The 44,970-nt window shown below is 50.5% G+C and carries 35 protein-coding genes; 24 read left to right on the top strand and 11 right to left on the bottom strand.

Annotated features, from left to right (window positions below):
- Positions 1-259: 259 nt before the first annotated feature.
- Positions 260-1,228, top strand: coding sequence for a LysM peptidoglycan-binding domain-containing protein (locus tag GX019_05895; protein ID HHT36694.1), 969 nt, complete (start codon positions 260-262; stop codon positions 1,226-1,228).
- A gap of 112 nt (positions 1,229-1,340) precedes the next feature.
- The gene (locus GX019_05890; protein HHT36693.1) at positions 1,341-3,716 is read left to right on the top strand and encodes a glycoside hydrolase family 95 protein; all 2,376 of its coding nucleotides are present in this window, start codon (positions 1,341-1,343) and stop codon (positions 3,714-3,716) included.
- Positions 3,717-3,749: 33 nt separating this feature from the next.
- On the opposite strand, the gene GX019_05885 is transcribed toward GX019_05890, so the two are convergent.
- Positions 3,750-4,598: an AraC family transcriptional regulator gene (locus GX019_05885; GenBank protein ID HHT36692.1), complete on the bottom strand. Its 849-nt coding sequence runs from the start codon at positions 4,596-4,598 to the stop codon at positions 3,750-3,752.
- A 187-nt stretch (positions 4,599-4,785) separates the two neighbouring features.
- Between GX019_05885 and GX019_05880 the strand changes: the two genes are divergently transcribed.
- Genes GX019_05880 through msrA form a run of 3 tightly spaced genes read left to right on the top strand, consistent with a single transcriptional unit; the run spans position 4,786 to position 8,815 of the window.
- Positions 4,786-7,071: a DEAD/DEAH box helicase gene (locus tag GX019_05880; GenBank protein ID HHT36691.1), complete on the top strand. Its 2,286-nt coding sequence runs from the start codon at positions 4,786-4,788 to the stop codon at positions 7,069-7,071.
- On the top strand, positions 7,049-8,263 hold the full coding sequence (locus GX019_05875) for a ribonuclease H-like domain-containing protein (GenBank protein HHT36690.1): 1,215 nt from the start codon (positions 7,049-7,051) through the stop codon (positions 8,261-8,263). Before GX019_05880 ends, GX019_05875 begins: the two co-directional genes overlap by 23 nt.
- 18 nt (positions 8,264-8,281) lie before the next feature.
- A complete protein-coding gene (msrA, locus tag GX019_05870; GenBank protein ID HHT36689.1) occupies positions 8,282-8,815 on the top strand; it encodes a peptide-methionine (S)-S-oxide reductase MsrA in 534 nt (177 codons plus the stop codon).
- Between the two features lie 28 nt (positions 8,816-8,843).
- Here the strand turns inward: msrA and GX019_05865 are convergent, their stop codons facing one another.
- The gene (locus GX019_05865) at positions 8,844-10,085 is read right to left on the bottom strand and encodes a DUF1015 domain-containing protein (protein ID HHT36688.1); all 1,242 of its coding nucleotides are present in this window, start codon (positions 10,083-10,085) and stop codon (positions 8,844-8,846) included.
- Positions 10,086-10,213: 128 nt separating this feature from the next.
- Between GX019_05865 and GX019_05860 the strand changes: the two genes are divergently transcribed.
- Both GX019_05860 and GX019_05855 read left to right on the top strand, forming a co-directional pair.
- On the top strand, positions 10,214-11,482 hold the full coding sequence (locus tag GX019_05860; GenBank protein ID HHT36687.1) for an L-rhamnose isomerase: 1,269 nt from the start codon (positions 10,214-10,216) through the stop codon (positions 11,480-11,482).
- Between the two features lie 15 nt (positions 11,483-11,497).
- Complete coding sequence (locus GX019_05855; GenBank protein HHT36686.1) at positions 11,498-12,487, top strand: Gfo/Idh/MocA family oxidoreductase; 990 nt, start codon at positions 11,498-11,500, stop codon at positions 12,485-12,487.
- Positions 12,488-12,549: 62 nt separating this feature from the next.
- Here GX019_05855 and GX019_05850 read toward each other — a convergent pair whose 3' ends face one another.
- Both GX019_05850 and GX019_05845 read right to left on the bottom strand, forming a co-directional pair.
- Entirely contained in the window at positions 12,550-13,785 is a 1,236-nt protein-coding gene (locus GX019_05850) for a trypsin-like serine protease (protein HHT36685.1), read from the bottom strand.
- Positions 13,786-13,944: 159 nt separating this feature from the next.
- The gene (locus GX019_05845; GenBank protein ID HHT36684.1) at positions 13,945-15,516 is read right to left on the bottom strand and encodes a phosphoglycerate dehydrogenase; all 1,572 of its coding nucleotides are present in this window, start codon (positions 15,514-15,516) and stop codon (positions 13,945-13,947) included.
- A gap of 185 nt (positions 15,517-15,701) precedes the next feature.
- On the opposite strand from GX019_05845, the gene serC reads away from it, so the two are divergent.
- Together serC and GX019_05835 are read left to right on the top strand one after the other, a co-directional pair.
- Positions 15,702-16,784, top strand: a complete 1,083-nt coding sequence (serC, locus tag GX019_05840; GenBank protein HHT36683.1) for a 3-phosphoserine/phosphohydroxythreonine transaminase — start codon at positions 15,702-15,704, stop codon at positions 16,782-16,784.
- Between the two features lie 138 nt (positions 16,785-16,922).
- Positions 16,923-20,039 carry a DUF4981 domain-containing protein gene (locus tag GX019_05835; GenBank protein HHT36682.1) on the top strand — a complete coding sequence of 1,039 codons (3,117 nt, stop codon included), beginning with the start codon at positions 16,923-16,925 and terminating at the stop codon, positions 20,037-20,039.
- Here GX019_05835 and GX019_05830 read toward each other — a convergent pair.
- Positions 20,036-20,461, bottom strand: coding sequence for a GNAT family N-acetyltransferase (locus GX019_05830; GenBank protein HHT36681.1), 426 nt, complete (start codon positions 20,459-20,461; stop codon positions 20,036-20,038). The two genes, GX019_05835 and GX019_05830, sit on opposite strands and share 4 nt — an antisense overlap.
- 45 nt (positions 20,462-20,506) lie before the next feature.
- Between GX019_05830 and GX019_05825 the strand changes: the two genes are divergently transcribed.
- Positions 20,507-20,944, top strand: coding sequence for an S-ribosylhomocysteine lyase (locus tag GX019_05825; protein ID HHT36680.1), 438 nt, complete (start codon positions 20,507-20,509; stop codon positions 20,942-20,944).
- Here the strand turns inward: GX019_05825 and GX019_05820 are convergent.
- The 4 genes from GX019_05820 to GX019_05805 form a co-directional block, all read right to left on the bottom strand.
- Entirely contained in the window at positions 20,941-21,837 is an 897-nt protein-coding gene (locus GX019_05820; protein ID HHT36679.1) for a homoserine kinase, read from the bottom strand. The two genes, GX019_05825 and GX019_05820, sit on opposite strands and share 4 nt — an antisense overlap.
- An 11-nt stretch (positions 21,838-21,848) precedes the next feature.
- A complete protein-coding gene (locus tag GX019_05815; protein HHT36678.1) occupies positions 21,849-22,901 on the bottom strand; it encodes a threonine synthase in 1,053 nt (350 codons plus the stop codon).
- A 3-nt stretch (positions 22,902-22,904) separates the two neighbouring features.
- Positions 22,905-24,209, bottom strand: a complete 1,305-nt coding sequence (locus GX019_05810; protein ID HHT36677.1) for a homoserine dehydrogenase — start codon at positions 24,207-24,209, stop codon at positions 22,905-22,907.
- Positions 24,210-24,300: 91 nt separating this feature from the next.
- Entirely contained in the window at positions 24,301-24,930 is a 630-nt protein-coding gene (locus tag GX019_05805; GenBank protein HHT36676.1) for an SGNH/GDSL hydrolase family protein, read from the bottom strand.
- 92 nt (positions 24,931-25,022) lie between these two features.
- On the opposite strand from GX019_05805, the gene galU reads away from it, so the two are divergent.
- From galU to GX019_05745, 12 genes are all read left to right on the top strand, one after another.
- Positions 25,023-25,916: a UTP--glucose-1-phosphate uridylyltransferase GalU gene (gene galU, locus GX019_05800; protein ID HHT36675.1), complete on the top strand. Its 894-nt coding sequence runs from the start codon at positions 25,023-25,025 to the stop codon at positions 25,914-25,916.
- On the top strand, positions 25,916-27,241 hold the full coding sequence (locus GX019_05795) for an NADH:flavin oxidoreductase (GenBank protein HHT36674.1): 1,326 nt from the start codon (positions 25,916-25,918) through the stop codon (positions 27,239-27,241). Before galU ends, GX019_05795 begins: the two co-directional genes overlap by 1 nt.
- A 20-nt stretch (positions 27,242-27,261) precedes the next feature.
- A complete protein-coding gene (locus GX019_05790) occupies positions 27,262-28,029 on the top strand; it encodes a sugar phosphate isomerase/epimerase (GenBank protein HHT36673.1) in 768 nt (255 codons plus the stop codon).
- A gap of 22 nt (positions 28,030-28,051) precedes the next feature.
- Positions 28,052-29,209: a Gfo/Idh/MocA family oxidoreductase gene (locus GX019_05785; GenBank protein ID HHT36672.1), complete on the top strand. Its 1,158-nt coding sequence runs from the start codon at positions 28,052-28,054 to the stop codon at positions 29,207-29,209.
- A gap of 50 nt (positions 29,210-29,259) precedes the next feature.
- The gene (locus tag GX019_05780; GenBank protein ID HHT36671.1) at positions 29,260-30,477 is read left to right on the top strand and encodes a Gfo/Idh/MocA family oxidoreductase; all 1,218 of its coding nucleotides are present in this window, start codon (positions 29,260-29,262) and stop codon (positions 30,475-30,477) included.
- A 15-nt stretch (positions 30,478-30,492) separates the two neighbouring features.
- Positions 30,493-31,569: a Gfo/Idh/MocA family oxidoreductase gene (locus GX019_05775; GenBank protein HHT36670.1), complete on the top strand. Its 1,077-nt coding sequence runs from the start codon at positions 30,493-30,495 to the stop codon at positions 31,567-31,569.
- A gap of 113 nt (positions 31,570-31,682) precedes the next feature.
- Entirely contained in the window at positions 31,683-33,185 is a 1,503-nt protein-coding gene (locus GX019_05770; GenBank protein HHT36669.1) for an alpha-N-arabinofuranosidase, read from the top strand.
- A 73-nt stretch (positions 33,186-33,258) separates the two neighbouring features.
- Positions 33,259-33,678, top strand: coding sequence for an RbsD or FucU transport (locus tag GX019_05765; GenBank protein HHT36668.1), 420 nt, complete (start codon positions 33,259-33,261; stop codon positions 33,676-33,678).
- A 16-nt stretch (positions 33,679-33,694) separates the two neighbouring features.
- A complete protein-coding gene (locus GX019_05760; GenBank protein ID HHT36667.1) occupies positions 33,695-35,122 on the top strand; it encodes a rhamnulokinase in 1,428 nt (475 codons plus the stop codon).
- Between the two features lie 122 nt (positions 35,123-35,244).
- Positions 35,245-37,215, top strand: coding sequence for a type I pullulanase (gene pulA, locus GX019_05755; GenBank protein HHT36666.1), 1,971 nt, complete (start codon positions 35,245-35,247; stop codon positions 37,213-37,215).
- 85 nt (positions 37,216-37,300) lie between these two features.
- Entirely contained in the window at positions 37,301-39,226 is a 1,926-nt protein-coding gene (locus GX019_05750; GenBank protein ID HHT36665.1) for an aconitate hydratase, read from the top strand.
- A gap of 123 nt (positions 39,227-39,349) precedes the next feature.
- Complete coding sequence (locus tag GX019_05745) at positions 39,350-40,375, top strand: sugar kinase (protein HHT36664.1); 1,026 nt, start codon at positions 39,350-39,352, stop codon at positions 40,373-40,375.
- A 22-nt stretch (positions 40,376-40,397) separates the two neighbouring features.
- Here the strand turns inward: GX019_05745 and GX019_05740 are convergent, their stop codons facing one another.
- Positions 40,398-41,210, bottom strand: coding sequence for a CPBP family intramembrane metalloprotease (locus GX019_05740; protein ID HHT36663.1), 813 nt, complete (start codon positions 41,208-41,210; stop codon positions 40,398-40,400).
- Between the two features lie 89 nt (positions 41,211-41,299).
- On the opposite strand from GX019_05740, the gene GX019_05735 reads away from it, so the two are divergent.
- Positions 41,300-42,124 (top strand): hypothetical protein, encoded by an 825-nt coding sequence (locus GX019_05735; GenBank protein HHT36662.1) that lies wholly within the window; start codon positions 41,300-41,302, stop codon positions 42,122-42,124.
- On the opposite strand, the gene GX019_05730 is transcribed toward GX019_05735, so the two are convergent.
- Positions 42,090-42,773 carry a uracil-DNA glycosylase gene (locus GX019_05730; protein ID HHT36661.1) on the bottom strand — a complete coding sequence of 228 codons (684 nt, stop codon included), beginning with the start codon at positions 42,771-42,773 and terminating at the stop codon, positions 42,090-42,092. The genes GX019_05735 and GX019_05730 overlap by 35 nt on opposite strands.
- A gap of 122 nt (positions 42,774-42,895) precedes the next feature.
- Here GX019_05730 and GX019_05725 point away from each other — a divergent pair, with 122 nt between their 5' ends.
- The gene (locus tag GX019_05725) at positions 42,896-44,689 is read left to right on the top strand and encodes an L-fucose isomerase (GenBank protein ID HHT36660.1); all 1,794 of its coding nucleotides are present in this window, start codon (positions 42,896-42,898) and stop codon (positions 44,687-44,689) included.
- The last annotated feature ends 281 nt before the right edge of the window (positions 44,690-44,970 follow it).

Below are 44,970 nucleotides of genomic sequence, written 5' to 3'. Positions count from 1 at the left end.
TGAGGACAACCAAATTGTCGACACCTATCTTAAATCAGATCGGGACCCAAGGCGGAATGTTGCTCTAAAAATCTACGGGCAGAACAATATCGTTTGCAACAATACAGTGAGCAGAACCTACGGCCGTCGGTTTAAAGATATCAGCTCCGGTAATATCGATGAGGGCAATGTTTATCAATAAAAAACAGGACTCCTTTCCTAACACCCCATGGCTATTTCCTAATAGAATATAGCGAGGTTTTAGTAAAGGAGGGGTTCTATGCATAGTGGACGCGTTCCCGCCTCCTGTCCTCCGGGATTTCAGGGGCGGTATACCGTACAGCCTGGTGACAGCATGTTCCTGATTGCCCAGCGATTCGGCGTCAGCCTTAATGCGTTGATCGCAGCTAATCCACACATTTCTAATCCCAGCCAGATCTTCCCGGGCGATGTGCTCTGCGTGCCCGGTACTAGTCCGCAGCCGCCTTGTCGCCAACCAAGCAGCTGCCCACCGGGATTCCAAGGGCGCTATACTGTTCAGCCGGGCGACTCAATGTTTACCATTGCCCAGCGTTTTGGTGTCAGCCTTAATGCTTTAATCGCAGCTAACCCGCACATCAGCAATCCGAACCAGATTTTCCCATGCGATGTTCTGTGTGTTCCGGGAGGTCAGCCCTGCCGCGAGCCGGTATCCTGTCCACCAGGGTTCCAGTGCCGCTATACAGTGCAACCGGGCGATTCTATGTTTACCATTGCCCAGCGATTTGGCGTCAGTCTCAATGCATTAATCGCAGCTAATCCGCAGGTCACTAATCCGAACCAGATTTTCCCGTGTGATGTGCTCTGCGTACCCTGCGAAGATGATGATATCAGCACACCCTGCACAGCTCTCTTGAGACAGACCGGTACGATTATCGGGAATGCGGCGGGTAGTGCTCTGATTCGGTTCCTCAACACTGGAGAGCGTTCTATCAGTGTGCTTGGCGTAGGTCTTCCCGAACCATCGGATCTAGGCGAATTCAACAGCTATCAGTGCCGAGTTGCATTTCCTGACGGATCCAGCAATCACTTTATCCTGCTGCCAATTTCGCTCGGGCCGTCTAAGCCTAAGACATGGGCAGGCACACTTACCTTTGGTTCCGGTGATTGGCCGAGAAGTACAATGATCGTGGTGCGGCCGATCCACCGCGATAAGGGTAAGACCGGTGCAGCGGTGCTGACCGGAACACTGGAGAAGTGCTGCCATTAGTCTAAGCAGTACCATCTCCCAATGCTTCGCCATTGGGAGATTTTTTTGTGCAGGAAAACAGGTGCTCAAGCCGAATATTACGACAGCAGCAAAAAATAGGAGGGCATTTGGTTTGGCTACAAAAACCGATGAGCGAAAATTATGGTATAAACAGCCGGCAAGCACATGGGTTGAAGCGCTGCCGATCGGTAACGGACGCTTAGGCGGCATGGTCTTTGGAGGCGTTGAGCTTGAGCGGATTCAGCTCAATGAGGACACGCTCTGGTCCGGTCGACCTCGGGACAAGAATAACTATCAGTCCTATGAGCATCTTGAAGAGGTAAGACGCCTGATCTTTGCCGGAGAATACAAACAAGCGCAGCAGTTGATTGAGAAGAAAATGCAGGGCAGATACACTGAGGCCTATCAGCCCCTCGGCAGTCTCTATCTAGCAAGCAGTGTAGATGAAGAGATTATTGATTATCGCCGCGAGCTTGACTTAAATAGAGCCACTGCTGCGGTTACATATAGTACTTCCTCAGCTGTTTACCGGCGGGAGATCTTCTGTTCCTATCCTGACCAGGTGATGGTGGTGCGGCTGACCAGCAGTAAGGCGGGCAGCATCAATTACCGCCTCTCCCTTGACAGCCCCCACCGGTTTATGGTCAGATCTGATGGGAAAGACCAGTTACTGCTGGATGGCAGATGTCCGGTGTACACGGCGCCTAATTATGCTCGGGAAGTAGAACATCCGATTATTTACGAGGATGATGTCAGCGAGGGGATGCGCTATCGGGTGCAGGTTCGAGTTATCACTGCAGGTGGCTTGGTGACAGCAGAGGGGAATGAGCTGGTTATTGACGGCGCAGATTCTGCGGTAATTCTGCTTACTGCAGCTACAAGTTTTAACGGTTTTGACTGCAATCCCCATTGGGAAGGGAAAAATCCGATTCCTATCTGCGCTGATCTTTTGGAGCGGGCAGCAGTTAAGTCTTATGAAGAACTGCTAGAAGCCCATCTTGCAGATTATCAGTCTCTATTTAACCGGGTGCAGCTGGATTTAGGCGAGCCCCTTTATCCAAACCTGCCGACAGATGAATGGTTGGCTGAGGTAAAAGCGGGCAAGCTGGATCCGGCTTTAGCAGCCTTATACTTTGATTATGGCCGCTATCTTTTGATTGCATCATCACGTCCCGGTACTCAGCCTGCTAACCTCCAAGGAATTTGGAATGATTCGATAAGACCGCCCTGGAGCAGCAATTACACTACCAATATCAATGTGGAGATGAACTACTGGCCGGCAGAAGTCTGCAATCTGGCGGAGTGCCACACGCCCTTGTTTGATCTGATCGACGATTTGGTAATTACCGGAGGCAAAACAGCCCGGATTCATTACAACGCTCGAGGCTGGACCGCCCATCATAATGTAGATTTGTGGCGGCAGACCGCACCCGCAGCGGGGTCTGCCAAGTGGTTTTTTTGGCCTATGGCCGGTGCTTGGCTGTGCCAGCATCTCTGGGAGCACTACCAGTTCAGCGGCGACCAGGAGTTTCTAGCAAAGCGTGCTTATCCGGCAATGAAAGGCGCTGCTCTGTTCTGCTTGGACTGGCTGGTGGCTGATGCTGATGGGAATCTGGTCACCTGTCCATCGACTTCACCCGAGAATGAGTTCGTTACCGGAAGCGGAGAGCGGGCTAGTGTCAGTCTTGGCTCAACCATGGATATGTCCCTGATTTGGGATTTATTCACCAACTGCATCGAGGCGAGCGAAGTTCTGGATATCGACAGCAGTTTCCGGCGGGAGTTAGAAACGGCCAGAGAACAGCTGCTGCCTTTAAAGGTAGGACAGCATGGACAGCTGATGGAATGGCACCAGGACTTTGAAGAAGCGGAACCGGGTCACCGCCATGTTTCCCATCTGTTTGGCCTCTTTCCCGGAAGGCAGATTCTTAAGCATAAGCATCCCCGCTTAAGCGAAGCCTGTGAGGTTACCCTCAAGCGGAGATTAAAACATGGCGGAGGCCACACCGGTTGGAGCTGCGCCTGGTTGATCTGCTTGTTTGCTCGTTTACATGATGCAGAGCAGGCTTATGAATATGTGAGCACACTGCTGAAGCGGTCTACTTATGACAATCTTTTTGATGCTCATCCACCGTTTCAGATTGACGGCAACTTTGGAGGAACAGCAGGTATAGCTGAAATGCTGATCCAAAGCCATGCCGATGAGCTGCACCTGCTGCCGGCGCTGCCCAAAGCTTGGTCTGAGGGATCGGTCAAGGGGTTGAGGACACGAGGAGCTTTTGAAGTTGAGCTGACTTGGGAAAAGGGCAGCCTTGTAAACGCGGTTATCATGGCCAACTTGACCAGGCGCTGCCGCGTTCGTTCGGCAGAGCTGCTTGATGTGTTCTGTGACGGGCAGCCGGTGGAGATTGAGCAGGAGGATCAGCATGTGTTCAGTTTTGCAGCTCGGGCTGGAGCCAGGTATGAGTTAAAAAAGGCACAAAAATAAGTTCCAGCAGTGGAACTTATTTTTCTAGCTTATTTATTGTTTGCGGTAGGTGAGGGGCGAGACCCCGGTAATCTTTTTAAAGACCCGGCCGAAGTGGGTTACACTCTCGTAACCGACCCGCTCGGCGATATCCGAAACGGTGAGATCGGTTCCCCTCAGCATGTACTGGGCGTGCTTAATTCGCAGGTTGTTTAAGTACTGCACAAAAGTAAAGCCGGTGGCATCTTTAAAGGTTTTGGTAAAACAGCTGGTGCTGATATAAAACTTCTCGGTGATTAAGGACAGAGTCAGACGATGCATATAATTGTTGTTGATGAATGCGATAATATCAGAGATCTTGGCCAGTTTAAGATTAGTTGTCTGGGGCACTGCGGTTAACGAATCGTTGATACAGCGCTTGAGATACATTAAAAGTTCAATAAACAGTACCTCAATATACTCCTGGTAGAGTTCTGGTTTATTGTGACATTCGGAAGCGATCTTAACAATTTGGTTCTCAATAAACTTCTGGTTCTCCCTAGGCAGAGTAAACACATGCAGATCGAGATTGAAAATCGAAAAAAGATCGGCGTTGGGAAAGCGCTGATTAATCTCTTCTTCAAAGTGTTTCTCATAATAAAACAGGGCCCGTTCATAACCTTGTGCGTCGCTGTTGCCGATTGTCCGGTGGATTACACCTTTATTGATCAGCACAATATTGCCGGGTTCCACATGGTAGGTGCGGTTGTCGATAAAATAATCTCTTTGTCCTGAAACTAGGTAGTAGATTTCGTAGTAGTCGTGGAAGTGAAAAATCTCCATGTCCCGCTGACGGTCGGTGCGGATATACTCGAAGGCAAATTTGTCGAAGTTATTTACAGAATACGAAGGCATGTTTTCCACCGAAAAATCCTCCTTAGGTCAATCTGGGACGCGCTTAGCGAGGTTTTTGTCGTCGAAATCTGTCCAATTTGTACTCATAGATAGCTTACCATATCTGCCACAGGATGTAAAGTAAAGATCACTATTAATGCAGGGAAGCAGACGCGGTAAAGCGAACTTATATTCTATTAGAGTGGAGGTAAGATTTATGATTGGACAGGTTTTGAATGAATTCCGCACTAGGCCCGAGTTTACGGCCAACATTACGTTTTGGCAGTCTATTCCGGCAAAACCTGCCGTTTATGAGCCGTTTCCGGAAGGCTTAAATCCGAAGATTATCGAGCTGTTGAAGCTAAAAGGAATCAATCAGCTGTACACTCATCAGGCGCAAGCGTTTCGGAGTGTTAATTCCGGCAGGGATATTGTGGTAGTAACACCTACTGCGTCCGGCAAAACCCTGTGCTATAATCTGCCGGTGCTGAATCATATTCTTGATCATCCGGAAAGTAGGGCTTTATACTTATTTCCAACCAAAGCCCTGGCTCAAGACCAGGTGGCAGAGCTGATGAGCTGGGGAGAACAGCTCGGAGAAACCATCAAAACCTATACCTATGATGGCGATACCGCAGCTGATGCCCGCCAGGCAATTCGCTCTGCCGGCAATATTGTCGTTACCAATCCGGATATGCTTCATTCCGGAATTCTGCCCCACCACACCAAGTGGATGCGCTTATTTGAGAATTTGACCTATGTGGTGATCGACGAGCTCCACACCTACCGGGGTGTTTTCGGCAGTCATGTGGCCAATGTGATCCGGAGACTGCAGCGCATCTGCAGCTTCTATGGGTCTAATCCGATCTTTATCTGCGCTTCGGCCACTATTGCCAATCCTGGAGAGCACAGCGAGCGTTTAATCGGACGCAAGGCAGCCGTAATCGATAAAAATGGTGCTCCCAGCGGACCGAAGGAAGTCTTCTTCTACAACCCGCCCGTGATCAACCAGTCCTTGGGAATCCGCCGCAGTTCGCTCCTAGAAACCCGAAGAATTGCTGAAGAGCTGATCAGCAGGAACATTCAAACCATCGTTTTCACCCGCGCTCGGGTGGATCTGGAAGTGCTGTTGACCTATCTGAGGCGTTCGTTTAAGCGCCTCGGGGATTTAACTGAGAAGATTCGGGGCTACCGCGGCGGTTACCTGCCGAAACAGCGGCGGGCAATCGAGCGGGAACTGAGGGAAGGCAGGGTTTTGGGTGTGGTCAGTACCAATGCTCTTGAGCTTGGTGTGGATATCGGCAGTCTCCAGGCAGTGGTGATTAATGGTTATCCGGGAACGATTGCCAGTTTGTGGCAGCAGATCGGACGGGCCGGCCGCACCCATGAGCTGGCAGCAGCAATTTTGGTCGGCAACTCCAGTCCTCTTAACCAGTATATCGTTAATAATCCCGATTTTATTCTGGAGCGGGGAGCGGAGCAGGCGCTGATCGATCCCGACAATATCTACATTCTCCTCAGTCATCTTAAATGCGCCGCCTTTGAACTGCCGTTTAAAGCTGGGGAAAAGTTCGGGGGCAAGGATGTCGAGGAATATTTAGACTTTCTCGTGGAAGAACAAGTGTTAAGATTTGTCGAAAAGCGCTACTACTGGATGAGTGAAGATTATCCAGCAGCGGACATTTCACTGCGCAGCGCTTCGGCGGATAATTTCACCATCATTGACACCACTGATGGTGCCAGTGTGGTGATTGGAGAAGTAGACCGCTTCAGCGCTCCCATGCTGATTCACGAAGGCGCCATTTATATGCACGAAGGACGCCAGTACCACGTTGACCACCTCGACTGGGAGCGGCAGAAGGCTTACACCCGCCAGATCAAAGCTGACTATTATACTGATGCTAACTTAGATGTAAACTTAAAAGTGTTAGAAGTCAGCGACAGCCAAGTGCAGGAACCGGGAAAGGCGCTCCACGCTTGGGGTGAAGTGCTGGTTGCGGCTAAAACCCATTTATATAAAAAGATCCGGTTTTACACCCATGAAAACGTCGGCTGGGGTAACATCTCCCTGCCAGAGCAGGAAATGCACACCACCGCTTTCTGGTTTGCCCAAAAGCTGGACTTGGATCCCAGCGTTCCCACAGAGGTAATCCAAAACGCCTTAAGCGGGGCAGCCAATTTGCTCTTGAATACTGCGCCCTTAGAGCTGATGTGCGAACCGGGGGATTTAGGGGTAGCTGCTCAGGTTAAGTCTCCTTTTACTGAGCTTCCGACTATCTATATCTACGAGAAATACCCCGGCGGGGTCGGCTACGCTAAGCAGATGTTTGATAACTGCCGCCGGATTTTAGAGCGGGCTTACCAGCTGTTAATCAGCTGCGGCTGTGAAGAAGGCTGTCCATCATGCGTAGGAGCGCAGGTAGAAATGGGTTATGCCGCTAAGAATTACTGCCGCCAGTTTTTGGAGGAGGCACTCAAGCATGAAGCTTACCGACAAGCTTAGAAGATTTGCAGCTCAGCCCAAACCGGCTGAAAAACAGCAAGAACCAGGACAGCTCGATTTTCTCCAGGGACGAGCTGTGGCTAATCCCTTCGGCAGCTATTATCTAATTGAGCGGCGCTTTTCCCTGGACTATCTTCACGGCAGCCAGGAACTGTCCGGCGCTGCGGCAGCGAATTCTGCTGATTTGGCTTTGATCGCTAAAGATGAGGCGGTAGGTAGTTTGGAGATTAACCGCACCCTCTTTTTCGATACTGAAACTACGGGCTTAGCCGGAGGAGCCGGGACTTATGCTTTCTTAGTGGGAGTTGGCTTTTTCCAAGCAGATCAGTTTGTGGTGCGCCAGTACCTGATGCGGGATTACCATGAAGAGACAGCGATGCTCTATGATGTCTACCGGCTGGTGCAGGAGTTTGATGCCTTAGTCTCTTACAACGGCAAAAGCTTTGATTGGCCGCTGCTAAAAGATCGGTTTACGCTATCACGCTTTGAACCGCTCCGCAAGCATTTCATCCATTTTGATCTGCTGTACTCAGCCCGCAGATTGTGGCGGGAGGTTCTGCCTGACTGCAGCCTGCACACAGTGGAGGCGCAGGTTTTGGATGTTGCGCGGGAAAAGGATATTCCCGGAGCGGAAGTGCCCCAGCGCTACTTTGATTATATCCGCACTAAGAAGGGTGAGCTGTTAGAGGAAGTAATTGCCCATAACCGCGATGATATCCTCTCTTTAGCGGCGCTGATGGGCCATATCAATCATTTGGTCGGTAAAGACGCGGATGAATTAGACTCAGGCGCTGTCTGCTGGGCTTTGGCTAAACTCCACCTGCAGAATAAAGAGTGGGATAAAGCGGCTCAGTTTCTGCAGCAGGCAGTCGATCTGGCTGACAGCCGAGCGGATCGCTTAGCAGCATTAAGTAAACTGGCGTTAGTCTATCGCCGCCAGCGCCGGTGGGAAGCAGCGGAGCAGATCTGGCTGTTCTTAGCGGAAAAACACAGCGATATCCAGTCCTGTGAAGAGCTGGCTAAGTATTATGAGCACGTCTTAAAAGATTTTTCCAAAGCTCATCAGGCAGCCACTCGTGGACTAGCCCTGAGCCTCAACCAGGACCGGAGGCGCATTCCCGCCTTCGAGTACCGCTTAGCTCGGTTAGAAAGAAAGTTAAATAAAACTAAACAGCAGTTTTTGATCAGCTGATAGGAAAGGATGACGATTATGGCAGCAAAACTCCAGCAGGCAACCCTTGGCGGAGGCTGTTTTTGGTGCATTGAAGCTGTTTTTGCAGATTTGAAGGGAGTAGTAGAAGTTTTGCCTGGCTATGCCGGAGGCAATGTGGCCAACCCCAGCTATGAGCTGGTCTGCACCGGAACTACCAACCACGCTGAAGTAGTGCAGATCACTTTTGACCCGGAAGTTATTACTTATGAAGAGCTTCTGGAAGTGTTCTTTAAGGTGCATGATCCGACCACCCTTAACCGCCAGGGTGAAGATGTGGGCACTCAGTACCGCTCGGTGGTTTTTTACCACAATGATGAGCAGAAAACTGCGGTTGAAGCAGCGATTGCCGAGAATCAGAAGCTGTGGGATGACCCGATTGTAAGTGAAGTTGCTCCCTACACAGTGTTTTACCCCGCGGAAGACTATCACCGGGAGTATTTCAAACACAATCCAAACCAGACTTACTGCCGGTTGGTGATCAATCCTAAAGTGGCGAAATTCAGAGCTGAATTTAAGAACAAACTCAAATAAAAAAGAGCTGCCAAATTAGGCAGCTCGTTTAGATTTTATGAACAAATAATCCACTTAAGAGCTTTGGCTCAAACCAGGTAGACTTGGGCGGCATAACCAGTCCCGCATCAGCTACCGCGATTACTTCCTCTACCGCTGTGGGGTAGAGGGAGAAGGCGACCTGCATATCGGTGTGGACTCGGCGCTCTAACTCCTTCAAGCCCCGGATTCCTCCGATAAAGTCAATTCGCTCATCAGTGCGGGGATCAACAATGCCCAGCACCGGTTCAAGCAGATTATTCTGCAGCAGGGCCGCGTCGAGCCTGTTGACCGGATCATCTACTGGAATCAGTTCTGGTTTAATGGTGAGTTTATACCAGGTGCTTCCCAGATACATGCCAAAAGTATGGGGCGTTTCCGGCTGGTAAGGTTGGGAAGGTGCTGTAACTACTTCAAACCGCTCCTGAATCCTGGCTAGAAACTCCTGTTCCGGCAGACTGTTGAGATCGCGGACAACCCGGTTGTAGGACATGATTTTTAATTCGGATGCCGGGAATACTACTGACAGAAAATAGTTAAATTCCTCGTCCCCGCTGTAATCTGGGTTTTCTTCCCGCTTCATTAAAGCAGTTCTCATGGCTGCCGCGCTGCGGTGGTGGCCGTCAGCGATATACAAATAAGGAACTTCCTCAGCAAAGAGAGTTCTAATCTTGGTAACCACATCGGCTTGATCAACAACCCACACAATCTGCTCTACTTGATGAGCTGTAAACCGGTAGACCGGCTCATGGGTTTCGGTCCAGCTGCTGATCAGCGCTGCGATTTCCTCGTGGTCAGGATAAGTTTGGAGGATGGGACCAGTGTGGGCATTAAGAGCCTGCACATGGTTGGCCCGGTCGATTTCTTTCTCCGGGCGGGTATGCTCGTGCTTTTTAATCACACCGTTGAGATAATCATCCACAGACGTGCAGCAGACTAAGCCGGTTTGGGCTCGTCCATCCATGATCTGGCGGTAAATGTAGAGACAATCATGTTGGTCCATTATATATTGATTATCGGCAATCATCTGCTGCAGAATGCGGTTTGCTTCTGCGTAAACCTGAGGTTGATAAGGATCAACCGGATCGGGAAAATTGATCTCAGGTCGATCAATCCGCAGAAATGAATAAGGATTGCCCGCAGCCATCTTTTTCGCTTCAGCTGTATTCATGACATCATAAGGCAGCTCAGCGATGAGATGGGCGTAATCTGGATGTGGCCTGACTGCTCGAAATGGTTTAACAACTGCCATAATATTCCTCCTCTCTCCAGTTGCTTTATTATAACACAGGTTAATAATAAGTGAAAGCAGCAGGAAAAAAACGGATTAAAGGGAAGCATTAATATGCAACACTATTGAATGAAAGGAGTCGGAGGAAAGTGACCGATAAACAGAAACAAATTGAACAAAGCTATTTACACGCGAAAGAGCTCTATGCTAAATGGGGTGTAGATACAGACCAAGTATTAGAAGAGTTAGCCAATATCCGCGTATCCATCAACTGCTGGCAGGGTGATGATGTCCGCGGCTTTGAGGGCGCAGATCAATTAACCGGTGGTATTCAAGTAACCGGCAACTACCCGGGTGTTGCCCAAACTCCGGAGCAGCTGCGCCAGGACTTAGAAAAAGCCCTGTCTTTAATTCCCGGTAAGCATAAGGTTAATGTCCACGCCATGTATTCAGAAACAGGCGGGGAACAGGTAGACCGGGATCAGCTGAAGCCCGAGCATTTTAAAAACTGGGTTGAATGGGCGAAAAAGCTCGGCATCGGCCTCGACTTTAATCCCACTTATTTTTCCCATCCGTTAAGCGATGATGGATTTACCTTAAGCCATCCCGATCCGAAAGTGCGCAAGTTCTGGATTGACCATGGCATAGCCTGCCGCAAAATTGGTGAGTATTTCGGTAAAGAGCTGGGTGTTCCCTGTGTCACCAACATCTGGGTACCCGATGGCTATAAAGACATGCCGGCAGATCGGTTTGCGCCTCGGCAGCGCTTGATGGAATCTCTCGATGAGATTTTAGCGGAAGACATTTCCAAAGAATACAACATTGACGCAGTTGAGAGTAAACTCTTCGGCATCGGCTCTGAGAGCTATACTGTCGGTTCCAACGAATTCTACTTAGCCTATGCGGTTAAGAACAACGTGACTCTGTGTCTCGATGCTGGGCATTTCCACCCGACCGAAGTAATCTCTGATAAGATTTCGGCTGCCTTAACCTTTGTCGATTCACTGCTGCTGCACGTAAGCCGTCCGGTAAGATGGGACAGCGACCACGTTGTAACTCTTGATGATGAAACCCAACGGATTATGGAAGAAATCGTCAGAGGCGGCGTTCAAGACCGCGTCTACATTGCCCTTGACTTTTTTGATGGCAGCATCAACCGGATTGCAGCCTGGGCAATTGGTACCCGCAATACTTACAAAGCGCTCTTAAAAGCGATGCTTGAGCCGTCAGATAAAATCAAGCAGTTTGAGGCTGAAGGCGATCTGACTTCCCGCCTGGCGATCATGGAAGAAATGAAATCCTACCCCTGGACAGCTGTCTGGGATTACTTCTGCCTGCAGCAGAATGTACCGGTTAGAGAAGAGTGGCTCGACGAAGTTAAGAAATACGAGCAGGAAGTACTGCTGAAAAGGGGATAAGAAGGAAGGGTTAAAATGAGAGTATGCATTATTGGCGGCAGCGGTCATGCCAGCTTTGTTTTCCGCGCCATGAGCGCGGATCCTACCATTGAAGTGGTGGGTATTGCCCCCGGTTCAGAGGGGGAAAACACCGCTAAGTTTATGAAAGAAGCGGAAAAGCGCGGCCAAAGCCCCAAATACTATGATGACTACCGGGTTATGCTCGATGAGCTTAAGCCGGATATTGCCGCGGTTAACTGCCATTTTGGCGATCACGCTAAAGTTAACTTTGAAGTATTAAGCCGCAAGATTCATCTCTTTGGTGAAAAGCCCCTGGCTACTACTATGGAAGAGCTAGCGGTCTTGGAAAAGGAATACGAGCGAGCCGGAGTAGAAGTCGCAGCCATGCTGGGACTGCGCTACGATCCAGCGTTTTACACTGCCTGGCACGCGGTGCAGGATGGTAAGATCGGTGAAGTTAGACTCCTAACCGCCCAGAAGTCCTACCGTTTAGGCAGCCGCCCTAACTTTTTCAAAAACCGCGTCAGCTACGGCGGCACCATCCCTTGGGTTGGCAGCCACGCGATTGATTGGGTCTATTGGTTCGCCGGGGAGGACTTCATTTCGGTAATGGCCCATCATTCCGCCATGCACAACCGCGGCTTAGGCACCATGGAAATGACCGGTCTGTGCCACTTTGAATTTACCAATGAAGTGTTTGGGTCAGTGAATATTGATTATCTCCGACCAAGCACAGCTGAATCTCACGGCGATGACCGCGTCCGCGCAGCGGGCACCAAAGGAGTTATTGAGGTTCGCGGCGGCAGAGTTTACTTAATCAGCGCGGACCAGCCTGGGACCCAGGAACTGCCCCTGATGCAGCCTCCCGCTTTCTTTGCTGAGTTCGTGAAGCAGGTGCGGGGCGAAGGCCAATGCCTGGTCAGCGCGAAAGATTCGTTCCGGGTTACTGAAGCCTGCTTAAGGGCGCGAGAATCAGCTGATACCGGAAAAATGGTTTATTTCTAACCGGAGAACATAATAAGAAACAGCGCTATCCTTGTGGATAACGCTGTTTTTGATTCTTCGGCTTAATTCCGGAGTTCCTGCGGCTTATCACCGAGGGTTACCGGAAGCAGCAGGCTGTCGCCATTGCGGATGAGGTAGAGCATAATTGTGTCGCCGACTTTACATTCTGCAATTACCTCGGCTAGATCATCCTGCTCCACAATCTCGCGCTGGTTGATGCGGAGGATTACGTCTCCGGGTTGAATTCCCGCTTCGGCAGCCGGAGAGCCGGCCACTACTCTGCTGATAAATACTCCTCGCGCATCAGGGAGACTGAAATAATCGCGGATATCATCGGTAACGCTGCCGTAGTAAATGCCAAGCCAGGGCTCAGGCGGCAGGGCTACCCCCCCGGTTTCAATCAGCTCCTCAAGCACTTCTTTGGCAACATTGATGGGAATAGCAAAACCAATTCCTTGGGCTTCTGCGTGAACTGCTGTGTTAATGCCAATTACTTCACCTTTAATGTTAAGCAGGGGTCCGCCGGAGTTACCGCTGTTAATGGCGGCATCGATCTGCATCAAGTTTTTATAGGTTTGGGTTGTGCGGTCAGAACCGATAATCTCGATTTCCCGTCCTTTAGCGCTCAGCACACCTACAGTTACGGTATGGTCAAACTGTCTGCCGTAGGGGTTGCCGATGGCGATCACCCATTCACCTTGGCGCGCTTTGTCAGAATCTCCTAGGGGTACGGTTGGGAATGGTCCTTCGCCTTCAATTTGGAGGACTGCTAAGTCCAAGCGGGCATCCGAACCTAAAACCGTGGCCGGGAAGTCACCGCTGATGGTTGGGGATGTAATGGTTACTGTAATCTTTTGACCCTGTCCTGCGTCGCCAACAACATGCTGATTGGTGAGCACAATGCCTTTTTCATCGATAATAAACCCGCTGCCCTGGGTGATCCTCTCCCGTGCAGACGGTGATGGCTGCAATCCCCAAAAGTCAAAACCAAAAAAGAAACTAAATGGATCATAACGCCAATACCTTGGGGTTTCCTCTTGTGCAGGCCAGGTTACCTGAATGTAGACTGTAGCCGGATTCGCTGCTTCCGCAATGTCAGCAATTTGATAGGGGTTGCCGAGCGAGTTAAACAGCAGCTCCGCCTTTGAACTCGAATCAGCTGGTGTCGAAACAGCGGTTTGCGGCTGCTGCTCCTCCTGAGCAAAAATTTGCATGTTTGGAATCTGGCTAACTGCAAACAACCCAACAACCAACAGCAGTGTCACGACTAAAGTTAAACTCAAACGTTTGCGCTGCATACAACTCCTCCTCTTTCTTTTCAGGTTATTTAAAATTAGCCTCTATTAATTATATACGCACATTTTTTTGCCAATCAAGGGGTATAAAAATCCAATTTTCCAGAAAAAAACAGGGCGCCGGCTGAGAAATCTCAACCGGCGCGGGGAGGTTAGTTATGTTTAAAACTCAATATTGGTAATCCGAGTGACTTCGCTGATTGCTTCTAACTCAGCGTGAACTTCAGGGGTAATTGGCTTGTCGATGTTGATTATCATCAGTGCCGCGCCACCCTGCTGTTTGCGGCCTACCTGCATGCCCCCGATATTAATCGCATTGCTGCCGAGGACCTGTCCCACTCGTCCCACAACACCCGGAGTATCGACGTGGTCGACCAGCAGCACGCTGCCAAAAGGAGCGAGGTCGATGTCAAAACCGTCAATGGAAACGATCCGCGGTCCATATTCTCTGATGCAGGTGCCTTCTAAAGTAAAGGATCCCTTGTCAGTGATGGCGACTGCTTTAATCAGGTTGGTGTAGACCGAACCATTATCTAAGTATTTCTCTCCATAGCTGATGCCGTACTCCTTTGCGATAATTGGAGCATTGACATCGTTGACAATAAAATCAACGCGGGGCTGCAGGAAACCGGCTAACAGGCCCCTGGTTACTAAAGTAGTCTCTAAAGCGGTAATCGGTCCGCTGTAGTGCACTTCCAGCGATTTGACCGAGCCTTCGGCAAGCTTCGATACAATTAAACCCATGATCTTGGTCAGCTCATAGTAATGGCTGACCTTGGCTAAAACCTCGCTGGAAACAGCCGGCAGATTAACACCATTGCGGACCGGTTTGCCTTCAGCAAAGTTCAGCACTTCTTCACTCACGATGGTCGCCACATTCAGCTGCGCTTCCTTGGTCGAAGCGGCAATGTGGGGAGTGGCAATTACATTGTCCATTTTAAGCAGGTCCAAATTCTGCGGCGGCTCAGTTTCAAAAACATCAAGAGCAGCGCCGCCAACATGCCCAATTTCGAGATAATGTTTGAGCGCCGCTTCGTCAACAATACCGCCGCGAGCGCAGTTGATGATTAAAACTCCCTGTTTGGTAATCTTAAGCGACTCCATGTTGATCAGACCCTTGGTTTCCTGGGTGAGAGGAGTATGTATCGTAATGATATCTGATTTAGCCAGCAGCTCATTTAAGCTGACTTGATTGACCCGCAGTTTTTCTGCGCGATCCTTGGTTAAGAACGGGTCATAGGCGAGAACAGTCATATCAAAGGCCTTGGCTCGCTTGGCAACTTCCGAACCGATTCTGCCAAAACCGATAATTCCGAGCGATTTGCCTTTTAACTCCCTGCCCTGGAACGCCGAGCGGTTCCACTCACCGTTTTTCACCGAATTGTTAGCCGGGCAGATTTTCCGCGCTAAGGCCATCATCATGGCAAAAGCGTGCTCAGCGGTGGAAATGGTGTTGCCAGAAGGAGCGTTGACTACAATAATTCCCCGCTTAGTGGCAGCCTCAACATCGATGTTGTCCACCCCGACACCGGCTCTGGCAATGATTTTCAGCTTCGGCATTTTCGCCATCAGTTCATCAGTAACTTTAGTGGCGCTGCGCACCAATAGGGCGTGATATGCATCCAAGTCATCCGTATCTTTGACATCCTGCAGCACATATTCAATCTCACTGCTGTTTAAAAACGGTGCCAGGCCCTCCTCGCTGATCTTGTCTGAAACTAACACCCGAAACATTCCCTATCCCCTCTCGTGGCTTTATTTAATTATTGTACTATTATAACACGAAAAAAGTAATCATGAAAAAGTAAATCTGATTATGAAAGCGTTAATATGGTGAAAAAATTGTCATTTTGTATTTTTAATTCCATCATTCTGTGGTACTATAGTACTCAAATCAGTTCTTCGGGAGGGAGAAACCGATGAAACGAGCTTATAATTTTAACGCCGGACCATCAGCGCTGCCTTGGCCAGTGCTGGAACAGGTTCAAGCAGAACTGCTGGATTTCGCCGGCACAGGCATGTCAATTATGGAGATCAGCCATCGAAGTAAAGATTATGATGCTGTACATAACCACGCTAAAGCAATGCTTTATAAACTATTAGCTATACCAGAAGACTACGAGATTCTCTTCCTTCAAGGTGGGGCCAGTCTCCAGTTTGCAATGGTGCCCATGAACCTTTTAGCCCAGGGTCAAACCGCAAACTATATTTTAACTGGAACCTGGTCGGAAAAAGCCCTTAAAGAAGCAGAGAAGCTGGGCGGCACCTTTGTGGGCGGAAGCAGCGAAGACCGCAATTACAAATACATTCCCGCCCTAGACAGTCTGCAGATCAGCCGGGATCACGCTTATGTCCATATCACTTCCAACAACACGATTTACGGCACCCAGTGGCATGAGTTTCCCGACACCGAAGGCGTGCCGCTGATTGCCGATATGTCCAGCGATATTTTGTCGCGGCCCTTTGATGTGAGTAAATTCGGTTTGATCTATGCTGGTGCCCAGAAAAATTTAGGTCCTGCCGGAGTAACGGTCGTGATCATCCGCCGGGATCTCCTGACTAATGTGCCCGAACAGCTGCCCACCATGTTAAAGTATAAAACTCATATTGACTCTAATTCGCTTTACAACACACCGCCCACCACCTCGATCTATGTATTGAGCAAAGTGCTGGATTGGGTAGACAGCAGGGGAGGGCTGGAAGCAATCGCTGAGCACAACCGGGCCAAAGCTGAGCTGCTCTATGATGCCATTGACACCAGTGACGGCTTTTACCAGGGACACGCCGATCCGGAAGCCCGCTCATTGATGAACGTTACCTTTACCCTCGCGGATAAAGATCTGGAAGCTAAGTTTCTTGCGGAAGCCAAGGCGGCCGGGTTTGTAGGCATTAACGGCCACCGCTCAGTAGGAGGCTGCCGCGCTTCAATTTACAACGCGGTGCCTATTGAGGCCGTTGAAGCTCTGCGCGACTTTATGCTTGACTTTAGAGCCAAGAATTAATTTGGGGATTAGGAGATGTCGGTTTCGGCATCTCTTTTTTTGTGTCCTGGCAGGGACTGGGCAGATAGTAGAGAATGATTGTGAATGGAAGAAGCTAAAATTTGGATAAGCTAGCAGTGAAGAGGAGGCTTAGGAAAATTGAAGCGAGTAGATTGGGAAAACCCCCGAATATTTGAGAGGAACCGGATGCCGGGACATGTACCTCTCTTTCCCTACGCCGATTTTGCCAGAGCTCAGACCAGGGATAAGATTTCACCTTGGTACAAGCTGATTAACGGCACCTGGGACTTTTTGTTAGTTGATGCCCCTGAGCGGGCACCGGAAGGATTCTACCTTCCTGATTTTGACACCGCAAACTGGCATACGATCAGAGTTCCGGGCAACTGGCAGCTTCAGGGCTTTGATCGACCGATATACACTAACGCGCAGTTTCCTTTCGAGCCGAATTACCCGCGGGTGCCGCAGGAGAATCCCACCGGATTGTACCGCCGCACCTTTACAGTCGATCCGGAGTGGATTGGACGCCGAATCTTCATCGGCTTCGGCGGCGTTGATTCTGCTTTTTACCTGTGGATCAATGGAAAACCAGTTGGCTACAGCCAGGACAGCCGCCTGCCGGCAGAGTTTGACGTAACTGAGTATGTCCAGCCCGGAGAAAACACCGCGGCATTAATGGTGCTCCGCTGGAGCGACGGCACTTATCTTGAGGATCAGGATATGTGGTGGTTGAGCGGCATTCACCGCGATGTTTATTTGTACACCACCCCGAATGTTTATATTCAGGACTATTTTATTAAAACACTTTTTGATGCTGAATACCGCGATGCGGTGCTGGATGTGGAAGTAAAGATTACTAATGCCGGCGCAGCTTCTGCTGAAGGCTGCAGCCTCGTCGGTTATTTATACGATCCTGAGGGACAGCAGGTGGAGCTGGAAAACTTCCACGCGGTCGATCTTAAGGTCAAGGCAGGGCAGAACCGGATTGCCGCCTTTAAAGCAGATGTCGCAAGTCCTTTGAAGTGGTCTGCTGAGACTCCCCAGCTGTATACTTTAGTGCTGGTGCTCCATGACCACAACGGCATGCCACTCCACATTGAAAGCAGCCGGGTGGGCTTCCGCCAGATTGATGTTAAAGACGGCAGGATATTAGTTAACGGCAATCCTGTCATTTTCCGCGGTGTCAACCGCCATGATCACCATGACGAGTTCGGCAAGTATGTGCCTTATGAAGATATGGTGGCGGAGATCAAGCTTATGAAGCGGTTTAACTTTAACGCGGTCCGCACTGCCCATTACCCGAATGATCCTAAATGGTATGAACTCTGCGATGAATACGGCATCTATTTAATCGATGAGGCGAACATCGAGACCCACGGCATTGCCCAGGTTGGGCCAGGCCCGGCCGATGATCCGGCCAACAGTCCGGAGTGGCTGGGAGCATTTTTGGATCGCGTCAGCCGGATGGTGCTCCGAGACAAAAACCATCCTTCGGTACTGATCTGGTCGTTAGGAAACGAAGCGGGATTTGGCCCAAATCATGAGGCCTGCGCCGGCTGGATTCACGGTTATGACCCGACACGCTTGGTTCACTACGAAGGCGCGCTCCGACGCCGCAAAAATGGGAAAGTCGCTTCCTGCCTCGATATGATCAGTACCATGTATCCATCCCTGGAATTTCTCGAGCAGTTAGCCACTGAGCCTGGCGAAGACCGTCCGGTAGTGATGTGTGAATTCGCCCATTCCATGGGCAACAGCACCGGCAATTTGGTGGAATACTGGGAGCTGGTGCACAAGTACCCACGCTTGGTGGGCGGCTTTATTTGGGACTGGATTGATCAAGGCTTAAAGCGGTATACCGAAGACGGTGAGGCATGGTGGGCTTATGGCGGTGACTTTGGCGATGAGCCGAATGATGGTCCGTTCTGCATTAACGGCTTAATCTGGCCAGATCGGACACCCCATCCTGCCATGTGGGAATGCCGCAAGGTCTTTCAGCCGATCAAGATTGAGCTGATTGATCAAGAGCAGGGAATAATTGAAGTTACTAATCTCCATGAGGCCGTGGATTTAAGCGGCTATGATCTATTCTGGGAATTAAAGGCGGACGGAGGGCAAGTGCTCCAGTCAGGCCAGCTTAAAACGCTGTATACCAAACCGGGGCAGACAGAGCGGGTCAATCTGCCCATGACGAAACCGCTGCTAAAGCCGGGAACGGAGTACTTCCTCTATATTAGTTTCTGCCTCAAGCACGATGCCAAGTGGGCGGATAAAGGCCACGAGGTGGCGTGGGAGCAGTTTGAGCTGAAGTACAATGTGCCTGCGCCTGCGGTGCTCGATCCTGCTGATTTACCGGAACTAAAAGTAGAGGAAAATGAGTTTCAGTTCGAGATCACCGGCAGCAGTTTCAAAGTAGTCTTTGACCGCAAGCGGGGACAGATCAGCTCCTATGTCTTTAACGGTCATGAGCTGTTTAACGCCGGTCCCCATGTCAATATTTGGCGGGCTCCCACGGATAACGATGCGCCAAAATTGGCACGCCAGTGGTATGAGGCGGGTTACGACAGACTTAAGCTTTCTGAGGTTAACTGCGAACTGACACTGGTTGAGCCTACCGCAGTCCAGATAGAGGTAACCGCCTGCGCTGATTCTACCAGCGGTCCGGCCCGGTTCGCCTATTACTATCAGTATCGGATTTACGGCAGTGGCGATATCGTGCTCACCACTACTGTGCAGCCGGATCTCAATCTGCCTACCCTGCCGCGGATCGGCCTGCAGATGAACCTGCCCAGCGAGTATCAGGTGATGACCTGGTTTGGGCGGGGTCCGCAGGAAAACTACTGGGACCGCAAAGCGGGGTATCCGGTGGGGATTTATCAGGGTCTGGTCCAGGATCAGTACGTTCCCTATATCCATCCCCAGGAAAACGGCAATAAAACTGATATCCGCTGGGTTGCCCTGACTAACCACGATCAGATCGGGCTCTTAGTAGTGGGGCAGTCATTGGTAGAAACCAGTGCCCATTTCCATACAACCGATGATTTTGAAAAAGCAAAGCACACCTACGAGCTTAAGCCGCGGGATTATATTGTGTTCAATGTCGACTACCGGCAGACCGGTCTCGGAGGCGGCAGCTGTGGGCCGATGACGCTGCCAAAGTATCAGGTAAGGCCGGAGCGGGTCAGCTTTACGGTAAGGCTGCGTCCCCTTGGACCAGACGACAACCCGATTGCCTTAAGCAAGCAGGTTATTTATTAGAGCTTTTTTCTCATCATGCGGTGGGGGATGCCGGCATCATCAAAGATTCGGCCTTCGGCGGTAAAACCGGCTTTTTCATAAAAGGGGATGGCGTGAAGCTGAGCGCCGAGGTAGGCTTCCTCAAGACCCTGCTCTCGGCACCATGCGGTCATCGCAGTGAGGAGCCCCATGCCGATGCCCCTGCCGCGGTGAGATTTTAATACAGCGAGACGGCCGATCTTACCTCTGCGGCCGTCGCTTACTACGCGACCGGTGCCCACCATGATCCCATGGTCAAAAGCGCCGAAGTGGACCGCAGTTTGGTCATAGTGGTCCTGCTCCTCCTCAGGCGGCACCTGCTGCTCGTCCACAAACACCTTAAAGCGAATCGCCATTGCCTGGGGAAACTCCGCTTCCGAGATAGTGCGATAGCTGATTGTCATAACTCCATTCCTTTCTTTAATGAATTTTGATGAGGAGGTCAACCCATGGATAAGGTTGTTGTTGAAAGCTTTACCTTTGATCATACCAAGGTGAAAGCTCCCTTTGTCCGCAGCTGCGGACGGATTACCACGCCGAAAGGCGATTTGATTACTAAATTTGATCTCCGCTTTACCCAGCCAAACCAGGATATTATGCCCACCGGGGCGGCACATGCCCTGGAGCATCTCCTGGCTGGATTTTTGCGGGAAGAAATCGCAGATGTTGTTGATCTCTCGCCCATGGGCTGCCGCACTGGCTTTTACCTGATTAAGGTGGGGGAGAGCAGCGCTGATGAGATTAAAGCGGCGCTTAAAAAAGCTCTCCAGAAAGTTTTAGCAGCCGACGAAGTGCCGGCTGCCAATGAGCTCCAGTGCGGCAACTACCGCGATATGTCGCTTGCGGATGCAAAAAAATACGCTGAGCAGGTTTTGCAGGCGCTTTAAACAACAGATGCCCCTTGATCGGATATACCGGTGATTATTGCGCGGCTTTTGATCCCATGCTCTCCAAAAGCAGCCAGCATCCGGGTTGCTACCTTTTCAGCGTCAGATTTGGCAAAAGCAATCACACAGGGTCCGGCCCCTGAAAGCGCTGCGCCTAAACCTCCTGCCTGGTAGCACGCAGAAATGGCAGCTTGAAACCCTGGGATCAGCTCGGCCCGGTAGTTCTGGTGGAGAAAATCTTCGCAGCCATAGCGAAGATAGGTGTAGTCGCCGGCAGTAAAGCAGTTGAGCAGAAATGCGAGGCGGCTTAAGTTTCCAACCGCATCACTAAAAGCAACTTCCCGAGGCAGCATGCTTCGGGATTCTGCTGTTTTGAGGCGGTACTCAGGGGCAATGATTACTACCTGCGGTGGATTTTTGACCGCAACTTTCTGCCAGATAACCTGATCACGATCGATACCGCTGACCACCAGGCCCCCTAACAGCGCCGGAGCTGCATTGTCGGGATGACCTTCGAACTCTACCGCCAGATTGAGCAGTTCTCCCGGACTGAAAGGGCTTTTAAGCAGCGCATTAGCTGCAAACATTCCGCCTACTACCGCCGCAGCGCTGCTGCCTAAACCGGAAGCAGGGGGAATGTGGTTTTCCTGCTTAATTCTAAGGGGAGGCGGAGTTTTGCCTGCTGTTTTAAACACCGCCGCAGCCGCTTTATAGACCAGGTTAGTTTTGTCAGTGGGCAGATAAGCGCTGCCTGAGCCAGTAATTTCCACGACAGTTTGATCCGTATCTAAATCAACTTCTAGATAATTGTAGACTTTCAGCGCCAGCCCGAGGGTGTCAAAGCCAGGACCGAGATTGGCGCTGGTTGCCGGAACCGCAATTTTAATCTTCACAGCGCCGCCTCCTAAGCTAAGATGCTTCGCAGAGCATTCAAATCTGCTTTGACTGTCTCCGGCTTGACACCAATCGACATGGCGGTGTCAGGGTCCTTCAAGCCGTTTCCGGTGAGGATGCAGACAATGCTGCTGCCGGTAGGGAAGCGGCCTGTTCGGGCAAGCTTAATCAAGCCGGCGATCGATGCTGCTGATGCTGGTTCCGCAAAAATACCTTCACTGCTGGCCAACAGCTGGTAAGCTTCCAAGATCTCACCATCAGTTACTGCAGCAATCGTGCCTCCGCTTTCATCCCTGGCCTGCTCCGCTGTTTTCCAGCTGGCTGGGTTGCCGATTCTGATGGCTGTAGCGATTGTTTCCGGATTGGGTACCGGTTTACCCAGCACAATCGGGGCGGCGCCTGCAGCTTGGAATCCGCACATCACCGGCAGCTTGTCAATTTTTCCAGCTTGATGGTAGGCTTTGAAACCCTGCCAGTAAGCTGAAATATTGCCGGCGTTACCCACCGGAATCGAGATGTAGTCGGGAGCGCGGTCTAACTGATCGCAGATTTCAAAAGCCGCGGTTTTTTGGCCTTCAATGCGGTCCGGATTGATGGAGTTTACGATGGTAACCGGCTCAACTTCCGCCAGCTGGCGGACCAGCTCCAGCGCGTCATCAAAATTTCCTTCTACCGCAATTACCCTGGCCCCATAGGTGATTGCCTGGGCAAGTTTCCCTAAAGCAACCGCGTTTTGGGGAATCAGCACCAGGCAGTCGATCTGCGCCCGGGCAGCGTAAGCCGCCGCCGATGCGGAAGTATTCCCGGTGGACGCGCAGATAATTGCCCGGGACCCGGCGGCAACAGCCTTGGTAACCGCCATGGTCATGCCCCGGTCCTTAAAGGACCCGGTGGGATTCTGTCCTTCAAATTTTAAATAGATGTTTAGATCTAAGCCCAGCTTTTTGGGCAGATGTTCTGCTTTTAATAAGAGGGTATTGCCTTCATTTAAAGTGATGATCGGTGTATCCGGTTCGATATTCAAATAATCCCGATATTGAGCGATAAGTCCCTGCCAAGCCATGAATTAACCCCTTTCCAGTACCCGCATCACGTTAGAAATATTACGGATGCTGTCCAGTTTTTTTATCCTCTCCAAAGCGCGGTAGAAGTTTGCTTCCGGCACTTTATGGGTGACCAAAACGATCTCAGCTAAGTTAACTTCCCTTTGGTTCTGGAGAATCAAATCCAGACTGATGCCTTCATCACCAAGAGCAGTGGCAACGGCACCGAATACCCCGGGCTGGTCTTTTGCTTTTAAGCGCACATAGAAGCAGGATTTAGTCTCTGCCATCGGTACAATCCGCTTCGCAGCCGCTGTGGGATGGGTATAGCCGTTTTCAATCTGGTAGTTGATGTTCCGAGCTGCTTCAATCACATCGGCCACGACCGCGCTGGCAGTAGGCAGAGAGCCCGCACCGCGGCCGTAAAACATCAGCTCGCCCACAGCATCGCCCGCTAAGAAGACCGCGTTGAACTCATTGTGCACTGAAGCTAAAGGATGGTGCTTCGGAACGAGAGTGGGGTGGACTCTTAAGAGCAGTCCTTCCGGAGTTTCTTCCCCAATTGCCAGGAGTTTAATTACAAAGCCCAGCTCATCAGCGTATACAATGTCCCGCACACTTACCTCAGTGATGCTTTCAGCAGCAATTTGATTAACATCAACGGCGCTGTTAAAGCAGAGCGAAGCTAGAATTGCCAACTTGTAAGCTGCGTCTCGGCCTTCCAGATCATTGGAAGGGTCGGCTTCCGCAAAACCTTTGGCCTGGGCTTCAGCCAGCGCGTCCTGAAAATCTTTCTTGGCGATTGTCATCTGGGTCAAGATATAATTGGTAGTGCCATTGATTATACCCATGACGCTTTCGATCTTATTGGCAGCTAAGCAGCGCTTGATGGGGCGGAGCAGAGGGATACCGCCGCCAACACTCGCTTCGTAGTAAATAGTGCGGTGGTTTTCCCGGGCGATGCTTAACAGCTCACTTCCGTGCACTGCCATTAGATCCTTATTAGCAGTAACCACATATTTTCCGCCGGCCAGAGCCGCTGCGATATACTCCCGCGCCGGTTCAATGCCTCCCATCACTTCCACAACAATATCGATCTCCGGATCTGCGAGAACATCGGCTGGATCCTGGGTCAAAAGGATACTGGGATCCATATTCGGCCGGGGTTTGGAAACGTCGCGCACCAGCGCTTTGGTAATCTGCAGTTTGCTGCCGACCTTTGCGGTAATGTCTGCGCCGTTATTGGTGAGAATTTGTGTCGTACCGGTACCGACTGTGCCTAGTCCAAGGAGACCGATCTTAATTACAGGTTTGTTTAAACTCTTCATTATTCTGCACCTTCCTTAATTGGTACGCACTGCATTTATTGGCAGGGAAATACCATTATAATATAGAATAACACCGAGGACCGGAATTTTACTAAAGTGCTTTCACAGCCTCAAGCCAAGCTTTGGCAATCAGTCCGTGGCCTGCTGGCGCGGGGTGGACTCCATCCGGACACCAGAAACCCGGGTCGTCAGCTGCCACAGCTTGGAAAATCTCATCCATCGGAATGACAATCGCATCAAATTCCTGAGCTAATTTCCTAACAGCTTCCCGCTTCGGATCCAAATCCTCCCGCCACAGCATCCGGTCTTCCGGTATGTGGAGTACATAAGGTTCCATCAGCAGGATTTCTGCGTCCAGATGCTCGCGGGTTAGGTTGAGGATGTGGCGGTAATTAGCTGTAAACTGGTCAATAGATACAGTTTCAATCCTTTTATTATAAGCGTGCCAGACATCATTGATTCCGATCATAATTGAAACAAAATCGGGTTGAAGGTCAATGCAGTCTGCCTGCCATCTTGCTACAAGATGCTCGGTTCGGTTGCCGCTGATGCCGCGGTTGATAAATTTCACCTTGTGCTCTGGATATAAGGCGGAGAACATACCGGCAGCCATCAGCGCATAGCCGCGCCCGAGACTATCAGGGTCGTTGCGGTCCCGTCCGCAGTCGGTAATGCTGTCGCCTTGAAATAAAACGGTTGAGTTAGGTTTAATGATTGTCATGTGCAGTCTCCTTTGCAGTGATATTTAACTAACTCATATTCTACGCAACCAAAATTAATCCTGCCAATTTCAGGCTAGAGAGGAAGTATGCCGTGAAAATTAAAAAAGCAGTAATTCCAGCAGCGGGATTAGGCACCAGATTTCTGCCCGCAACCAAAGCGCAGCCGAAAGAGATGCTGCCCATTGTGGACAAACCTTCAATTCAATTTATTATTGAAGAAGCAGTTGAATCGGGCATTGAAGAAATCCTAATTGTCACCGGACGAAACAAAAGGTCTATCGAAGATCATTTTGACAAAAACTACGAACTGGAAGCCGCTTTAAAAGCCAAGGGCGACACCGAACGGTTAAGGCTGATCGAGGATATTACCAACATGGTTAATATCCACTATGTGCGGCAGAAAGAACCGAAGGGCTTAGGCCACGCCATCTACTGCGCCCGCTCCTTTGTAGGCAATGAACCGTTTGCGGTTTTGCTGGGTGATGATATTGTCGCTAATTCCGTGCCCTGCTTAAAGCAGCTGGTAGAAGTATATGAACAGGTGCGAACCAGCGTGCTCGGCGTACAGCCTGTTCCGGAAAACATGGTAGACCAATACGGAGTAATTAAAGGTGAGGAAATTGAATCCGGACTTTACCGGGTGACTGGGTTGGTGGAGAAACCGGCTGTAGCGGAGGCTCCCAGTAATGTTGCCATTTTAGGCCGCTACATCATTACTCCCGAAATTTTTGAAATCCTCGCATCGACCAAACCGGGCAAAGGGGGAGAGATCCAGCTTACCGATGCCTTAGTGACCCTGTTAGCCCGTCAGCAGATTTACGCCTATGCCTTTGCAGGCAGGCGCTACGATGTCGGCAGCAAACTGGGCTTTCTCAAAGCCACAGTTGAGTTTGCCCTGGAAATGCCGGAACTGAGGCAGGAGTTTGCTCACTATTTAACTGAGGTTGTTAAGCAATTTCAAGACGAAAAGGAGGATTTAAGTTAGTGGAAAAGCTTAAGTTTGATTACAAAACACTGGAAGACTTTACTGCTGATCTTGACAAATACAACTTAGAACTGCCCCTGGAATCAGATGTATCCCTGCTCAAACAGCCAGTTCAAGTAGGAAATAAAACAATTCCCAACCGTTTAAGCGTTCAGCCAATGGAAGGGTGCGACGCCAAGCCGGACGGATCCCCGGGTGAACTGACCTACCGCCGCTATCAGCGTTTTGCCAGCGGTGGCGCAGGCTTGATCTGGTTTGAGGCCACAGCAGCAAGCGCTGCCGGGCGGGGTAAGCCGACTCAGCTGTATATCCACAAAGATAATGTGGCTGAATTTAAGAAATTAGCCGACGCAACCAGACAAGCTGGTTTAGACGCTAATGGAGCTGCTCCTTACCTGGTGCTCCAAATCACTCACGCCGGACGCTACGGTGATGGCAAAGTGATCGCTGTCCATGAACCAGAGATTGATAAGAAATCAGGTGTTGATCCGGACAAACCGGTAATTACTGATGAAGAGCTGAAGGCTTTAGAAGATGATTTTGTGGAAGCTGCCCGATTGGCAGCGGAAGCTGGTTTTGATGCAGTAGACATTAAAGCCTGCCACCGCTATCTCATCAGTGAGCTGTTAGGAGCCCACAACCGTCCGGGCGAGTACGGCGGCAGCTATGAGAACCGCACCCGCTGGTTAAAGAATGTTATTACCAAGATTAAAGCAGCAGGCATTGATATTGAAATCACGACCAGACTCAATGTTTACGATGCAATTCCTTATCCCTACGGCTGGGGCTGCGATGAAAACGGTGATCCTGATTTAACCGAACCGAAGCGGTTTGTGCAAGAACTGGTAGATTTAGGTTTAAATATGATCAACGTTACCGCGGCAACCCCATATATTACACCGCATATGTCCCGCCCATACGATCAAGCCGGCTTAAAAGGCTATCCGCAGCCTGAGCATCCCCTGATCGGTGTGCACCGCATGCTGAGCCTGGTGAAAGAAATCCAGCAGACAGTGCCGGAATGCGTTATTGTGGGCACCGGCTTCAGCTGGCTGCGGCAGTTTGCGCCATTAGTATCTGCCGGGATGGTCAAGGAAGGCTGGGCGGCTATCTGTGGTTTCGGTCGCGAAGCTTTTGCTTATCCAGATTTTGCCAACGATATTTTCGCCAGCGGCGAGATGAATCCCCGCAAAGTCTGCATCAGCTGCAGCAAGTGCTCGGAGCTGAAAGGCGAAGCGCGGTTGACTGGATGTGTGGTTAGAGATACCGAGATTTATGTGCCTGTTTACCAGGAGTTTCTCAAAGACTTTCGCAGTAGGCAGTAACTAGAGAAAGGAGCAGGAACATGAGCGGTCCTATTATTGCAGCGCAGCTTTACACAGTGCGTGAGTTTATGCGCACTCCTGAGCAGATTGCTGAAGGTTTGGGCAAGATCAAGGCGATCGGCTATCCGTCCGTGCAGGTATCGGGCATCGGCCAGATTGACACTAACGAGCTGAGAACTATTCTTGACCGGGAAGGGCTTACCGTCTGCGCAACCCATGTGCCCTGGGACAGAATGGAGAATGATCTGGATAACTTAATCAATGAGCATAAAATCTTGAACTGCAAATATGTGGGGCTCGGCGGCATGCCTGGCGAATACCGAGAAGACCGGGAAGGCTGGGTGCGCTTTGCCAAAAGAGCTAGTGAGATCGGGAAAAAACTGCGGGATCACGGCCTCCAGTTTATTTATCACAACCACGCCTTTGAGTTCGAGAAATTTGACGGTGTTACCGGCCTCGATATTCTCCTCGAGGAAAGCGATCCGGATGCTTTTCATTTTGAACTTGATACTTACTGGGTGCAGGTTGGCGGAGCAAATCCGGTTACTTGGATCAATAAGGTGGCCGGCCGCATGAAGGTAGTTCACTTTAAAGATATGGGCAATGCCGGCAAGAATGAGTCGGTGATGACTGAAGTAGGCGAGGGCAACTTAGAGTGGCCTGAGATTATTGAAGCGTGCCGCAGAACCGGAGTGGAATACGCAGCGGTAGAGCAGGATATCTGCGCGCGCGATCCATTTGAAAGCCTGGCCATCAGCTACCGCAATCTCAAGGACCTGGGTTTGTAGAAGTTGAGAAGGAGTGAATGCCTTGGATAAAGTAAGAGTCGGGATTATCGGGATTGGGAACATCGGCGTCAGCCATGCCCGTCATTTCATTCAAGGCCGGGTTCCCGGCGCTGAACTGACCGCGGTCTGCGATATCAATCCGCAGCGCTTGGAATGGGCAGAGAAGCATCTCGGTTCCGATCTCAAGCGCTTTCAAAGCGCGGAGGAGATGTTTGCAGCAGGCTGCGTTGACGCGGTTGTGATCGCAACTCCCCACTACGACCATCCACCTCTGGCAGTTGCCGCTTTTGAGCAGGGACTGCATGTGTTGGTTGAGAAGCCTGCCGGCGTTTATACTAAGCAGGTGCGGGAAATGAACGAAGCCGCTGCCAAAAGCGGCAGAGTATTCAGCATGATGTACAATCAGCGTACCAATCCCCTCTACCAAAAGGTGCGGGATTTGGTCCAAAGCGGTGAGGTGGGAGAATTAAAGCGGGTGATCTGGATCATCACCGACTGGTATCGTCCCCAAAGCTATTACGACTCAGGGGGCTGGAGAGCTACCTGGGCAGGCGAGGGCGGCGGAGTGCTTCTGAACCAGTGTCCGCATCAGCTGGATTTATGGCAGTGGATCTGCGGCATGCCCAAGCGGGTAAGAGCATTTTGCTACTACGGCAAATACCACGATATTGAAGTGGAGGACGATGTCACCGCTTATGTGGAGTATGAAAACGGCGCAACCGGCTTGTTTATCACTACCACCGGCGAGACGCCCGGTACGAACCGCCTGGAAATTTCGGGCGACCGGGGTAAAATTGTGGTGGAAGGTGACCAGCTTACCTTCTGGCGCCTGCGGATACCGGAGCGCCAGTTTAACGCTGAGTACCAAGGCGGTTTCGGCAGGCCCGAAGCTTGGAAATGCGATGTCCCAGCAGACGGCGATTATCCCGGTCATCAGGGAGTGCTCAGAAACTGGGTTGATGCGATCCGTAAGGGAACGCCGCTCTTAGCTCCAGGAGAAGAGGGCATCAACGGCCTGATTCTATCCAATGCTATGCATTTATCAGACTGGACCGATTCCTGGATTGAACTGCCCTTTGATGAAGATCTTTTTTATGAGAAGCTAAAGGAAAGAATCGCTAGCTCCACCTTCACAAAAGATGGCGGTGACCGCACATTAGATGTTTCCGGCACATTCTAGAGATATTCGTGCTTTGATAAAACCATTAATTTAGATAGGAGAGGATTTGAGTGAGTGTACGCTTTGCGATTGTTGGTGTGCGAAACTTCGCTAACGCCCACTACAGAAGAGTAAAGCAGTTGGAAGAAACCGGCGAAGGCAAGCTGGTTGCAGTTGTTGTAACTGACCAAAAACGCAATGCCAAGCGGGTTGAAGAGTTAAAAGCAGAAGGAGTAACTATCTACAATTACTATGAGCAGCTGCTCAACGAAGCCAAAGACACCGTAGATATTATCTGCCTGCCCACTTCCATTCCCAGCCACGGTGAACTGGCTGCCAAAGCGATGCTGGCAGGCTATGATGTCATTATGGAAAAGCCGCCGGTTCCCACCATCGATGAAATGGATTACCTGCGCAGAGTTGAGCAGGAAACCGGTAAATTCTGCTCGGTTGGATTCCAGTTTATGCACAGCCGCACCATCCATAAACTGAAGAAAATGCTCTTAAACGGTGAGCTGGGCAAACTGCAGAATATTGCTACCCGGGGATACTGGCCGCGCCTAAAGTCCTACTATGACCGCAACGCTTGGGCTGGACGCTTAGTCTACAACAGCCAGCTGGTCTTAGATGGACCGGTTCACAACGCGCTGGCCCACTATCTCCAGAATATGCTCTTCTTAGCGGGCACCACTGAGCAGGACAGCGCTGAGCTGAAAACGATCAGAGCGGAAATGTACCGCGGCCATACCTATATTCAATCCAGTGACACTACCTGTCTTGAAATCAAAACTAAAGACGATGTCGGCATCTACTTCTACGTAACCCACTGCCCAGATGTTAACTACGGACCGGTTACCGAAATTGTTACCGACAAAGCTGTGGTAACCTGGGTGAACACCGAGAAAACCAAGATTACCTGGAATGACGGCCGAGTCGAAGAGTTTGACAACGAAGGACTTGATCCCTACCTGGAGGTATTCCGACTTCCGGCTAAGAAGTTCCGCGGTGAAATCGATCAGCTGCCATCCACACTGGAGAATACCCGCAGCTTTGTGCTGGCGGTCAATGGGCTCTACTTATCTTCCAAGAAGGTGCGGGAGATTCCAGCTGAGTACGTAAAAGAATTTGAAGAAAAAGGCGATCTGCGCACCCTGGTCCAAGATATTGTGCCCTTGATGGACAAAGCCTGCGCAGAAAGAAAACTGCTCTCGGATATCGGGGTAGAATGGGCTCAGCCCACTGAAACTGTAAGCCTGGAAGGACTGACTGAGTTTAATCCATTTAAGTAGAAGGAAGTGGTCAGCTTGGATAAACGCGATGGTATGAACTACGCGCCCCAGGGGAAGCCGGATCCTGTCTGCAAACCGGGCGATTTTATCTTTGCTGCTGTGGGCCTCGACCACGGCCACATCTATGGGATGTCCAACGGTCTGATTGAGGCCGGCGCAACCCTCAAATGGGTGTACGATCCGGATCCGGAGAAAGCAGCCGCCTTTGCGAAGCGCTATCCGCAGGTTAAAATTGCTGAAAGCGAGCAGCAGGTGCTGCAGGATCCGGAAGTTCAAATGGTGGCCGGGGCAGCGATCCCTGCTCTCCGCTGCGATTTGGGACTGCGGGTAATGGATCACGGCAAAGACTACTTTACCGACAAAGCTCCATTTACCACTTTGGAGCAGCTGGAGCGGGCGCGGCAGAAGTGCGCTGAGACTGGCTTGAAGTACGCTGTTTATTACAGTGAAAGACTTCATGTGGAAAGCGCGGTTCACGCCGGAGCTTTGATTAAGGACGGCGCAATCGGCAGGGTGCTTCAGGTAATCGGTTTAGGGCCGCACAGATTGAATGCTCCCAGCCGGCCGCAGTGGTTCTTTGAAAAGGATCAATACGGTGGGATACTAATCGATATCGGCTCGCACCAAATCGAGCAGTTCCTCTACTACGCAGATTGTAAAGATGCGGAAGTTGTCAGCAGCCGCGTCGCCAATTACAGCTACAAGGATCAGTATCCGGAGCTGGAGGATTTCGGCGATGCCAACCTAGTCGGCGATAATGGTGCCACCAACTACTTCAGGGTAGACTGGTACACACCGGATGGCTTAAGCACCTGGGGGGACGGCCGCACCCTGATTCTCGGTACCGACGGCTATATTGAACTGCGCAAGTACGTTGACATCGGCAGAAAGATGGGAGGAGACCAGCTTTACTTGGTCAATAATGAAGGGGAGTTCCACTTCTCCTTAAGAGGCAAGGTTGGCTATCCTTTCTTCGGCCAGCTGATTCTTGACTGCTTAAACCGCACTGAAAACGCGATGACCCAAGAGCACGCCTTTAAGGCTGCCGAACTCTGCTTAATTGCCCAGGAAAAGGCAGTTCGCATCGAATAGTAACAGAAGGGGGACTTCCCCCTTCTGTCCAAAAAACCTTTGGAAAATGCAGGAAAACGGAAGCCTTTCCGTGAATTGATTTGGTAAAATGGATTAAGAATCGAGGTGTAGGCATGAAAGCAAGGTTAATAATTGAAAAAGACTTTAAGATTGGAGAAGTGGACAAGAGATTATTTGGTTCTTTTGTCGAACACTTAGGTAGAGCAGTATACGGTGGTATTTATGAACCGGGACATCCTACAGCTGATGATGATGGTTTCCGCCAGGACGTAATCGATCTGGTGCGGGAAATCGACGTGCCGATTGTCCGCTATCCCGGCGGTAACTTTGTATCCGGCTACAACTGGGAGGACGGGGTCGGACCTAAGGAAGAGCGTCCCCGCCGCCTGGAGCTGGCTTGGAGAACTGTTGAAACAAACGAAGTGGGCGTCAACGAGTTTATGGATTGGACTAAAAAAGCCGGCACAGAGCCGATGATGGCAGTCAACCTGGGCACAAGAGGCATTGATGCTGCCCGCAATCTCTTAGAGTACTGCAACCATCCATCGGGCAGCTACTGGAGTGATCTGCGCCGTTCCCATGGCTACGAAGATCCACACAATATTAAGGTTTGGTGTTTGGGTAATGAAATGGATGGTCCCTGGCAGATCGGGCACAAAACTGCCCACGAATACGGCAGGCTGGCAGCTGAAACCGGTAAAGTGATGAAAATGCTGGATCCTTCCATCAAACTGGTGGCCTGCGGCAGCTCCAACAGCGGAATGAGAACGTTTCCGGAGTGGGAAGCTACCGTTTTAGATCACTGCTATGATGTTGTCGATTACATTTCGCTCCATACATACTACGGCAATCCCCACGATGATACACCAAGTTTCTTAGCATCATCTCTGGATATGGATCAGTTCATTAAAACAGTAATTGCTGTCTGCGACTATGTTAAAGCAAAGAAACGCAGCCGCAAAACACTCTACCTTTCCTTTGATGAGTGGAATGTTTGGTTCCATTCCCATGCCCAGGACCGTCAGTTAGAGCCGTGGCAGGTTGCACCGCCGCAGCTTGAAGACATTTACACCCATGAGGATGCCCTGGTTGTGGGCACGCTGTTAATATCTCTGCTCAAGCACGCGGACCGGGTAAAAATCGGCTGTCAAGCTCAGCTTGTTAACGTGATTGCGCCGATTATGACCGAAAACATGGGTCCAGCGTGGCGGCAGACTATCTTCTATCCGTACATGCACGCTTCCAACTTCGGCAGAGGCACAGTGCTGCAGCCGGTAATTGACTCGCCGAAATACGACAGTAAGCGCTTTAAGGATGTTCCATACCTCGAAGCAATCGCTGTCGATAACGATGAGGATTACCTCACCGTCTTTGCAGTCAACCGCAGTCTCGATGAAGAGCTGGAACTAGAAACTGAACTCCGGGGTTACGGCGAGCTTGCATTGGACAAACACATTGTCCTCACCAATACCGATGTAAAAGCAGTTAACTCCAAGGACAATCCCAACAATGTTGCTCCGACTGAAGATGGAAAAACCGCAGTAGATCAAAACACCGTCAGATCGGTGCTTGCACCCCTGTCCTGGAATGTGATCCGCTTGAAGAAAGTAAAATAAAAAATACTCTGCACCCAAATGCACTCGAACTGCTGCATTTGGGTGCTTAATCTTCCCACGGAGGTGTGTTCTGATGTTAAAAACTAAACTGCTCCATCCGGATATTATCAGAGCTTTGGCTGCCGCCGGTCACGGTGCGCAGATCCTGATCACCGATGGTCACTATCCCGCGTCTACCAAGACTAAACCGGGAGTTGAAAAGATCTACTTAAATATCAGCCCCGGATTGGTATCGGTAACTGATCTGCTGCAGGTAATTGCCGATACGATTGAAATCGAAGCAGCCACTGTAATGGCGCCAGCGGAAGGGCCGGAGCCGGAAATCTTCGCTGAGTTTAAAAAGATTCTCCCGGAGACCGCGGAGTTTAACAGGTTAGGGCGCTTTGAGTTTTATGACTGCGCAGTAGACAATCCTGATCTCTGTTTAGTACTAGTATCAGCAGACACACGCACCTACGCCAATATTCTCATAACCGTTGGCGTATGCAAATAATAGTTGAGGTGATTACATGGCACGGAAATTAAATTTACTGGCCTTTGACTTAGGCGCGTCAAACGGCCGGGCGATTATCGGTCAATATGATGGCACGAAAATTGAGCTGCTGGAAGTCCACAAGTTTCCCAACGGCGCTGAGAATATCAACGGCCATCTCTATTGGAATATCTTGGATCTATATGCCCAGATCAAAACCGGATTGATGAAGGCAAACCAAGCGGTAGACCGCATTGACAGCCTGGGCATCGATACCTGGGGTGTGGATTACGGTCTCTTAGATGAAAACGACAATCTCATGGGCAATCCCTACCACTACCGGGATAAGCGCACCGATGATCTGTTAGACGAGATCTTTACCAAAGTGAGCGCTGATGAGATTTATGCCAACACCGGCATCCAGTTTATGCAGATTAACACCCTGATCCAGCTCTATGCAGAGCGGAAGTACCGGCCGTGGATGCTGGAAAATGCTAAAAGTCTCTTGTTCATCCCAGATCTGCTCAACTTCTTCCTAACCGGTAAAAAGTACAATGAATACACGATTGCTTCCACATCACAGATGTGCAATCCTCAGACATTTGCTTGGGCTGAGCCGCTGTTTGCAAAGCTGAACCTGCCCTTAGATATTATGCAGGATATCATCTTCCCAGGTGAGGTAATTGGCACCATTACCGAGAATATAAAGCAGCAGACCGGCGTCAACTACGATATCCCGGTGATTGCTGTGGGCAGCCATGATACTGCGTCTGCCGTGGCAGCCACCCCCCTGACCGACAGCGAGAACAGCATTTACATCAGCAGCGGTACCTGGTCGCTGTTAGGTATGGAGCTGCCGGAGCCGGTTATCAATGAGCTGTCGCAAAAAGAAAACTTCACTAATGAAGGCGGAGTCAACAAAACAGTCCGCTTCCTGAAAAACATCAGCGGGCTGTGGCTGATTCAGGAGTGCCGCCGGATCTGGAACCGGGACGGCATGGATCTGTCCTGGAGCGACATCAGTCAAGCTGCGGAAAAAGCGCCCCTTAAGGCGATCATTGATCCCGATGATCCTCGCTTCTTAAGCCCGGAAAATATGCCTGAGGCAATCGCCGCGTACTGCCGGGAAACCAACCAGGATGTACCGGAGACCTACGGCGAAATGGCCAGAACTGTTTATGAGAGCTTGGCGGTAAGCTATAAGATGACGATTGAACGGCTGGAGCAGATGATCGGCAGAAAGATTGAAACGATCCACATGGTGGGCGGCGGCATTCAAGCCGAAATCCTCTGCCAGTTCACTGCCAATATCACTGGACGGAAAGTGATTACTGGTCCCATCGAAGCGACCGCCATGGGCAATATCCTAGCTCAGCTGATGGCTAAAGGCGAAATCAAGAACCTGGAGGAAGGCCGCGAGCTGATCCGCAACTCAGTCGAACTGAAAACCTATCTGCCGCAGTAATTTGAAGCAATCAGCACCATTTACCGGAAGAAACTGCACGAATCCGGTAAATGGTGTTTTATTGTCCCCACAATTAAGACACACTAAGGAAGAATCAGAGAATAGTAAGGGAATGGTGCCCGATGCCGGAGCTGAAGCTAGATTTTACTAGTCAAGAGTTTGCCGCACGCTATCACTACACTGGGAACGATTTAGGTGCAACATATTTTCCGGATAAAAGCAGGTTTCGGGTGTGGGCTCCCACTGCGGAGAAAGTAATGCTGGTGATTTATCCCACCGGCAACGACTCCGGGGGGGAGCAGCATCCAATGCTGAAAAGTGAAAAAGGCACGTGGACCGCAGAGCTGATGGGAGATCTCCACGGCGTGTATTACAACTACCTGGTAACTACATATGAAGGTTCCGCTGAGGTAGTGGATCCCTATGCTAAAGCCTGCGGGGTTAATGGCAAGCGGGGCATGGTGGTGGATCTCAACCGCACTAATCCCCAAGGCTGGGATCTGCTGAAAACAGCTCCCCTTGATCATTTTACCGATGCGGTCATCTATGAACTGCACATCCGCGATTTTACCATCGATGAATCATCGGGAGTCAAGCATAGGGGTAAATACCTAGGTTTAGCTGAGGTCGGCACTTCTAGTCCCCAAAAACTGGCTACTGGATTAAGCCATTTAAAAGAGCTGGGAGTGACCCATATTCAGCTGATGCCTGTTTATGACTTTTGTACCGTCGATGAAAGCAGATTTGATGATGAAGAATACAACTGGGGTTATGATCCCCAAAACTACAATATTCCGGAAGGGTCATACGCCACCGATCCCTATCACGGAGTTGTCCGCATCAGAGAACTTAAGCAGATGATCCTCACCTTGAAGGAACACGGCTTTCGGATCATCATGGACGTAGTTTACAACCACACATATTTAAGCAAAAATTCTCACCTCAACAAGCTGGTCCCTGGCTATTACTACCGCCAGGACGCTCACGGCACATTCACGGACGGGTCCGGCTGCGGCAATGAGCTGGCCACGGAGCGGTATATGGTGCGGAAAATGATTATTGACTCGATTTGCTATTGGGCCGAGGAGTACATAATTGATGGATTCCGCTTTGATCTCATGGGTTTATTCGATATTGCCACGATCAATGAGATCCGCAGCCGGTTAAACCAGATCGATCCTGCCATCATCATGTTTGGTGAAGGCTGGGTGGGAGGCCATTCGCCGCTACCGGATCATCTTAAAGCCATCAAGGGCAATGTGCGGCAGCTGCCGGGTACCGGAGTTTTCAATGATGATCTCCGGGATGCCATTAAAGGCCATGTGTTTTTCGAAAACCAAGCCGGATTTGTTAACGGAGCTGCTGGTATGGAGGAAAGCATCAAATGTGGGGTAGTGGGAGCCACCGCCCATGATCAAGTTGATTATAATCAGGTGCTCTACTCCCGCTTTGCCTGGGCGGCGGAACCGGCTCAGGCGATTAACTACTGCTCCGCCCACGACAACTTAACGCTCTGGGATAAGCTTGCTGTGACCAATCCAGCCGACAGCGAAGAGGAGCGGATTGCCATGCACAAGATGGCGCTGGCAGTTGTCCTGACCTCCCAGGGCGTACCTTTTCTCCACTCCGGCTCCGAGTTTTTGCGCACCAAAAATGGCCATTCCAACAGCTACAATGCGGGGGATGAAGTCAACAAAATCGATTGGTCCCGGAAAGCCCGCTATTTTGATGTGTTCCGCTATGTCCAGGGCTTGATTCTGCTCCGCCGCCGCCACCCGGGATTTCGGATGCAAACAGGGGAAGAAGTTCGCAACAAACTGCGGTTTCTGCCGATGCCGGCAGGGCATATGGTAGGTTTTGTGATTACTGACGCGCCAAGGGAGCCCTGGCACCAGATCTGCGTAATCTTTAATGCCAATAGAGTTCCGAAAACAGTGGCACTTCCGGGAGATGATTGGGTGGTGGTGGTTAATAAAGAGAAGGCGGGAGAAATGGCTTTAGAGACCATCAAAGTCCGCTATGTGACTGTGCCGGGTTTAGCAGCCTATGTTCTGGCCGATGCCCTCAGCTATTGGAAAGAATTTGTTAACTAGACGTTAGAACTTCCCGTTTATGAAGGATTTAGATGAGCAAAAATCCAATTTCTGAATCATCACTTCTGGGAAGGGAATTGAAATCATGGGCTTAAATTTAGCGCAAAAACTGATTCAAGCACATTTGGTTGAGGGAGATATGACACCGGGAACAGAGATCGGCATTCGCATTGACCAGACTCTGACCCAGGATTCAACTGGAACCATGGCTTATCTGCAGCTGGAAGCCATGGGCATCAAGCGGGTTAAAACCAAGCTGTCAGTGGCCTACATCGACCACAACATGCTGCAGGAAGGTTTTGAGAACGCCGATGACCATCTCTTTATTCAATCGGCAGCGCGCAAATATGGAATCTATTTTTCCCGTCCTGGCAACGGCATCTGCCACCAGGTGCATCTAGAGCGCTTCGGAGTGCCCGGTCAAACGCTGCTTGGTTCCGACAGCCACACCCCAACAAACGGCGGGATCGGCATGCTGGCAATCGGAGCAGGCGGTCTTGATGTGGCAGCAGCAATGGCAGGCGAGCCTTATTATCTGACCATGCCGGAGATTGTTAATATCCGGCTGACCGGTAAGTTGGCTCCATTTGTAACTGCCAAAGACATTATTTTAGAGATTCTTCGCCGCCTTACTGTTAAGGGTGGGGTAGGCAGGATTTTTGAATACTCAGGCGACGCCCTGGCTTACTTAAGTGTGCCGGAGCGGGCCACCATCACCAACATGGGCGCCGAGCTGGGGGCAACAACTTCGGTCTTCCCCAGTGATGAGCTCACCAGAGAGTTTCTGCGGGCTCAAAAGCGGGAAGAGGATTGGACTCCCCTGGCAGCGGATCCAGATGCTGAGTACGACCACACTATCGTAATCGATTTAGGAGCAATTGAACCTTTAGCAGCTAAACCTCACAGTCCGGATAATGTAGCGAAGGTGCGGGAAATCGGTCCGGTTAAGATCGATCAAGTTGCCATCGGCAGCTGCACCAACAGCTCCTATCAGGACTTGATGCGGGCAGCGAGAATTCTCAAGGGTAAAACTGTGCATCCTAATGTCAGCCTCGTAATTTCACCCGGCTCCAAGCAGGTTTTGACCATGCTCGCTGAAAACGGAGCCTTGGCAGATCTGATTGCAGCTGGTGCCCGGATTCTTGAGTCAGGCTGTGGACCCTGCATCGGCATGGGTCAAGCGCCGCCAACAGATGGCATCTCGCTTCGCACATTTAACCGCAATTTCAAAGGCCGCTGCGGCACCATGTCGGCCAGTGTCTATTTAGTCAGTCCGGAAACTGCGGCAGCCAGTGCCATAGCGGGAGTTTTAACCGATCCCAGGACTTGTAATGTGGATCTGGAGGTACCGATGCCGGAAGAATTCCATATCAACGATAACATGATTATTCCACCGGATCCGGAAGGAGCAGATGCCGAGCTGGTTCGGGGGCCGAATATTAAGCCGTTCCCTCAGAACGTGGCTATGGGCGACAAGCTTGCTGGTAAGGTTTTGATCAAGCTGGGCGATCACATCACAACTGATCACATTATGCCGTCCAATGCCAAACTGCTGCCTTACCGCTCCAATATTCCTTATTTGGCTGAATACTGCCTCACGCCCTGCGATCCCGACTTTCCGAAGCGGGCGCAGGAAAACAGCGGCGGTATTATCGCGGCGGGAGAAAACTACGGTCAGGGTTCCAGCCGGGAGCACGCTGCGTTAGCCCCGCTTTATCTGGGGATCAAGGCAGTTGTGGCCAAAAGCTTTGCCCGCATTCACCGGGCGAATCTGATCAACGCCGGAATTGTGCCGTTGACCTTCGTCGATGAAGCGGATTACGATCAGATTCAGGAATTGGATCAGCTGGAAATCGAAAATATTAAAGATCAGCTGAGGGCAGGAAATGAAGTTATCGTTAAGAATATCACGCGTTCCTGCGATTACCGCGTGAAATGTGAGTTGAGTGAGCGAGAACTAGCAGTGCTGCTCATGGGCGGCAAGATTAATTGGATCAAACAGCGTCAGTAAAGCTGGCAAAAACTAGGATCAGATCTAAGTTTTGGCAGGATAATTTCGTTCGATGCCGAATATATTCGCGGAGCTTTTTACACTAGGATTTCTAGATCAATATATAATGGGAGGCAAGTTGCTATGGCAAAAAAAGTAGTCACCATGGGAGAGATAATGTTAAGATTATCTCCTCCGAATAATCTGCGCTTTGTGCAGACAGATTCATTCGATGTAGTATGGGGCGGGGGGGAAGCAAACGTTGCAGTATCCCTGGCCAATTATGGTTTGGACGCTTATTTTGTAACCAAGCTTCCGGAGCATGAAATCGGTCAGGCAGCGGTTAACAGTCTCCGCCGCTATGGCGTTAACACTGATTATATTGCCAGAGGTGGCGACCGGGTCGGAATCTATTACGCAGAAACTGGCGCATCCGTAAGAGCGTCCAAGGTAATTTATGACCGGGCTCGCTCAGCGATCGCTGAAGCCGATGTTTCTGATTTTGACTTTGACGAGATCTTTAAAGATGCTGACTGGTTCCACTGGAGCGGTATTACTCCGGCAATCAGTGATAAAGCCACCGAGCTTACTGAAGCTGCTCTGATCGCTGCGAAAAAGCACGGCGTAACAGTCAGTGTTGACCTTAACTACCGCAAAAAACTGTGGACTCCGGAGAAAGCCCGGAAAGTCATGACTCACCTGATGCAGTATGTGGATGTCTGCATCGGCAACGAAGAGGACGCTGACATTACTCTTGGTTTCAAACCAGGTAAGAGCGATGTTACTACCGGCGAACTCGATCTTGAAGGCTACAAAGACATCTTCAAGCAGATGAAAGACAAATTTGGATTTAAATATGTTGGATCTACCCTGCGCGAAAGCTATTCAGCCTCTGATAACGGCTGGTCTGCCATGATCTATGACGGCAATGAATACTACCGCTCCAAAGTGTACAAGCTGCATATTGTTGACCGAGTTGGTGGCGGCGACTCCTTTGCTGCTGGTCTGATTTACGGACTGGTTACCGGCAAGCCGGTAGGTGAAGCGCTGGAATTCGCAGTTGCAGCTTCTTCCTTGAAGCACACCATCTACGGCGACTACAACTTGGTATCGGTAGCCGAAGTAGAGAATTTAGCAGGCGGCGACGCATCAGGACGGGTTCAAAGATAAAAAAAAGCCTGGTTCCTACGAATCAGGCTTCTTTCTTAAGTTTGATGGCAAACCACACTGCTGCGGCTAGGCTTAAAACTAACTCCCAGGAAATAACGCCGGTCAGGAAGTAACTGCCGGTTAAGATCGTTCTTGCTTCTCCGGCAGTTTGTCCGAGGACAAGTCCATGGGCAATGTCCCAGACAGCCCGGAATAAAATCACGCCAATGATGCTGCCCTTAGTTTGAAAGTAGCAGTAAGCCAAAGGTAAGGACCGGGCTATGAGCAGGAGCATTTGGACGAGAGTATAGAGCCATGGATTGGCGGCCCCCAACTGAGCTGCAGTAACATAGGAGCCGGGTGCATGGTACAAAGCCCATACCGCTCCCACTAACAGCGCAGCCGTCAGCTTGCCGTAATGTTCGCTGAGAGCAGGCAGGAGAAATCCTCGCCAGCCGTACTCTTCGCCGAAAGCCATCACCATAAACAGGACAATACCCACTAGATGGAGCAGGTAATCGGTAGGCAGGGGAAGACTGCCGCTGTTGATTTCAGCTTTGCCGGTTAACAGGGCAATCACACCTGTTAAAGCGGCAAATGCAATGGGATACAGCACTGCAAACACTAGAGATTTGCGGGTAGTGCCGGTTACTACCGGTTGATATATATTAAAAATTGATCTATGATGGATAATATTCAGGGAGATTGCAGTGATAGTGGGAATCACCATTACCATTCCTAAAATGCCAATCTGATTGGCATTATTAGCAACCAAATATGCAATACCCCAGCTGGCAAGAAGAGTTACTGCGGTAAAGGTAATGATGTGAGACTTTGATGCATTCTTAGGCCACATTAATTATCGCTCCTTGTTTTTGGTATAACAGATTCTTCGCATCGCCACCGGTATTTTCCTGCTTGATGCGTTATAGGGGGAGTTTTTCAGTGGTTCGCTCTAGAATTTTCTTAATTTCAGGTGCATTGATTATACTTGGAATTAAGTACGCTGCTCTGAATCTAATCTTTTTTAGCACACCTGATCTGAACAGCTCTATAGCATTGACCGTGGTCTGCCTCGGAGCAGCGATGCTGGTTTTTTTCTGCTGGATTCTGCGGCTGCTGAAACAGATTCATAAAGAAAATAAACTGCAGCAGGAGATCTGCCGGGCTCAGGCAGATTATGCCAAGAAAATGGCGGCTCTCATGCAGGAAGAGCGCAATGACATCCTCAATCAGATTTCGGTTGTTACTGCTTACCTGCAGGTAGGCCAATATGAAGCTGCCGAAAGCTATCTGCAGTTTATGGCAGCCGATCAATCCGATAAATATGAGCATCACTCCGCTTTCTTTCCCCACGATCCCTGGGAAACAGTTCTCGAGCGGAAGCAGGAGCAGGCGGAGCAGAAGAAAATCCGATTCCTCGCTATGGTGCAGGCAGAGCCTCCCGCAGATGAACATACCAAGCGCTTAGCTGCCCGATTGATGTCAAATTTGGTTGATGCAGCCTTTGAGGCGGTGGTCGAAAAAACAGAGCCTCGGGTTTGGCTGCGCTGGTATTCTGTCCACGGATCCGCGGTCTTAGAAGTGAGACACAACAACACTGACTATTCACATTGTGAATTTAGGTCATTTAAATTGCCGATCTGCCGTCAGATTGCTTCTGAAATCGGAGGCAAGCTGACCATTTGCAAAAATGATCAGGATGTGACCTGCCGCGTCGAGATCCAATCCAAGGCTATTCAGTCCGCATTAGCGGAATCTGCCATTTGATCGGTTCTAAACCGCAGCTTGTGAGAAAGCGGTTGGTTTGGGAAAAGTGCCTGCAGCCGAAGAATCCCCGGGAGGCTGACAGGGGACTGGGATGGGCTGCGGTCAGCACCAGGTGGCTGGGGTTAGTTATGGCTTTAGCCTTGCGTTTAGCATTATTACCCCAGAGGAGAAATACCACCGGGGTATTTTTTTTGTTCAAAAGCTCGATTACCTTGTCAGTAAACAGCTCCCAACCCCGACTGCGGTGGGAATGGGCCTGTCCTGCCCGCACTGTTAAAACAGCGTTTAACAGCAGCACTCCCTGCTCTGCCCAGGGTACTAAATAGCCGTTATCAGGCATAAAACAGCCGAGATCATCCTGGAGCTCCTTAAAGATGTTTACCAGCGAAGGCGGAACTGCCACACCCGGCTTCACGGAAAAAGCCAGTCCATGGGCCTGGTTGGGGCCGTGGTAGGGGTCCTGGCCGATGATTACTACCTTAGTATCAGCATAGGAGGTAATTTTCAGCGCGTTTAAGATATCGTACATATCGGGATAAATGGTATGATTGCGGTATTCGTGAATCAGAAACTGCCGCAGCTTTAGGTAATAGTCTTTCTGAAACTCACTTCCCAACAGATCATCCCAATCATTCCCCAGTTTAACCATTCTTCAACTTCCTTTCTAACCTAGCTTTACATATTTCCAAATTCTAGAACAATCGGCAGGATTTGTTCCTGCTTTCTCTAATAATTATAACAGAGATAAACATGGAAAGGGGAGGCAAGTTCATGGGCAATGAATGGCGTTTAAAGGGACGTCTGCCGAAAGTCGGTATTCGTCCTGTTATTGATGGAAGACGTAAAGGCGTAAGGGAATCCTTAGAAGACCAGACCATGGGGCTGGCCAAGGCTGCTGCGCAGCTGATCAGTGAGAACCTCCGGTATCCGAACGGACAGCCAGTAGAGTGTGTTATCGCTGACACCTGCATCGGCGGTGTGGCAGAAGCGGCGATGGCTGCTGATAAATTCGAGCGGGAAGGTGTAGGCGTATCCCTGACCGTTACCCCCTGCTGGTGCTACGGCAGTGAAACAATGGACATGGATCCCTTTACCCCCAAAGCAATTTGGGGTTTTAACGGCTCTGAGCGTCCGGGCGCAGTTTACTTAGCTGCGGTTTTAGCTGCTCACAACCAAAAAGGCCTGCCGGCGTTTGGCATCTACGGCCGCGATGTGCAGGATGCGGGCGACAATACAATTCCGGAAGATGTAAAGGAGAAAATCCTCCGCTTTGTCAAAGCCGGTTTGGCTGTAGCCATGATGAGAGGAACTTCTTATCTGTCAATGGGTTCTGTTTCGATGGGTATTGCCGGCTCGATGGTGGACGAGGCCTTTTTCCAAAACTATTTGGGCATGCGCAATGAGTACATTGACCAGTCTGAGTTTATCCGCCGCATTGAATCGGGCATCTACGATCAGGAAGAATATGAGCGGGCGCTGGCCTGGGTGAAAGAAAACTGCAAGGAAGGCCCTGATCTCAATCCGCCTGAGTTTAGGGCAACCCGGGAACAGCTGGATCAAGATTGGGAGTTTGTGGTAAAAATGGCTTTGATTGCCCGGGACTTAATGATCGGCAATCCTAAGCTTGATGAAATGGGCTTTGGCGAAGAAGCGCTGGGACGCAACGCGCTGATTGCCGGATTCCAAGGACAGAGGCAGTGGACCGACTATTTCCCCAACGGCGACTTTATGGAGTCGATCCTCAACTCATCCTTTGATTGGAACGGCATCCGCCAGCCTTTCTTAGTTGCTACCGAAAACGATACTCTTAACGGTGTGTGCATGGCGCTCGGTCATCTCCTCACCAATACCGCTCAGGTATTTGCTGATGTGCGCACCTATTGGAGTCCGGAAGCAGTTAAGCGGGTTACCGGACATGAGCTCACCGGACGAGCAGCTGATGGTATGATTCACTTAATCAACTCCGGTTCTGCCGCCCTGGATGGATCTGGCGAGCAGACCATTGACGGCCAACCGGCTATGAAGCCGTTCTGGGAAATCACTGAAGAAGAAGCCAAGAAATGCCTTGACGCAACCCCATGGCGTCCCGCCAACCGAGGCTACTTCCGCGGGGGCGGATTCTCAGCTAACTTTAAGTCCAAGGGCGGTATGCCGGTAACCTTGACCAGACTTAATCTGGTGAAAGGTTTAGGTCCGGTGCTCCAGATCGCTGAGGGTTATACTGTTGACATTCCTGACGACGTGCATGCAATCCTCAACAACCGCACTGATCCGACTTGGCCTACAACTTGGTTTGTGCCCAACACAACCGGCAAGGGAGCCTTTAAAGATGTCTACACAGTAATGGCCAACTGGGGCGCCAACCATGGTGTGTTCAGCTACGGCCACATCGGTGCCGATTTGATTACCATGGCTTCCATTCTGCGAATTCCGGTGGCGATGCACAATGTGTCCCGAGATAAAATCTTTAGACCAAGCTATTGGTCAGCTTTTGGAACCGAGGATTTAGAGGGGGCCGATTACAGAGCGTGCCAGGCCCTAGGAGCCCTTTACGGCAGATATTAAAAAGATTACAAGATATAAAAAATCCGGTGCTTTGCGGCACCGGATTCTTTATGTGTGCCTGGCATGCTTACTGCGCCGATGGGCTGCAAGAAGCCCTGTCGCCTAACCAGCGGGAAGACAACCAGCAGGCAAGGGCGACACTGGTAACAGTGTTGTCTGGAGGAAGCCGAGGGGGAGTCTTGGAACGTAGCGCAAGCGAACCGAGGTTGGCTTGTATGGTGGGTAACCTTGCATAGCGTGGGAAAGCCCAAAAGCTGGATAACCATACAAGTTAGGACGGA

The sequence above is a fragment of the Bacillota bacterium genome (assembly GCA_012837335.1).
GTDB lineage: Bacteria > Bacillota > Limnochordia > Darwinibacteriales > DTU012 > DTU012.
This window is presented reverse-complemented; position numbering and strand designations above follow the sequence as displayed.

Bases quoted from the DNA above. Each gene is read 5' to 3' on its own strand.
- GX019_05895 (HHT36694.1), top strand. From the start codon at position 260: ATGCATAGTGGACGCGTTCCCGCCTCCTGTCCTCCGGGATTTCAGGGG.
- GX019_05880 (HHT36691.1), top strand. From the start codon at position 4,786: ATGATTGGACAGGTTTTGAATGAATTCCGCACTAGGCCCGAGTTTACG.
- GX019_05875 (HHT36690.1), top strand. From the start codon at position 7,049: ATGAAGCTTACCGACAAGCTTAGAAGATTTGCAGCTCAGCCCAAACCG.
- msrA (HHT36689.1), top strand. From the start codon at position 8,282: ATGGCAGCAAAACTCCAGCAGGCAACCCTTGGCGGAGGCTGTTTTTGG.
- GX019_05865 (HHT36688.1), bottom strand. From the start codon at position 10,085: ATGGCAGTTGTTAAACCATTTCGAGCAGTCAGGCCACATCCAGATTAC.
- GX019_05855 (HHT36686.1), top strand. From the start codon at position 11,498: ATGAGAGTATGCATTATTGGCGGCAGCGGTCATGCCAGCTTTGTTTTC.
- GX019_05850 (HHT36685.1), bottom strand. From the start codon at position 13,785: ATGCAGCGCAAACGTTTGAGTTTAACTTTAGTCGTGACACTGCTGTTG.
- GX019_05845 (HHT36684.1), bottom strand. From the start codon at position 15,516: ATGTTTCGGGTGTTAGTTTCAGACAAGATCAGCGAGGAGGGCCTGGCA.
- serC (HHT36683.1), top strand. From the start codon at position 15,702: ATGAAACGAGCTTATAATTTTAACGCCGGACCATCAGCGCTGCCTTGG.
- GX019_05830 (HHT36681.1), bottom strand. From the start codon at position 20,461: ATGACAATCAGCTATCGCACTATCTCGGAAGCGGAGTTTCCCCAGGCA.
- GX019_05825 (HHT36680.1), top strand. From the start codon at position 20,507: ATGGATAAGGTTGTTGTTGAAAGCTTTACCTTTGATCATACCAAGGTG.
- GX019_05815 (HHT36678.1), bottom strand. From the start codon at position 22,901: ATGGCTTGGCAGGGACTTATCGCTCAATATCGGGATTATTTGAATATC.
- GX019_05810 (HHT36677.1), bottom strand. From the start codon at position 24,209: ATGAAGAGTTTAAACAAACCTGTAATTAAGATCGGTCTCCTTGGACTA.
- GX019_05805 (HHT36676.1), bottom strand. From the start codon at position 24,930: ATGACAATCATTAAACCTAACTCAACCGTTTTATTTCAAGGCGACAGC.
- GX019_05790 (HHT36673.1), top strand. From the start codon at position 27,262: ATGAGCGGTCCTATTATTGCAGCGCAGCTTTACACAGTGCGTGAGTTT.
- GX019_05770 (HHT36669.1), top strand. From the start codon at position 31,683: ATGAAAGCAAGGTTAATAATTGAAAAAGACTTTAAGATTGGAGAAGTG.
- GX019_05765 (HHT36668.1), top strand. From the start codon at position 33,259: ATGTTAAAAACTAAACTGCTCCATCCGGATATTATCAGAGCTTTGGCT.
- GX019_05760 (HHT36667.1), top strand. From the start codon at position 33,695: ATGGCACGGAAATTAAATTTACTGGCCTTTGACTTAGGCGCGTCAAAC.
- pulA (HHT36666.1), top strand. From the start codon at position 35,245: ATGCCGGAGCTGAAGCTAGATTTTACTAGTCAAGAGTTTGCCGCACGC.
- GX019_05750 (HHT36665.1), top strand. From the start codon at position 37,301: ATGGGCTTAAATTTAGCGCAAAAACTGATTCAAGCACATTTGGTTGAG.
- GX019_05745 (HHT36664.1), top strand. From the start codon at position 39,350: ATGGCAAAAAAAGTAGTCACCATGGGAGAGATAATGTTAAGATTATCT.
- GX019_05740 (HHT36663.1), bottom strand. From the start codon at position 41,210: ATGTGGCCTAAGAATGCATCAAAGTCTCACATCATTACCTTTACCGCA.
- GX019_05730 (HHT36661.1), bottom strand. From the start codon at position 42,773: ATGGTTAAACTGGGGAATGATTGGGATGATCTGTTGGGAAGTGAGTTT.
- GX019_05725 (HHT36660.1), top strand. From the start codon at position 42,896: ATGGGCAATGAATGGCGTTTAAAGGGACGTCTGCCGAAAGTCGGTATT.